Here is a 56,390-nt window from a genome sequence, read left to right as displayed (position 1 = left end):
GGTCGTGCAGCGCAGCGGCGTCGTAGCCGGAGTTCTTGTATTGCTCAAGCGAGGCGCGATAACGCTTGGATTCGATCGGCAGCAGGCTGATGCCTTCGATGGCCTGGGTGACCTTGTTGAAGTGCGGCAGGTCGATCGAACGGAAGAACAGGTCGTCGATGTTCAGGCGCTGTGGCTCTTTGTCGAACACCTTGAACTTGTCGCTGCTCGGCGGCGGGGTTTCCGGCACTACCGATTCTGCGTAGGCAATCGCCACCGGGCCGGCCAGACTCATGAACAGGTCGTTGGCGTCCAGGCGAATGGTCTCGCCGATGTCGATGCCGGCACGACGGAAATAGTTCTGGTCGTAGTCGGTCGTGACTGCCTGGGCCGTCAGAATGTTGAAGATCTGCTGCGAGATGTACTGGTTGGCGTGCTTCTCCATCGCATTGACATCAATGTTCTGGATGTTGCCGTCATCGCTTTCTTCGGCGTAACGCATGATGTCGTTGGAGATCAGCATCATCGCGTTCCATGGGCGGATACGGCCCATGACGCTGGCTTCGCTGCTGTCTTCGTTGGCGAAGTTGTACGAGAAATCCCATTCTTCCGACAGGTATTTGCACAGCAGGCGACCGGCGTTGATGTGCAGCGCCTCGGACATTTCGCTGCGGTGGTCGGAAATGTTCGGCAGCACGCAGATGCCGCTGGTGAAGATCGGCTCGAACACGAACGAATGACCGCTCTTGCCGTCATGTTCGTCCATCGGCTTGGTGTCGAACGTCTTGTTCATGTACGAGTGCTGCTGGGCCAGGCCGAATTCCGAGGCCATGCCCGAACCGGTACCGCCGCCGGCACTGAAGATCGAGAAATACAGGCGCGACTGGTTGGCCTTGATGCCGCAGCTGTCGATCAGGTACGAGTGGATCATTTTCCAGTCAGGGCTGGAGAAACGCTGGGTGTCCTTGTTCAGGATGATCTTCGCCAGGTACTGGCCGAGGATCGGCGCGTTACCGGCGCCACCGGCGTGGACTTCGGACAAGTCCATGATCTTCATTTTGCTGTAGTCGCGCAGGAAGCCGCTCTTTTCGCCCTTGCGCGAGAAACGGATGCGTCCGGCGATATCTTTGTCCAGGTCGCCGAGCATCACCAGCGGCTCGACCAGGAACACCGGTTTGGTCGACTTGTTCGGGCCGATCCGCAGGTTCTGCTTGATCCACTGGGCCGGGCTGTAGCCTTTGTCGGTCGCCAGACGCCGGTCAGCCGCGCGATCTTCGTTGTTGAATTCGTTGAGGTAGAACTTGCGCGCGTTGTACACCAGCTCCGCCACGTCGAGGGCGATGTTGGAGCCGCAGCGACCGAGGCCGATCAGGCACACCGACGGGAATTCCTGATCGTTGTGCTGCTCGTTGTCGCCTTCCAGGTGCGGCGGGCGCGGGAACACCAGGTCACGCAGGCCATCGAGGTTGTCGAGGATGCGGTCGGTGTTGGTTTCGGTGAAGTACAGGTATTGCTGGGTGCCCAACGGGCGTGAAGGAGGCAATGGCTTCATCGGGGCAGGGCTGTTCGCTGCTGGGCTCAGGGTCAGATCGGATACCGCAGTGGCCGGATTGTTTTTAGAAGTCATTGTGCGCCATATACCTGGACTGGTTGGTTCGGCGACCGGTGTCGTCGAGCCTCACGGAATGGGAATCTCGCGTCTTTTTACTGCGCGTATTTGGCCCGTGCGTCAGGGTTCTGGCCTGAGTGCCGCGCGGGGGAATCCTTTCCTGATTGATGATGGATCGGCCATTATTCGGCGATCTTTAATCAAAAGGAGGCTAAATGATGTCAACGCTACCTTCGTTGGGGTTTGCCGGAATCGGTCTGATGGGCCTGCCGATGTGCCGGCGTCTGCTGGCAGCGGGTTATCCGCTGACCGTGTGGAACCGCAACCCGGACAAATGCGCGCCGCTGGTCGAGGCCGGTGCCCGGCAGGTGGCGACCCCCGCCGAGCTGTGCCGGCACGCCGATGTGGTGATGCTGTGCCTGGCCGACACGGCGGTGGTGCGTGAGGTGGTGTTTGGCCCGGGCGGTGTCGCCGAAGGGGCTGCGCGCGGTCAGTTGCTGGTGGATTTTTCCAGCCTGGAACCGACGGCAACCCGCGAGATGGCCGCGCGGCTGCTGGACAAGGCTGGCATGGCCTGGCTCGATTCACCGGTCTCCGGCGGTGTGGTCGGCGCCGAGGCTGGCAGTCTGGCGATCATGGTCGGTGGTGACGCGGCGGATCTGCAGCGTGTGCATCCGGTATTGCTCGCCCTTGGTCAGAGCGTCACGCACATGGGCGGCGTCGGCGCCGGCCAGGTGACCAAGGCCTGCAACCAGATGATTGTTGCGTGCAATGCGCTGGTGATTGCCGAAGTGGTGGCATTGGCCGAGCAGTCTGGAGTCGACGCCAGTCTGATCGCCGAAGCGCTGGCCGGAGGTTTCGCCGATTCGAAGCCGCTGCAGATCCTCGCCCCGCAAATGGCCGAAAGCCGTTTCGAACCGGTGAAATGGCACGTGCGCACGCTGCTCAAGGATCTCGACACGGCGGTGAAGTTTTCCCGCGAAGTGGGCTCGGCCACGCCGATCAGCGGATTGGCCGCACAACTGATGCGCCTGCATGGGGCGCAGGGCTTTTTGGCGAAAGATCCATCAACACTGGTGAAAATGTACCGCGAGCCAGACTCAGCGGATTGACTGCGTGGGAATGTTTGCGCTGATTGATCTCTTCGAGGACCGGGCGCAATTCGTCCAGCGGCACCGGACGGCTGAGCAGGTAACCCTGAATGAAGTCGCAGCCCGAACGTTCGAGGAATTCGTATTGCTCCAGGCTTTCCACGCCTTCGGTGACCACCTGCAGGTGCAGGGTGTGGGCCATGACGATGATCGCCTGGACGATTTCCATGTCGGCGGTGGCTTTGGGAATATCGAGGATAAATGAGCGGTCGACTTTCAGTGTGTTGAGCGGCAGTCGCTTGAGGTAGGCCAGCGACGAATAACCGGTACCGAAATCATCGATCGACAACGACACGCCCAGGGCGCGGATCTGCCGCAACAGCACCAGCGTGTTGGCGATGTTGCCCATCAGGGCGTTCTCGGTCACCTCCAGCTCCAGCCGTTCGGGGGAAACGCCGGCGCTGCGCAAGGCGTGTTCGATTTCATTGGCCAGTTCTTCCCGGGCCAGATTCAGCGGTGAGCAGTTCCAGGCGATCTTCAGGTCATCACAGCCGTGGTGCGACAGTTCGCCAAGGTCTTCACAGGCCTTGCGCAACACCCAGTTGTCCAGTTCGGCGATCAGGCCGTTGTTTTCGGCGATGGCGATAAAGCGATCCGGGGTCAGCAGGCCGTGCACCGGGTGCTGCCAGCGGATCAGCGCTTCAAGCTTGGTGACCTTGTCGGTCTTCAGTTCGAAGATCGGCTGGTAATACAGCATCAGCCCGTTCTCTTCGCGCAGGGCAAGACGCAGTTCTTCTTCCAGTTGCAGTTCCAGGCTGGCGCGGTTTTTCAGGTTGGAATCGAAAAAGTGCACGCCGTTGCGTCCGGCACCCTTGGATTGATACAGCGCCAGATCCGCGTGCTTGAGCAGTTCATCACAGGTGGTGCCGTCTTCGGGAAACAGGCTGATGCCGATGCTGGTGGTCATCACCATACGCCGCCCGGCCAGTTCAATCGGCTCCTTCATCTTGAGCATGATGCGCTGGGCCAGGTTGCGGGCTTCTTCGCGGTCGCGCAGGCCGATGAGGATGCAGAATTCGTCGCCGCCGAAACGGGCGACCACGTCTTCATGGCCGCGCACCGAACCTTTGATGTGCTGGGCGATGACTTTGAGGAGCTCGTCGCCGGCATCATGGCCGAGGCTGTCGTTGATGCGTTTGAAGTGGTCGATGTCGAGAAACATCACCGCGAGCATGCCGCCCTCGGTGGATTTCTGGCTGAGCTTTTCAGCGAAGAGCTGGTTGAAACCGCGACGGTTGATCAGGTTGGTCAGGGCGTCGTAATTGGCCGCCTGCTGCAGCGACATCCGCGCCTGGTCGAGCTGGCTGAGCAGCATGTTGACCCGGCGCAGGTCCTGTTCCTTGTTCTGCAGTTTCTTGTCGGCCAGTGCGGCGCTGATGGCGCTGCCGAGGATCAGCAGGGTGATAAAGGCGACGGTGAGCCCCAGTTGCAGGTGGCTGGAGTCGACCTTCAGTGTGGGAATGCTCCCCTCCGGGAGGACCAGATGCAACGCAGCCATGCCGGTGAAGTGCATGCTGATGATGCCGGCCCCGAGAATCAGTGTGGCCACGTATTTGAGCATCTGGTTGTGCAGGCCACTGCCTTCACGCAAATTCCCGGCCACCCACAGGGCGGCGAAACTGGCACCGATGGCAATCAGGATCGACAGTCCGAACAGGGTCGGGTCGTAGTAGGCCGTGGCCGCTGATTGCATGGCGGCCATGCCGACGTAGTGCATGCCGGCGATGCCCAGGCCGATGACGATGGCGGTCTTGAGGTATTGCAGCAGACTGGGCTGTGGCTCGCTCAGCGTGTGCATGGCCAGCCAGGAGGCCAGCACGGCGATCAGCAGAGAAAACAGGGTGATGGACAGGTCGTACTGGATGTCGATCGGCGTCTGGAACGCCAGCATGCTGATGAAATGCATGGCCCAGATGCCACCGGCCAGGCAGGTGGCCCCGATCCAGCGCCAGATCCTGCGTGATCCGGGGTCTTCGGCATGGCCGACGCGTTCCGCCATGTCGAGGGTCGCGAAGCTTGCGGCGCAGGCCACCAGATAGGCGACCAGCACCAGCAAGGGGTTGTGTGTGCAATTGAGAATGACCTGCCCGCTCTCCGGCAGCTCGGCAACAAACTGCAAACCAAGCCACTCCATAGCATGCCCCGTCTCTGAGTGCTTCCTTACTGCGTCATCAACGCAGGCGAATGAATGCAGTATAGAGGCCGATTTCGGGGCGCAAGCGGTGGTGGCACATTGGCTCTAATGATTTTGGCATGAGCGTCATAGCGATTGGCGCTAAGCCTCGCACGCTTGGTCGCTCAGGCGACTTCGTTCCAGTGCGGTTGCAATGGCGGCAGGCCAAAACGGGCACGCGCCTTGTCGCAGTCGGTGTTCTGCTCACCGTTTTCCCACGACGCCTCGAACTCGCGGCAAGGGCTGGAACGCTTGTCGTAGATCGTGCAGGCCACCGATTTTCCGACTTCGCCTTCCAGCGCGGTGCAGCGCGGCGCCTTGCGGTCGGTACCGATCATCGCGACCCGGCTGGGCGTGATCTGGGTGACCAGTTCATCGGGCACGGTCCCGCCAGAGGATGCGCATTCCCCCCAGAAAAATGAAACACGAAAATGGGAACAGCAGGCACCGCAACTCAGACACGGACTGACTTCGGACATTAGGGGGGCATCAAAGGGATTGATCGGCAGGATCCGGACGGATCCGGCGGCCATTCTAGGCTTTGCCACGGCGTTGGGAAGGGGGGCGTGAAAGTATTTTTTCATTGCCGGATTTTTCCGCAAAACCCCCGGTTTTCGGGGGATTCGAAGCATTTCAAGGGCTTACGTTTCGTTACAGTGCCATGGCCCGGTATCAGGCTGACGAATGATCACAGACAGTCCCGACGAGCGTGACTAGATTGCAGGTTCCGGGCTCGGATGCTTCGGCAGTGAAGCCCTATAACAATAAAAGAGACGGACCCATGCAGAACTCGACCCAAGCGGCGAATGCCTGGCGCATTCTGTTCCTGCTGTTCCTCGCCAACCTGTTCAATTTCTTCGATCGCACCATCCCCGCGATCATCATCGAGCCGATCCGCATGGAATGGCACCTCAGCGACTTTCAGCTGGGGATCGTCGGTACTGCGTTCACCATCGTCTATGCCATTGCCGGCCTGCCGTTGGGGCGGATGGCTGACACCGGTTCGCGCAGCAAACTGATGGGCTGGGGGCTGGCGACCTGGAGCGCGTTGACGGCGGTCAACGGCCTGGTCGGCAGTTTCTGGAGTTTCCTGCTGGTGCGCATGGGCATCGGTATCGGCGAGGCCAGTTACGCGCCCGCCGCCAACTCGCTGATCGGCGACCTGTTCCCGGCGCACCGTCGCGCGAGGGCCATGGGCATCTTCATGCTGGGCTTGCCGTTGGGCCTGCTGCTGGCGTTTTTCACCATCGGCGCGATGGTCAAGGCGTTCGACAGCTGGCGTGCGCCGTTCTTTATTGCTGCCGTGCCGGGGTTGCTGCTGGCGGTGTTCATGTTTTTCATCAAGGAACCCAAGCGCGGCGCGGCGGAGACCGTGCAAGTGTCGCAGGAGAAAGTCGACAAGCCGATCCGGCGGATTCTCGCGGTGCCGACTTTTCTGTGGCTGGTGATGGCCGGGTTGTGCTTCAACTTCGCCACGTATGCCTGTAACTCGTTCCTGGTGCCGATGCTCCAGCGCTATTTTCTGATGCCTTTGCAGGAGGCGGCAGTGGCCACGGGGCTGATCGTTGGCGTGACCGGACTGATCGGTCTCACGCTCGGCGGCTGGATCGCCGACAAGATCCATCAGCGTGTGGCTAACGGGCGGCTGCTGTTTGCGGCGTTCAGCCTGATCATTTCCACCGTGTGCACCGCTTGGGCACTGCACGCCGGGCGGATCGAGATCGGTGTGTTTGTCGCGCTGTTCAGTGTCGGCTGGCTGTTTGCCTATAACTTCTACACCTGCGTCTACACGGCGATTCAGGACGTGGTCGAACCGCGCCTGCGGGCCACGGCGATGGCGCTGTTCTTTGCCGGGTTGTATTTGCTGGGCGGTGGTCTGGGGCCGGTGGTGGTCGGCGGATTATCGGATCACTTCGCCAAGTCGGCGATGGTGTCGGCGGGCGCTGAGCAGATGACCGAGGCGTTCAAGGCGGTCGGCCTGCATGACGCGATGTACCTGATCCCGGTGGCGCTGTTCCTGACCATGGTGTTTCTGTTTCTGGCGGCGCGGTGTTTTGTGCGGGATGCGAAGCGGATGAAGGAGGGATTGGTCGCGGTGGTTGAGCCAGAGGGTGCAGCGGTCACGGCCTAAGGTTTGATCGTTCCCACGTCGAGGCGTCGAACCGTCCGCGTGGGAATGCAGCCCGGGACGCTCTGCGTCCCATTCGAGAGCTGGAACGCGGAGCGTCCCTTGAGGCATTCCCACGCGGAGCGTGGGAACGATCGGCGGGGCAGACAAACAAAAAGGCCCGCATCGCTGCGGGCCTTTTCATGTGTGGCGATGGAGCAGGGCGGATCAGCCCGCTACCAGCACCCGGATCGCTTCCAGTCGCAGCGCAGCCTTGTCGAGCATGGCCAGGCCTTGCTCGCGCTGTTTGCGCAGGGCAACCAGTTCGCTGTCGCGCACGGTCGGGTTGACCGCTTGCAACGCGGTCAGGCGTGCCAGTTCTTCGTCGGTGTCGGCCGCCAGACGACGGCGTGCCTCGGCCACGCGCTCGGCGTGACGCGGGGTGATTTTTTCTTCACCGGCGTTGATCCGTGGCGTCAGCTGATCGCGCTGGGCCTGGATGAACTTGTTGGCACTGGCGCGTGGCACGCTTTCCAGCTGATCGTTCAGGGTTTCGAACGCCACACGGGCCGACAGGTCGTTGCCGTTGGCATCGAGCAGGCAGCGCAGGGCGGCCGGCGGCAGGTAGCGGCCCAGTTGCAGGGCACGCGGAGCCACCACTTCGCTGACGTACAGCAGTTCCAGCAGGACAGTGCCTGGCTTGAGTGCCTTGTTCTTGATCAGCGCGACGGCGGTGTTGCCCATCGAACCGGACAGCACCAGATCCATGCCGCCCTGCACCATCGGGTGTTCCCAGGTGATGAACTGCATGTCTTCGCGCGACAGCGCCTGGTTGCGGTCGTAGGTGATGGTCACGCCTTCGTCGTCGCCCAGCGGGAAGCTGGCATCGAGCATCTTCTCGCTCGGCTTGAGGATCAGGGCGTTTTCCGAATGGTCTTCGCTGTCGATGCCGAACGCGTCGAACAGGGTTTCCATGTAGATCGGCAGGGCGAACTGATCGTCTTGTTCGAGGATGTCCTCGACCAGCGCTTCACCTTCGCCGGCACCGCCGGAGTTGAGTTCCAGCAAGCGGTCACGACCGGTGTGCAGTTCGGCTTCCAGACGCTCGCGCTCAGTGCGCGCTTCGTCGATCAGCGTCTGCCACTCGCCATCGTCAGCCTCTTCAAGCAGCGGCAGCAGGCGCGGGCCGAACTGATGTTGCAAGGCGTTGCCGGTCGGGCAGGTGTTGAGGAACGCGTTCAGTGCTTCGTGATACCACTGGAACAGACGCTCTTGCGGGCTGGTTTCCAGGTACGGCACGTGCAGTTCGATGATGTGTTTCTGGCCGATCCGGTCCAGACGACCAATGCGCTGTTCCAGCAGGTCCGGGTGCGACGGCAGATCGAACAGCACCAGGTGATGCGCGAACTGGAAGTTGCGACCTTCACTGCCGATTTCCGAGCAGATCAGCACCTGCGCGCCGAACTCTTCGTCGGCGAAGTAGGCGGCGGCGCGGTCACGCTCAAGGATGTTCATGCCTTCATGGAACACCGTGGCCGGGATGCCGGAACGTACGCGCAGGGCGTCTTCCAGGTCCATCGCGGTTTCGGCGTGGGCGCAGATCACCAGCACCTTGGTGCGCTTGAGCATTTTCAGCTGATCGATCAGCCACTCGACGCGCGGGTCGAATTTCCACCAGCGTTCTTCTTCGCTGGCGTCCGGCTGGGCCTGGAAGCTGACTTCCGGGTACAGCTCGGCGTGATCGCCCAGTGGCAGTTCGAGGTATTCGTCCGGGCATGGCAGCGGGTACGGGTGCAGTTTGCGCTCCGGGAAACCCTGCACGGCGGCGCGGGTGTTACGGAACAGCACGCGGCCGGTGCCGTGACGGTCGAGCAGCTCACGCACGAGGCGGGCGCTGGCTTCGGTGTCGCCATCGTTGACGGCGGTCAGCAGGGCTTCACCTTCGTTGCCGAGGAAACCGTGGATGGTCTTGTGCGCGGCAGGGGACAGGCGACCCTTGTCCAGCAGTTCCTGAACGGCTTCGGCCACCGGGCGATAGTTTTCGCTCTCGGCGCGGAAGGCGGCCAGGTCATGGAAACGGTTCGGGTCGAGCAGGCGCAGACGGGCGAAGTGGCTGTCCTGGCCGAGTTGTTCCGGGGTGGCGGTGAGTAGCAGCACGCCGGGAATGACTTCAGCCAGTTGTTCGACCAGCGAGTACTCCGGGCTGACTTTCTCTTCGTGCCAGACCAGGTGGTGTGCTTCGTCGACGACCAGCAGATCCCAGCCGGCAGCGAACAGGGCGTCCTGGGCCTTTTCGTCGTCGACCAGCCACTCCAGCGCCACGAGGGCAAGCTGGGTGTCTTCGAACGGGTTGACGGCATCGCTTTCGATGAAGCGTTCTTCGTCGAACAGCGCGACCTCAAGGTTGAAGCGGCGGCGCATTTCCACCAGCCACTGGTGCTGGAGGTTTTCCGGCACCAGGATCAGCACGCGGCTGGCGCGGCCCGACAGCAGTTGGCGATGGATCACCAGACCGGCTTCGATGGTCTTGCCCAGACCCACTTCGTCCGCCAGCAATACCCGTGGCGCGATGCGATCGGCAACTTCACGGGCAATGTGCAACTGGTGAGCGATTGGCTGCGCACGCACGCCGCCCAGGCCCCACAGCGCGGACTGCAACTGGCGGCTGGTGTGCTCAAGGGTGTGATAGCGCAGGGAGAACCACGACAGCGGGTCGATCTGGCCGGCGAACAGACGGTCGCTGGCCAGACGGAACTGAATGAAGTTCGACAGCTGGGTTTCCGGCAGAGTGACGGCTTCGTTCTCTGCGTTCAGACCGTGATAGACGAGCAGGCCATCGACGTCCTCGACTTCGCGCACGGTCAACTTCCAGCCTTCGAAGTGGGTAATGGAGTCGCCCGGCGAGAATCGCACGCGGGTCAGGGGCGCATTCCTTAGCGCGTACTGGCGGGTTTCGCCAGTGGCCGGGTAAAGCACGGTCAACAAGCGGCCGTCCTGTGCCAGAACGGTGCCTAAACCAAGCTCTGCTTCGCTGTCACTGATCCAGCGTTGCCCCGGTTGATACTGCTGCGCCATGCTGCCTGACTCCCACCTTGAAAAAGCGGGCTATCTTAACGGAATGAGGCCCTGAGGCCAAAGGATTAGGCGTCGCGTGCGGCTATTAAATGCCGACGGCCAACTGAAGGAAGATTAGGTCATGCGTCGGTTTTACGAGCGCTTGCGGCACAACCGAGTGCCAATCCGGTCACAAGTTTGCGACCGATGGCTCAAGGCACCGATGCCGCAGCCGATAGCCTGCTGACAGGAGACCCTTCATATGCTGCCACCGATGCTCCCCTTGAGCGCCGTGCCGATCACTTCCCAGCAGGACCCGATCCGCCAGCGCCCGGACATTCCTCCGGTGGTGCCGGTGCAGGAAAGCTCCAACGAAAGCACGATCGACCTGCAAAAGCGCGATCCGGAAGAAGACGGTTATATGCTGCGCGAAGAACAGCGTCGCCAGCAGGAACGCGACCGCCGTCGCCGCGAAGCCGACGACGACCCCGAAGCGCACCTTGCCGTGCCCGGCACCGAACTCAATGCCGACAACACCGTGCCGGTAGCGCCGCTGATGGAAGACCAGCCGCGTCAGGGCTTGTGGGTCGACATCGAGATCTGAGGCGTTGCGGCCAGTTCAGCCAGATTCGTCAGCAATACTTCGATTTCTTCTTCGGTATTCAGATAGCTCACCGACACCCGCGCAATGTTCTCCAGCCCGCGTGCCTGCATGTCCAGCGGCGTGTAGGCCACGCCATTGGCGCCGATGTTGATTCGCCGCTCGGCCAGCGCCTGCTTCAGCGCCAGGCAATCCCAGCTTTCCAGCGTGAAGGCAATCAGTCCGGATTGTTCCTTGGCTGATCCGAGATCTCGCAGTGTCAGCCCGGGAATCTCCTTCATATGCCGGCGCAGTGGTTGGCTCAGCTCAACGATCCGCTTTCGGATTGCCGTTGCTCCGATGCGCCGATGTTCCTCCAGCGCATTGGCCAATCCGGCGAGTAGCGCCAATGACACTTCACTGGTTTCAAAGCGGCGGGCGTCGTCGCGCAAGGTAAAGCGCTGGCCATCCCACGGTGCCGACAGGACGTCGCGCTGCACTGGCAGCAGTCTTTGAAGAAATGCCGGCCGGATGTACATCAACGCCGTACCGCGCGGCCCGCGCAGGAACTTGCGCCCGGCACCCTTGAGCACATCGCACTGCAAGGCCTGGACGTCACAGGGCAATTGCCCCAGCGCCTGTCCGGCGTCGATGAAATACGGAATGCCATGACGACGGGCTATCGCTCCGATCTGCGCCGCCGGGTTGATCAGGCCACCATTGGCCGGCAGCCAGGTCAGGGCAATCAGGCGAACATGGCGGTCAATCATCTGCGCCAGCGCCAGTGGATCGACGGCGCCCGTGGCGTCACACGGGATTACCTCCAGACGCGCGCCGGCCTTCACCGCTTCGGCCATGCAGGCCAGGTTGCCGGCCCACTCATGGCGTCCGACCAGAATCCGTTCGCCGGGATGCCACGGCCCCAATGCGTTGAATGCCTGGCTCCACGCCGCCGAACCGCTGCTGGCAAAGGCGATGTCTTCGGGTTGGGCGTTGAGCAGAGCGGCTGCGGCAGTGCGCGCGCGTTCCTGCACTTGAATGTCCGCCGTCTCCATCGGCCCGCCGAGCGCTTCGCGTTGCAACTGTCCGATCACCGCGTCGAGGGTGGTCTGACTCGGGAGTGAGGCCCCGGCGTGATTGAAATGGATCACCTGCGCACAGCCGGGCGTGGCGTCGCGCAGGTGCAGGACGTCGTCGACGTTCACGGCTTGAGCTCGAAGATCGCGTCGACTTCCACCGCCACGCCGGCCGGCAGGCTCGACACGCCGACGGCGGTGCGCACATGGCGGCCCTTGTCGCCGAGGACGTTGACCAGCAGGTTCGAGGCGCCGTTGGCAATCACGCCCTGGCGCGGGAAGTCCGGCGTGCTGGCGATAAACGCGCCGAGCCGGATGATCCGCACCAGTTTTGACAGGTCATCGCCCAAGGCATCGCTGAGTTGTGCCAGCAGGCCTAATGCGGCAAGTTCGGCGGCATTGACCCCTTCTTCGTCGGAGATCGCTTCGCCGAGGCGCCCGAGAAACGCAGGTTTGCCATCGAGCATGGGAATCTGCCCGGCGATGTACAACTGATTCTGACTGATCACGTGGCTGACGTAGTTGGCCACCGGCTGACTGGGCGCAGGCAGTTGCAGGCCGAGTTGCTGGACGCGTTGTTTGATTGAGTCGGTCATGTGGAGTCCTCCTGAATGAGGACTCCAGCATGTTGGCGCAGGAGGGTGGGCGACAAACGGATAGATTTGATTCGACGTATCCAAAAAACTCATGCGTCGGCGATTTGCTCCAGCCATTGGCTGAACGCCTGTGCCGCCGGGCTTGGCGGGTGCTCCGGAGTGACCAGCCAATAGCCGATTTCGCCGGACATTGGTGGGGTGTCGAAGGCTGGCACCAGTGCGCCTTCCTTGAGTCGACGATCAATCAGGCATTGGCGACCCATGGCGATGCCCTGACCGGCCACCGCCGCTTCGACCACGATGTTGTAGTCGTGGAGCATCACGCTGGGTACATGAGTTAGATCGATGCCGCTGTGTTGCTGCCAGTCGATCCATTCGAACGGCTGGTGCGACTTGGCCATCAACAGCGGGCCGTTTTGCACGCCGCGGGCCTTGAGGGCCGGGCTGCACACCGGCGTCAGGGTTTCCGTCATGAACCGGCGTGCCTGGACTTTCGGCCAGCCGCCCTTGCCGTAGCGGATTGCCAGGTCCACCTCGCCACCGTCGACATCGGCCAATTGCACGGCGGGCAGCAGTTCGACGTGGATGTTCGGGTATTTGGTGTTGAAGTCCGCCAGGCGCGGCGCCAGCCAGAGCGTGGCGAACGAAGCGAGCAGACCGATGCGCAGGGTGGTGGGGCGCTCGCCGCGCAAGTCGTGGGTGGCGGCGGCAATTGCGGCGAGGGCAGGTTCGATCTGTCGGTAGTATTGTTCGCCGGCCGGCGTCAGGTCGATCGCCCGGGTGCGTCGCACAAACAGCGGCTGATCGAGGAACTCCTCGAGTTTGTGCACCTGATGGCTGATCGCACTTTGCGTCACCGACAGTTCGTCGGCAGCCTTGATGAAGCTCAAGTGACGGGCCACGGCCTCGAAGGCGCGCAGGGCCATCAGCGGCGGCAGATCCTGATGCAAGGGCACGGCAGACATCCTCGGAACAGTGCAAAGCGCAGAGTGTGCGGGCAAAAGCGCTGGCCGGTACACGATTTGTTGTATAGCGCCTGCGTCGATGGCTGGTCAGCGCCGGCGCGAGGCCGCATTATTGGCGCAGTCCTGTCGGTGATCCGGCAGTTGTGATTCAGTCCAAGCGATGCACCGAACGCCATGAGCCAAGACGACAAACTGATCGACCTCAGCACCGAACGCGCCAAGCGGGTTCATGACCTCAACGAGAAGCGCCTGAACGAAGTGCGTCAGGCTTTCGAGCAGGCCATGCCGTTGGGCAAACCGAAGAAAAAGTCGAAAAACAAACCGAAAAAGCGTTGATCTCCCCTGCATCCGTTGATGCAGGTCAGTTATTTCCCCTCCTTTCTCCCGCGTGTTGACCGGCATTGATCCCGGTCAATTCCTGCGCCTGCCTGATTGGTTAACTTAGTTCCATCGCAGCAGAGCAGGGGCCAGGAGGCCAGTCATGTTTTTCGATAACGTGGTGTTTGCCGGGGTCCTGACAGTAGGCCTGATGGTTCTGTTTTTTGCAGGGTTTGGATTTTTTATCTGGAAGGATGCGAACAAGCGCAAGAAGCCTTGATTCTTCCGGGTTTGATGAGCACGCAAGGCATTTTGGGGCGACTTCGGTTGCCCCTTTTTTTTGTCTTCTTGGCGGCCTCTGGGCCGACCATGTTGTGGGTGTTTTTTGTGAATATCCGTTTCTGCGGGTGTTGCCGCTGGCGGTTTCGCCCTTACGGCGAGTCCCTTTGGCAAACGCCCCAAAGGAACCAAAGGTCTGGGCCCCGGCGTTCGGCACCTCGCTTTGGCTCGGTGTTCCTTCGTTCCGGGATTCATCCGGGGGCATCGCCTCCGGTTTGCTTCGCTGCACCTCCTCTCGATGTGTTTGGCTTCGCCAAACGGCGCTACGCGCCCACCCCCGGATGAATCCCTCCACTCAGCCTGCCGAAGGGGCCGGCACGTCAAAAGCGGTACTCGAGCTAACGCTCATCGTGTTGAGTGGTGGGAAGCGGAAGCTAACAGCTTGATCGTTCCCACGCTCTGCGTGGGAATGCAGCCCGGGACGCTCCGCGTCCCATTTCTGAAGCCAACAAAAAAGGCGTGATCCTCTCGAATCACGCCTTCTTCACTACATCAATCTATCAGCTACCCAGCGCCTTCGACGCCAGCCAGAACAGGCCGGCCGACAGGGCTACGGTGGCTGGCAGGGTCAGGACCCAGGCCAGCAGGATGGTTTTCACCGTGCCGCCTTGCAGGCCGCTTTTGTTGGCGACCATGGTGCCGGCCACGCCCGAGGAGAGGACGTGGGTGGTGGACACCGGCAGGCTGAAGATGTTGGCCAGGCCGATCAGGCTGGCGGTGGTGATCTGGGCCGACATGCCTTGCGAGTAGGTCATGCCTTGCTTGCCGATCTTCTCGCCGATGGTCAGTACCACACGTTTCCAGCCAACCATGGTGCCCAGGCCCAAGGCCAGGGCGACTGCCAGAATTACCCAGAACGGGGCGTATTCGGTGGTGGTGGTCAGGTCTTTGCGCAGTTTGTCCAGGTCGGCTTTTTCACGAGCGGCGAGGCCTGGCAGTTTGCTGACTTTCTTCGCGGTGTCGTCCAGGCAGAGCAGGTAGCGACGCACTTCGATGCGGCTTTCCGACGACAGCGAGTGGTAGTCCGCTACACCTTTGAGGGTGTCGAGCAGGGCGTTGATGGTCGGTTCGGTCTGTTGCGGGTTGCAACGGAATTTCTCCGGCAGGTCGCCTTCCACGCTTTTGCCCAGCGCCAGGAACTCGCCCAGGGTATCGGCGTTGCGCTTGTAGAACTGGCTCAGGTGCAGGGTCGCATCGCGAGTACGTTCGATCTGGTAGGTGGTGCTGTTCAGGTCGAGTACGAACTGCGCAGGCACGATACCGATCAGTACCAGCATGATCAGGCCGATGCCTTTCTGGCCGTCGTTGGAGCCGTGCACGAAGCTCACGGCCATGGCCGAGATCACCAGGACCAGACGGTTCCAGAACGGTGGGTGCTTCTTGTCGTCGATCTTGCGGCGCTGTTCAGGCGTCTTGTGCATTTTCGACAGTGGGCGCCACCATTTCAGGCCGATCAGGATCAGCGCCGCGATCAGGAAACCGGCCATCGGCGAGAACACCAGCGAGGCGCCGATATCGATCGCTTTCTGCCAGTTGACGCCGTCGGCCAGTGGAATCTCGTTGATCAGGGCGTTGGCCAGACCGACACCGAGGATCGAACCGATCAGGGTGTGGGAACTGGAGGCCGGGATACCGAAGTACCAGGTGCCCAGGTTCCAGGCGATGGCGGCGGCGAGCAGCGAGAACACCATTGCCAGACCATGGCCGGTGTTCACATTGATCAGCAGTTCTACCGGCAGCAAGTGGACGATGGCATACGCCACGCCGACACCGCCCAGCAATACGCCGAGGAAGTTGAACACGCCCGAGAAGAACACCGCCAGGTGAGGCGGCATCGCTTTGGTGTAGATAACAGTGGCTACCGCGTTAGCGGTGTCATGAAATCCATTGATGAACTCGAAGGCGAGGACAAATGTCAGGGCGAGCAGGAGGCTCACAAGCACCCAGGCATCCAGTCCGCTGAATAAATCGATCATGAAGGTTTTCTGACCCGGTCATAAGGGGGCGCGATTATGCCAGAAAAGACTGGAAATCGATCCCCTACCTGCTCATCGGTAACCTTCTTCGCCAAATTAATTTGTATCAAGGTGCATTACCCAAGCTTTTTGCAGGGGTTTGCAAGGCCTTGATTACATTGAAAAAAATGCGAGAAGTCGGCTAATTGACCGGTGTGCTGGAGGGCGCAGAGGCTTGTATGAAATATCTGAGAAACGTGTCTGACATGCTCCAAACCTGTGCAATACAGGGGAGTTGGCCGCTGCCCGCGGGTAGCGGGCGCGCAAGGCATCGTCAGTCCACCGTGCTTGTAACCCGGTGAGTACGCTGACCCTCGAAAGTCTCAAAGGAAGGCATCAAGGCTCTTCGGCTTTGAGTTCCTCTTCCATTTTTTTCAGTTCTTGCTGGAAGACCTGATCCTGAACGGTTGGGCGTTTACGCCAGGCTTTGCGTTCCGGTTCCGGCTGGGCGGCGTAGGTGGTGACTTCCCCGCCGTAAACTTCCTTGTAACGTTGTTCCTGGCGCTCAAGTTCCGCGCGCAGTTCGTCTTTCGTCACAGTGCTACCTGTATGAGTTGAGATAAATGTCTGGTGAAACGCACTGCAACGAATCGATTGAACCGGTTCGCCAACAAGACGCGGCCTGAACAGGCAGCGGTGTTATCGGCAGGGCGGTCAAGACTTCCATGTTACAGGCGGCTACGGCACCAGATTAAAACTGACGCAGCATCAGTTTCCTGTTTCAGCGAGCGCGCTGGCGGTGCATGGGTGATGATCATCAGGCGCTGGCCGGGGCTGAAGGCAATGGACATCGCCTCAGCGAATGGCGTCGACGGCAAATAAAAGTGCGGCGCCACTGAGGTGCATTATAGCGGCCGATTCGGGATTGACTATCTTTGCCAAGTTAAAAACGGTTCCGGATGTGTGATTGTTTTGTGACTCGCAACTTTTACCCATAGTTGCATCGTTGTTGTCGGGTGTTGTGTTTCTGGCGCCATTTAGCCGAACAACTAAGGCGCCGGGTGCATGAGGTGATACTGAGTTTAAAACGGTCGTGAGCGATTCTCGCCGGGATGCAAGGATCGTTGCGATTATCGGTCGACGGTTCGATAATCGCCCGGTGTTGGCGATCTGGCGCTTGTGCATCTGTCTGCGAGCCGCTTGTATAGCCGTCGATCCGTACAGGAAAAAGGACCTGACATGAACGATCAAATGCGCAATTCCTTTACGTCGGTGGCGCCGCCGATCGTTGCTTCACCGGCCAAACGCATCCAGGCCCTGACCGGCGATCCGGACTTCATGACCTCCCTGGCCCGTGGCCTGGCGGTGGTGCAGGCGTTTCAGGAGCGCAAGCGTCACTTGACCATCGCCCAGATCAGCCACCGTACGGAAATTCCCCGCGCCGCCGTGCGCCGTTGCCTGCATACGCTGATCAAGCTCGGCTACGCCACCACCGACGGCCGTACTTATTCGTTGCTGCCTAAAGTGCTGACCCTCGGTCACGCCTATCTGTCTTCGACGCCGCTGGCGGTTTCCGCTCAGCCTTACCTCGACCGCATGAGTGAGCAACTCCACGAGGCCTGCAACATGGCCACGCTGGAAGGTGACGACATTCTCTACATCGCGCGTTCGGCCACCACCCAGCGCCTGATTTCGGTAGACCTGTCGGTGGGCGGGCGTCTGCCGGCGTATTGCACGTCCATGGGGCGGATTCTGCTGGCGGCGCTGGACGACACGTCACTGCGCGAATACCTCGACCACGCCGAACTGGTGGCCAAGACCAGCCGCACGCTCCACACCCCCGACACCTTGCTCGAGTGTTTGCAGGAAGTGCGGCAGCAGGGCTGGTGCATCGTCGATCAGGAACTGGAGCAAGGCCTGCGTTCGATTGCGGTGCCGGTGTACGACGCCTCCGGCCAGGTGGTGGCCGCGCTCAACGTCAGCACCCACGCTGGTCGCGTCAGCCGTACCGAACTGGAGCAGCGCTTTCTGCCGGGCCTGTTGAGTGCCAGCCGCGACCTCAGCGCGCAGTTGTTTGCCTGATGAAGGTGTTCGATAAACGCACAGAGTTGCGTTTATCGAATTGACGCTAAAACCCCCGGATCATTAATGTCGCGGCAGCGTCATCCGGCATTGATGTGAATGAGCCCGCCGGATCGTCGACTCCCATAATAATGACAAGAGGCAACTTCCCATGCGCACGTTCCCCGACTGTCGCCGCTCCCGTTCCTGTTGCCGGTTTTAGCGCAACGCCTGATTCCCTCCTTATATGCTTGTGTCCGTGCCAGTCTTTGGCCGGTCGCCGTTCGACTGCGTTTTTTGCGTGGAATAAAAATAATGAACCAGCCTCAGTCCGCTGTGGGTAACTGCCTCGACGTGCAGTCCTTCATCAACGCCCAACCGATCTCGCGCTATCAGTGGCGCGTGGTGATTCTGTGTTTCCTGATTGTGTTCCTCGATGGCCTCGACACCGCGGCCATGGGTTTCATCGCGCCGGCCCTGTCCCAGGATTGGGGCATCGACCGCGCCAGCCTCGGCCCGGTGATGAGCGCCGCGCTGATCGGCATGGTCTTCGGCGCACTGGGCTCCGGGCCGTTGGCTGACCGCTTCGGGCGAAAGGTCGTACTGGTCGGCGCGGTCTTTCTGTTCGGTGCTTTCAGCCTGGCTTCGGCCTACGCCACCAACGTCGAGCAATTGCTGGTGCTGCGTTTCCTCACCGGTCTGGGACTGGGCGCCGGCATGCCGAACGCCACCACGCTGCTCTCGGAATACACCCCGGAGCGCAAAAAGTCTCTGCTGGTGACCAGCATGTTCTGCGGTTTCAACCTCGGTATGGCAGGCGGCGGGTTCATTTCGGCCAAGCTGATTCCGGCGTTCGGTTGGCACAGTCTGTTGCTGATCGGCGGGATTCTGCCGCTGATCCTCGCCGTGGTGTTGCTGGTCTGGCTGCCGGAGTCGGCGCGTTATCTGGTGGTGCGTAATCGCGGCACTGACAAGGTACGCAAGACTCTCGCACCCATAGATCCTGCCACCGTCGCCCAGGCAGCGAGTTTCAGCGTGCCGGAACAGAAAACCGTCAAGGCACGCAACGTGTTCGCGGTGATTTTCTCCGGTACCTACAGCACCGGCACGCTGTTGCTGTGGCTGACCTACTTCATGGGTCTGGTGATCGTGTACCTGCTGACCAGTTGGCTGCCGACCCTGATGCGCGACAGCGGCGCGAGCATGGAGCAGGCGGCGTTCATCGGCGCGTTGTTCCAGTTCGGCGGGGTGTTGAGCGCAGTCGGCGTAGGCTGGGCGATGGACCGGTTCAATCCGCACAAGGTCATCGGCATTTTCTACCTGCTGGCCGGGGTGTTTGCCTACGCGGTCGGGCAGAGCCTGGGCAACATCACGCTGCTGGCGACGCTGGTGCTGGTGGCGGGCATGTGCGTCAACGGCGCGCAATCGGCGATGCCGTCGCTGGCGGCGCGGTTTTACCCGACCCAAGGCCGGGCGACCGGTGTGTCGTGGATGCTCGGGATCGGTCGCTTCGGTGCGATTCTCGGCGCATGGATGGGCGCGACCCTGCTGGGCCTGGGCTGGAATTTCGAACAGGTGCTGACAGCGCTGGTGATCCCGGCCGGGCTGGCCACGGCAGCGGTGGTGATCAAGGGCCTGGTCAGTCACGCGGACGCGACCTGAGTTTCATTGCAGGATCGTTCCCACGTCGAACCGGCCTCAGAGGATGCTCCGCGTTCGGCTCCGGAAGGGACGCGGAGCGTCCCGGGCTGCATTCCCACGCAGAGCGTGGGAACGATCAGTGGCCGGGTGCGGGAGTGATCATTAGGTTGATAACAATCTGTTCGATAAACGAACACTCAGTCGATTATCGGATTGTTTGGCGAAAATCAGCGGCTTAATCTTCAGTGACTCCGGCGCACAACCTCGCGCCTTTTTATCACTGGCGATCCACTACAAAAACGGGAGCCCGCTCCATGGCTGAGATCCTTTCGCTGCACGACGCGGTGAAGCAATTCGTCAACGACGGCGACACCGTCGCGCTCGAAGGCTTCACTCACCTGATCCCTACGGCGGCAGGTCATGAAATCATTCGTCAGGGCAAGAAAGATCTGACCCTGGTGCGGATGACGCCTGACCTGATCTACGACCAACTGATCGGCGCCGGCTGTGCACGCAAGCTGATCTTCTCCTGGGGTGGCAACCCTGGCGTGGGTTCGCTGCACCGTCTGCGCGACGCGGTCGAGAAGCAATGGCCGCACGCGCTGGAAATCGAAGAACACAGCCACGCCGACCTGGCCAACGCCTACGTCGCCGGCGCCTCCGGCCTACCGTTCGCGGTACTGCGGGCCTACGCCGGTTCCGACCTGCCGAAGGTCAACCCGCTGATCAAGTCCGTGACGTGCCCGTTCACCGGTGAAGTGCTGGCAGCGGTGCCGTCGGTGCGCCCGGACGTGACCGTGATCCACGCCCAGAAAGCCGACCGTCAGGGCAACGTGCTGTTGTGGGGCATCCTCGGCGTGCAGAAAGAAGCCGCGCTGGCCGCCAAGCGTTGCATCGTCACTGTCGAAGAAATCGTCGACAACCTCAACGCCCCGATGAACGCCTGTGTGCTGCCGACCTGGGCCTTGAGCGCGGTCTGCCATGTGCCCGGTGGCGCGCATCCGTCCTACGCCCACGGTTACACCGAGCGTGACAACCGCTTCTATCAGGCGTGGGACCCGATCGCACGCGACCGTGAGACGTTTACCGCGTGGATCAACGAATACATCCATGGCTGCGCTGACTTCAGCGAGTTCCAGGCCAAGTTGGCCGCTGCTTCGGAGGCCAAGTAATGACTTACACCACCAATGAAATGATGACCGTCGCCGCGGCCCGCCGCCTGAAGAACGGCTCGGTGTGCTTCGTCGGCATCGGCCTGCCGTCGAAAGCCGCCAACCTGGCGCGCCTGACTTCGTCGCCGGACGTGGTGCTGATCTACGAGTCGGGCCCGATCGGCGCCAAACCCAGCGTATTGCCGCTGTCGATCGGTGACGGCGAACTGGCGGAAACCGCCGACACCGTCGTCCCGACCGGTGAGATTTTTCGCTACTGGCTGCAGGGCGGGCGCATCGACGTCGGTTTCCTCGGCGCAGCGCAAGTCGACCGTTTCGGCAACATCAACACCACCGTGGTCGGCGACTATCACCAGCCGAAAGTGCGCTTGCCGGGTGCCGGTGGCGCGCCGGAGATCGCCGGCTCCGCGAAAAGCGTGCTGATCATCCTTAAACAGTCGGCGCGTTCGTTTGTCGACAAGCTCGATTTCATTACCTCGGTCGGCCATGGCGAGGGCGGCGATTCGCGCAAACGTCTGGGCCTGCCGGGCGCCGGGCCGGTCGGGATCATCACCGACCTGTGCATCATGGAGCCGGAGGAGGGTACCCATGAATTCGTGGTTACCGCACTGCACCCGGGTGTGACCCGCGAGCAAGTGGTCGCCGCCACCGGTTGGGCGATCCGTTTTGCCGACAGCGTTGCCACCAGCGCCGAACCCACCGAGGTCGAGCTGACCGCCCTGCGTGATCTCGAAGCGCGTACCGCCGCGGCCCACGGCCAGGCACCGGGAGAAGCATGATGCGCGACGTTTATATCTGCGATGCGATTCGTACCCCCATCGGTCGTTTCGGTGGCGGTCTGGCGGCTGTTCGCGCTGACGACCTGGCCGCCGTGCCGATCAAGGCCCTGATGGAACGCAATCCGTCGGTGGACTGGACGGCCATCGACGAAGTATTCCTCGGCTGCGCCAACCAGGCCGGCGAAGACAACCGCAACGTCGCGCGCATGGCGCTGTTGCTGGCCGGTCTGCCGGACAGCGTTCCGGGTGTCACCCTCAATCGTCTCTGCGCGTCGGGCATGGACGCCATCGGCACGGCGTTCCGCGCCATCGCCAGTGGCGAAATGGAGCTGGCGATTGCCGGCGGCGTCGAGTCAATGTCCCGCGCGCCGTTCGTGATGGGCAAGGCTGACGCGGCGTTTTCGCGCAACATGAAGCTGGAAGACACCACCATCGGCTGGCGTTTCATCAACCCGTTGATGAAGGCGCAGTACGGCGTCGACGCGATGCCGCAGACCGCTGACAACGTCGCTGACGATTACGAAATTTCCCGCGAGGATCAGGACGCTTTCGCCCTGCGCAGTCAGCAACGTACTGCCGTTGCTCAGGCTGCCGGCTACTTCGCCGAGGAAATTGTCGAAGTGCGGATCGCCCACAAGAAGGGTGAAACCGTGGTCAGCCAGGACGAACATCCCCGCGCCGACACCACTATTGAAGCCCTGACCAAGTTGAAACCGGTCAACGGTCCGGACAAGACCGTCACCGCCGGCAACGCTTCGGGCGTGAATGACGGGGCCGCCGCGCTGATTCTGGCCTCGGCGGAAGCGGTGAAAAAACACGGTTTGACCGCCCGCGCCAAAGTGCTCGGGATGGCCAGCGCCGGGGTTGCGCCACGGGTGATGGGCATTGGCCCGGTGCCAGCGGTGCGCAAACTCACCGAACGCCTCGGCGTGGCTGTCAGCGATTTCGATGTGATCGAACTCAACGAAGCGTTTGCCAGCCAGGGTCTGGCGGTATTGCGTGAGCTGGGACTGGCGGACGACGCGGCCCAGGTCAACCCGAACGGCGGCGCGATTGCCCTCGGCCATCCGTTGGGCATGAGCGGCGCGCGCCTGGTGCTGACCGCCCTGCATCAGCTGGAAAAGACCGGTGGCAAGAAAGGTCTGGCGACCATGTGCGTCGGTGTCGGCCAGGGTCTGGCCCTGGCCATCGAACGCGTCTGACGCAAGCCGTGACGAACAAGAACAGAGGAAAGCGAAATGACTGACAAGCCTGGTTACCGCCGTCCGCAGGAAGGCACCCAGCCGCCGTACCTGCACCCGAATTATCAATCCACCAATCTGCGCTCGCCGTCCAAGCCGTTGGTGCTCCTGCCGCATTCGCTGTCGGAAATCACCGGCCCGACCATCGGCGCCGAGCGTGTGGCCGACACCGATAACGATCTGACCGCCCAGCATCAGGGCGAGCCCCTTGGTGAGCGGATCATCATTCACGGCCGTGTGCTCGATGAAGACGGTCTGCCGGTGCCGGGGATTCTGGTGGAGATCTGGCAGGCCAACGCCGCCGGTCGCTACAACCACGCTCGCGATCTGCATGACGCACCGCTGGACCCGAATTTCACCGGCACCGGCCGCACCGTGACCGACGCCGACGGCTGGTATCAGTTCCAGACCATCAAGCCCGGCGCCTATCCGTGGGGTAACCACCACAACGCCTGGCGCCCGGCGCACGTGCATTTCTCGCTGTTCGGGCCGAGCATCCTGACGCGTCTGGTCACGCAGATGTATTTCCCCGGCGATCCGCTGCTGCCGTATGACCCGATCTACAACTGCGTGCCGGACACCTCGGCCAAGGAACGCCTGATCGCCGCTTTCGATCTGGAAAAAACCATTCCGTCCTACGCCCTCGCTTATCGCTGGGACATCGTGCTGCGCGGCCGCGAAGCCACGCCGATGGAGAAATGAGATGACCCTGACTGCGACCACGTCCCACACCGTCGGGCCGTATTACCACATCGGCCTGACCTGGCTGAACCGCGAAAACCTCGCCAATGAACTGACCCTCGGCCAGCGCGTGGCGATCACCGGGCAAGTGGTGGACGGCAACGGCGATGTCGTCAACGACGCCATGCTCGAAGTCTGGCAGGCCAACGCTGCCGGCAAATACGATCACCCGGAAGACGAGCAGGCCAAACCGCTGGATCCGAATTTCGAAGGTTTCGGCCGGGTGCCGGTGGATGCCGAAGGGCGCTTCCGTTTCACCACGATCAAACCGGGCACGGTCGAAGGCCTGAAAGGCTCGACCCAGGCCCCGCACCTGGTGGTGCTGGTGTTCGCGCGCGGTCTGGTGAAGCACTTGCTGACGCGGATTTATTTCGAGGGTGATCCGGCGAACGTCAATGATCCGTTGCTCGAATGCGTACCGGCCGAGCGCCGCACCACGTTGCTGGCGAAGCCGGATGCGGCGGGTGTTTATCAGTGGAATGTGATCCTGCAGGGCACTGACGCGGAAACCGTGTTCTTCGATTATTGAAAGAACACTGCACCTTCCCGCGCAGAGTACTGATCGTTCCCACGCTCCGCGTGGGAATGCATACCGTGACTCTCCGCGTCACAGTGGACGCAGAGCGTCCATGGCGGCATTCCCACGCAGAGCGTGGGAACGATCAACGTCGAGGCGCCGAATGCGTTTGCGTGGGAACGATCAATACAGGATGTGGAACGGGATTGTTGCGAAGTGTGTCTAGACTCTCACTGTCCCTATCGAGTGAAAAACAATGACAACCACCACAGCTCATTACACCGGCGAGGAGCGCAGCAAGCGCATCTTCGCCATTGTCGGCGCCTCGTCCGGCAACCTCGTCGAATGGTTCGACTTCTATGTCTACGCCTTCTGCGCGATCTATTTCGCCCCGGCGTTCTTCCCCTCCGACAATCCCACGGTGCAACTGGTAAACACGGCAGGCGTGTTCGCCGCCGGGTTCCTGATGCGACCGATCGGCGGCTGGATCTTCGGCCGGGTGGCGGACAAGCACGGGCGCAAGAATTCGATGCTGATCTCGATTCTGATGATGTGCTTCGGCTCGTTGCTGATCGCCTGTCTGCCGACCTATAACAGCATCGGGGTCTGGGCGCCGGTGCTGTTGCTGTTCGCGCGCCTGTTGCAGGGCTTGTCGGTGGGCGGCGAGTATGGCACCACCGCGACCTACATGAGCGAAGTGGCGCTCAAGGGCCAGCGCGGTTTCTTCGCCTCGTTCCAGTACGTGACCCTGATCGGCGGGCAATTGCTGGCAGTGCTGGTGGTGGTGATCCTGCAGCAATTCCTCTCTGAAGATGAACTGCGGGCCTACGGCTGGCGGATTCCGTTCGTGGTCGGCGCGGTGGCAGCGCTGATTTCGTTGTTCCTGCGTCGCGCCCTGAAAGAAACCACCAACAAGGAAATACGCGAACACAAAGACGCCGGTAGCATCCGTGCGCTGTTCCGCGATCACAAGGCTGCGTTCATCACCGTCCTCGGCTATACCGCCGGTGGCTCGCTGATTTTCTACACCTTCACCACGTACATGCAGAAGTACCTGGTGAACACCGCCGGCATGCACGCCAAGACCGCGAGCTTCATCATGACCGGCGCGCTCTTCTTATATATGTGCATGCAGCCGCTGTTCGGCATGCTCGCCGACAAGATCGGCCGGCGTAACTCGATGCTCTGGTTCGGCGCCCTCGGCACGCTGTTCACCGTGCCGATCCTGTTGAGCCTGAAAAGCGTCAGCAGCCCGTTCCTGGCCTTCGTGCTGATCACCGTGGCGCTGGCGATCGTCAGTTTCTACACCTCGATCAGCGGCCTGGTGAAAGCCGAAATGTTCCCGCCGGAAGTCCGCGCCCTCGGCGTCGGCCTGGCCTACGCGGTGGCTAACGCGATCTTCGGCGGGTCGGCCGAATACGTGGCCCTGAGCCTGAAAGCCGGGGGCATGGAAAACGCCTTCTACTGGTACGTCACGGTAATGATGGCGGTGGCGTTCCTGTTCAGCCTGCGTCTGCCGAAGCAGGCCGCCTACTTGCACCACGATCTCTAAACCGAAGTGCGCGGGCCACGACGGCCCGCGCCTGCAAGGACTGTTTATGACTCAGCGACCGGGCAATCAATTGTTCGATGCCTATTTCACTGCCCGCGAAATGCGCGACGTGTTCTGCGATCAGGGCCGGGTGCAGGCGATGCTCGACTTCGAAGCCGCGCTGGCCCGGGCCGAAGCGCGGGTCGGGGTGATTCCGGCGAGTGCTGTCGCAGCCATCGAAAACGCCTGCCGTGCGGAGCTGTTCGATTTCGCAGCATTGGGCGAAGCCATCGCCACGGCCGGTAATTCGGCGATTCCGCTGGTCAAGGCGTTGGGCAAACGGATTGCCGCAACCGATGTCGAGGCCGAGCGCTATGTGCATCTGGGCGCCACCAGCCAGGACGTGATGGATTCCGGGCTGGTGCTGCAATTGCGTCAGGCGCTGGAACTGATCGAAGGGGAGTTGGTGCAACTGGCCGAATCCCTCGCCACCCAGGCGCAGCGCCACGCGGCGACGCCACTGGCCGGGCGCACCTGGCTGCAACATGCAACGCCGGTCACTCTCGGCATGAAGATCGCCGGTTGGCTCGGTGCAATCACTCGCAGCCGCCAGCGTCTGCGCGAACTCAAGCCGCGCCTGCTGGTGCTGCAATTCGGCGGCGCGTCCGGCACCCTTGCGGCGCTTGGCGAACAAGCGATGCCGATTGCTCGTGCACTGGCTGAGGAACTGCAACTGACTCTGCCGGAACAACCGTGGCACACCCAGCGTGATCGCATCGTCGAGTTCGGTGCGGTGCTCGGTCTGATCGCCGGCAGCCTCGGCAAGTTCGGCCGCGACATCAGCCTGTTGATGCAGACCGAAGCGGCGGAAGTGTTCGAGCCGTCGGCGCCGGGCAAGGGTGGTTCCTCGACCATGCCGCACAAGCGCAACCCGGTGGGCGCGGCGGTGTTGATCGGTGCGGCGACCCGCGTGCCGGGGCTGGTCTCGACGCTGTTCAGCGCCATGCCCCAGGAACACGAGCGCAGCCTCGGCTTGTGGCACGCCGAATGGGAAACCCTGCCGGACATCTGCTGCCTGGTGTCGGGCGCGTTGCATCAGGCGCGGTTGCTGGCTGACGGTCTGGAGGTCGATGCTGCGCGCATGGCCCGCAACCTGGAATTGACTCAAGGCCTGGTGCTGGCCGAAGCGGTCAGCATCGTGCTCGCGCAACGGGTCGGCCGCGACACCGCGCATCATCTGCTCGAACAATGCTGCAAACGGGCGGTGGCCGAACAACGCCATCTGCGTGCGGTGCTCGGCGACGAGCCGCAAGTGACCGCCGAACTCAGCGCAACCGAACTGGATCATCTGCTCGATCCCGCCCGTTACCTCGGTCAGGCGCAGGTCTGGGTCGAGCGTGCGGTGGCCGAACACAACGCATTGTCTGACTGAAAGGAGAGGGCTGTGGCTTTCGTTCAACTCGCCGATGGCGAACTGCATTACTCATTGGAAGGCCCGGTCGATGCGCCGGTGCTGGTGCTGTCCAACTCGCTGGGCACCGATCTGCACATGTGGGACGCCCAGATGCCGGCGTTCACCGAGCACTTTCGCGTGCTGCGTTTTGATACTCGCGGTCACGGCCAGTCGCTGGTAACGCCGGGCCCGTACAGCATCGAGCAACTGGGCCGCGACGTGCTGGCGCTGCTGGATGCGCTGCACATCGAACGTGCGCATTACTGCGGTCTGTCGATGGGTGGCTTGATCGGCCAGTGGCTGGGGATCAACGCCGGCCAGCGTCTGAACAAACTGATCGTCTGCAACACGGCGGCGAAAATCGGCGATCCGTCGGTGTGGAACCCGCGCATCGAAACCGTGCTGCGCGACGGCCCGGCGGCGATGGTCGCGTTGCGTGATGCGTCGATTGCCCGTTGGTTTACCCCGGACTTTTCCGCCGCCCATCCGGCAGCGGCCAAGCAGATCACCGACATGCTGGCCGCGACCAGTCCTGAAGGTTACGCCGCCAACTGTGCGGCGGTGCGCGATGCGGATTTCCGTGAACAGTTATCGTCGATCAAGGCGCCGCTACTGGTGATCGCCGGTACTGAAGACGCGGTGACACCGCCGTCGGGCGGGCATTTCATTCAGGAGCATGTGCGCGGCGCCGAGTACGCCGAGTTTTATGCCGCACACCTTTCCAACGTTCAGGCCGGTGACGCGTTCAGCGACCGCGTGCTGACATTTCTGCTGGCCGCTTGAGGGGATTTCCGTGGACGAGAAACAACGTTATGACGACGGCATGCAAGTACGCCGTGCGGTCCTCGGCGACGCTCACGTCGATCGCAGCCTGACCACGCTGACCGAGTTCAACTCGGAATTCCAGGAGATGATCACCCGTCACGCCTGGGGCGACATCTGGACCCGTCCGGGCCTGCCACGCCACACTCGCAGCCTGATCACCATCGCCATGTTGATCGGCATGAACCGTGAGGGCGAACTCAAGTTGCACCTGCGGGCGGCGGCCAACAATGGCGTGAGCCGTGGCGAGATCAAGGAAGTGATCATGCAGAGCGCGATCTACTGCGGGATTCCGGCGGCGAATGCGACGTTTCATCTGGCCGAGTCGGTCTGGGATGAGTTGGGTACCGAGTCACGCGAGTAATTATCGAGTTCGAAGGATCGCAGCCTGTTGAGGGCTGCGATCCTTTGAACTTCACACCTTCGCCACAATGAAAATCCGCTTGAACGCAAACAGCGTATGCCCGTCATCCTCCTGCGGATAATGCGCCTGCACCCGCATCAGGTAGTGATAAATGAAGCGCGCCTGCTCCTCCGGCGTCAGCCCCTGCATCACCGGCCGCAGTGCCGACACCTTCACCCAGTCATAAATCGGCGACTTGCCGTCGACCACCTGCAATTGCTCGGTCTCCCAGATATCCAGCGAAGTGGTCAGCGGTGCCAGCAAGCGGTAGTAATCTTCCAGCGACAACAACGGTCGCGCCGCCATGCGCTGGCGCAGTTGAGTGCTGCCCAAGGGTTTGCCTCCGGCATCGTCGAGGGTCTCGAGCATCAAGCGGTACCACAGCGCATCACGCCAGTCCGGCATGTGCGCGGCCAGGCATCCGCCGGGGTTGAGCTGGTCAAGCAGGTGCGGCAGCCATTGCGCGTGACCGTCGATGAAATGCAGCACGGCGGCGGCCAGCAGCAGGTCTGCCGGTTGCTCCGGCTGCCAGTCGAGCAGATCGCATTGTTGCCACGACGCCTTGATTGGCAGACTGCGGGCTTCATCGAGCATTTTCTCTGAGCTGTCGATACCCGCGAGCTGCGCACGGGGCCAGCGTTCGGCCAACAGTCGCGTGGCGATGCCGGTGCCGCAGCCGAGGTCATAAATACGCTGGGGGTTGCGCAGATCGACGCGGTCGAGCAATTCATGGACCGGGCGTTGCCTGAGACGGGAAAACTGCTGGTAGGCCTTGGCATCCCAGTCGGGAGCCGATTTGGGTCGGGTGATCATGAGGTCGTCCTCCAGTGATCAGCAGTGTCTTCCGATGACAGCCTGGCTCGAGTCTTGGGGACCAACATCAACAGATAACGGAAGCGAAGAGGGTGGGTCACCTGAGTCCTTCAGGTGCTCCCACTCTACTCGGCGGCTGGCGGCGTGCCATTAATCCTGACGGATGGCACAGCGACCTAGAGCAGGCTGATCGGGTAACTGATGATCAACCGGTTCTCGTCGAACTCGTTGTTGCTGAAGTCGCGGCGCATGGTCGAGTTGCGCCACCTGACGTTCAGATTTTTCAGCGTGCCGCTCTGCACGGTGTAGCCCAGTTCCGATTCGCGGCCCCATTCCTTGCCATCGGTGATGGTGCCGGTGTGCACGTTGTCGCCGCTGATGTAGCGGTTCATCAGGGTCAGGCCGGGAACGCCGAGGGCGGCGAAGTTGTAGTCGTGGCGCAGTTGCCAGGAACGTTCCCGGGCGTTGTCGTAGCTTGAGTTGTAGCTGTCGTTGGCGAGGGTGCCGCCGCTGGTGCCGTTGACTCGCATCCAGGCGCTGTCGCCGGTGAGTTTTTGCAGGCCGACGTAGAAGGTGTTGCCGCCGTACCGCGCGGAGAACATCCCCGACCAGGTCTTGTTGTCGAGCTCGCCGGCCCGGGCGCTGCCGTCGTCCTTGCCGTAGAAGAAACCGAGGTTGGCGCCCAGGGTCCAGTCGCCCAGTGGCTGGCTGTGGATCAGATTGACGTACTGCTGGCTGTAGATGTCCTTGAGTTCGGCGTTCCACAGGCCGATCTGGGTGCGCTTGTCATTGAACGCGTATTCGCCGCCCTGAAAGTTGAAGCGATCGGAGGTGAACGCCGCTTTGCCGAACATCGACATGTCGCTCATGCTGCTGTCGTCACGGGGGCTGTTGGCGCGGAACTGGCCGCCGTACAGGGTCAGGCCGGCGATTTCCTTCGAGGTGATCTGCCCGCCGCGAAAGGTCTGCGGCAGCGAGCGGCCATCGTCCGAACGCAGGATCGGCAGCACCGGCATCCATTCGCCGACCTTGATTTCGGTCTGCGACAGCTTGGCCTTGAACGCCACGTTGGTGCGACCAAAGTTGTCCGCCGGGCGACCGTCATGGTCCAGCGGCAACAGTTGTGTGCCGCCGGTGCCTTTGCCGCCATCGAGCTTCACCGAGTACAGCCCCAGCACGTCCATGCCGAAACCGACGGTGCCCTGGGTGAAACCGGACTTGGCGTCGAGGATAAAGCTTTGCGTCCACTCTTCGGCCTTGCCCTGAGCCTTGGTCGGGTTGGTGAAATTGCGATTGATGTAGAAGTTGCGCAGGTTCAGGTCGGCCTTGGCCCCTTCGACGAAACCGGCTTCTTCGGCCGCCGCAGGCAAAACGATGCCGGTCAGTGCCAGGGCGATCAGGCTGAGTGCGTAAGGTGTTGTGGAACGTGTCATGGGCTCGGGTCTCTCTAATTGTTTGGGATGAAGCAGTTCGCAGCCGCAACCGGAGGTTGCAGACAAGAAACGGACTCGATGAAACGAAGGGCGGGATCAGCCCGAGCGGGGAGGACGCGTGGTCATGGGGGTGAACCTGTTTTTATTGGTTTTGTTGGTGTGGGCAATGGTGAGGGGGATCGGCACGGGGATTCAATCGGGGTAAACAGGGTTTTGTGCGATTATCGAACGCTAATCGGCGAGGGTTTTATTTTCCGTTCTCAGCGCATTCTTAATGAAATCCCGTGTTTATGTTTCGTATTAACGAGTTGTTCCGGCGGCGTCCTATTAATGGCGATTGTGGATGTGCTTATTTCTTTGGTTGTAGGAAATTACTTACAGTAATTGTTGCAATAAAGGCTCTCTCAATCATCGCGGGTTCAACTTAATAATTGGCGTTATCGCTTATCGTGAAAAGGTTTAACGGGAAGCTGCGTTGTAACTGGCAAAGGAAACAGGCATTGCTATATTCAAAATTCTCGAAAGGGGCAGGGAGGTTTGTTGTCGCTCTCGAGAGAATTAATTATTGATAACAAGGAGAGATAACATGCCTGCAAAAGTGAATCAGGAACGTCTCGCGACGGTGGTTGGTCGTGCCCTTATTGATAAGGACTTTGCGGAACAGTTGCACAAGGATGCTGAAGGCGCGGCCAAGGGCATTGGTGTGCACTTGAGCGCAACCGAACTGAGCGCCGTCAAGAATATTGATGTGGCAAAACTGGGCACCGCGGGGGCGGGTATTCGCGACAAACTGGGAACGGCTGCGATCTTTGACCAGCAACAACAGATTCAGGCACGGATGGATTAATGCCCGGGGGGCTGTTTGGCGTGTCGTGGAGCGGCGATCCGGTTCTGTGCGCGCCAAATGGCCCGATTGCAACTCGCTTGCACAGGGAGTGAGCGACGTATGTCAGTCACCTTGATTCCCATGGACGACGCAGATTTTGTGACGTTCACCGAAAGGGCGGTCGATGAGTACGCCCAGGGCATGGTCGCCTCGGGAGAATGGAGCCAGGCAGAGGCCTCACACCGATCCGCCACGGCTTTCGCGCAGTTGCTGGACAAGGGACGGCTGACCGAAAACCATCAGCTCTGGGTGATCCGGGACAGCCTGCGACGCATCGGCGAGTTGTGGATTGCCCGCCGACATGTCGGCACGAAGCCGATTGCCTTCATCCTGGATATCTACATCGAGCCTGGCGAGCGCCGTCAGGGGCATGCCCGACAATCGATGCTGGCCGCCGAAACCTGGGCGCGTCAGAACGGCTGCGAGGAAATGCGTCTGCATGTGTTTGGCCGCAACCTGCCGGCGCGTGGTCTTTATGAACAATTGGGCTATGACATCGCCAGTCTGACCATGGCGAAACCATTGCCGCCTGCCTGAAAGGATGGTTGAAAAATGGATATTGGAAACCACGGCGAATTTGATTCGACGGTTGATGACTTGTTTAAAGGGAACACATTTCTTGCCGATGCCAGATATTCAAGGTTTGAAATATTACTTGAACATGTCAGTCGCAATCGTTTCACCATCTTCATGGTTTTATATGCCGAATTATTCAAGTTGTTTTCCGGGGATTCGCGGTTCTCGGTATTTTTCGATCAGGCGGTGGAACTTGTATTGCTGCCACCCCGTGAGCAGGCTTCGATTATCAATGACCCGGTTTTTCAGATATGGACCGGGCAGGCGTTTCGTTTAACCAATCACTTTCTGGTCGGAAAGTCAGAGAATACTGCCGAACTGGAAAAGACATTATTCGAGTTTCCCGAGATGCTCGACAGGGTCAAGGCCCGGAACCAGTCGGTCGTGGTTCAGAACGATCCACCGGTCTACCGGTTCGACGCCGATCCGCTGATCATGCAGGCCACGCCGCCCAGTTATGAATTCCCGGAAGACGAAGCTACCCGCAAACGTCTGGAGCGCGGCGGTGTTTCCAGCCGGTTCTTCGCTGACGTGGTGAAGATTGCCCTGTTGCGCATCGAACACACCTGGCCGGCCTGCCGTGAACAGATGAAGTCTCTGATCAAATCCATTTGTTACCTGCCGGACGGTACCTTTCGCAGTTGTTCGGCTTCGCGCTACACCGGCGTCATCCTTCTGGCGAGCCGGGATGACTCGATCCTCGATCTTGAGGAATCCCTGGTGCATGAGGCGACACATCAGTTGCTTTATCACGTCGTCGAGGTGTCGGCGGTCGTCGACCCCGATGCCTCGCAGGAGGCGTCATTCAGCTTGCCGTGGTCGGGTCAGAAACGTGACCTGTATGGCTACTTTCATGCGTTCTACGTGTACATCGCGCTGGTCAAGTACATGGAACGGGTGCGGTCGCGTTCCGACGAGGAATTGCATCGGGCGCAGAACCGTCTGCTGTTCATTCTGCGGGGGCTGATCCGGGCCTTGCCGGACCTTCAAGGCAGTGAGGATTTCACGCCCCACGGGCGCCAGTTGCTGGAAAACCTTGCCGCCGAGGTGCGGGCCATGGAGAGCAAATACGCCGGACGGCTGGCCGCTGCGGCGCCATTGACCACGACGCCACCGGTATTGGGTGCAACGGCCTGAGCCCGGGAGGCAATCATGACGATGTTCGATGCTTCGCGGTTTCCCGAGGCCGGGGTAGGGCTGGAGTATCACTTGCCCCGGCACCGGGTTGCGGATCATGCAGTCGATCCGGCCCTCGAACGGATCCTCGCCGAAGGCCTGCCGTATTTCGATTACCTGGAGTTTCAACCGACCCACAGCATCCTCGAACCACGCCTGCTGGAAGTCGGGGAGCAGACGCCCAGTCTGCTGCATTCCTCCAGCCTGTCTCTCGGCAGTGTAGGGATCGCGATGGATCGCGAGTTTCTGCAGATGACCCGACGGCTGTGCGACAGAACCCGATCACCCTGGCTGGCCGAACACATTTCCTGGTCGCGGTTTCACGGCGGCGACACCCAGCACTTCATCTTGCCGACTCTGGCAGCGGAAGTGGCCGACACGGTGGTTGCCAACGCCCTTGAGCTGCAAGCGCTGACCGCGACACCGCTGGTGCTGGAAAACGCGCCACGTCTGTTTTCATTGGCCGACGCCCCCGAGCAGTCGGAAGGCGAATTCATTTCAAGCGTGGTGCAGCGCAGCGGTGCGGGGTTTCTGCTGGATCTGGACAGCGCCATCACCACCGCCAAAGCGCTGGGTTACGACTTCAAGGATTATCTGCGTTCGTTGCCGCTGGATCGGCTGATTGAAATCCACACCGGGCATCCGCGTCGGGACTGGGACCTGTTGGCGCAGCTGTTTGCGGTGTCCCCGGTCAGGGCGGTGACGCTGGAATGGGACATCGCCGACAGAACCGACGATGCGCAACTGGAGGTCCTGATTCGCGACATCAAGCGTCTCAAGCCCAGGGATATGTTCTGGCAGGGCCGCGAGCCGCCGCCAGCGCCGGACACTCCGGCCCTCGAGCCCGGCTCGTTGCTCAAACTCAGGGAAAGCGTGTGGTTCAGTGTCGGGTCTTCATCCTTTGTGCTGCGAGATCGGCAGTCGGGCCTGAGTCTGGATTTCTGCCTGACGTTGCTGCCGTTGTTGAACCACTTCATGACTCCGCACACGCTGGAGAGTGCGCTGATGCTGCCGGGCGTTTTGAATAGCCCGGAGCAGGGCAGTCATCTGGCTTTTTTGCAGGCGCTGGTGAGTCACGGGATTGTGCAATCTGTCGCAGGTCCGCGGGACAGGGTGCACAGGCAACCGCTCAAGCTCTGGTCGCGCTGGGAGGCGGCGCTGGAGTTTTACCTGAGCACCCGCACCGGTTTGCAGACGCCCTATGTCAGCGTCGTCGAGCTTGAGGCCGAGCTTGAACAGAAGGCCTCGCAGCAACGTCAGCCGTCATCTTTCAAGGACTATCACTCTCATCCCTTCATTGCGCTGGAAAACCCGCTGCTGGTGCCCGGCGAGACTCTCGCCGAAACGACGCTGCTCGATTCGCTGTGCGCCCGGCGTACGTCTCGGGCGTTCAGTGGCAAGCCGTTGACCTCGACGCAATTGTCCTTGCTGCTCTATTACACCTGGGGCGTGACGGCGATGGAGCCGAACGGCATGGGCGATTATTTTCTGAAGAAAACCTCGCCCTCCGGCGGCTCGCTGCAAGCCACCGAGGTGTATGCGGTGCTGATGAATGTGCAGGGTTTCGAACGGGGGCTTTATCACTACTCCGTACGTCGTCACGGATTGGAGTTGCTGTCGCGGGAGGATCCTCGGGCCTGGATCAGCGAGGCCAGTGGCGGGCAACCCTGGGTGAAGGACGCGGCCGCGGTGTTCGTGTCCACCGCGCGGGTCGAGCGGTTGTCCTGGAAGTACGAGTTCAGCCGGGCGCTGCGGGTGGCGCTGATGGATGCCGGACACCTGAGCCAGACGTTTTCACTGGTGGCCACCGCGCTGAACCTCGGGTGTTTCACCACGGCGGCGCTGCGCGATGAAATGTTCGAAAACCGCCTGGGGCTCGATTATCTGGAAGAACCGGTGTTTCTGCTCAACGGTGTCGGCGGCTGAAGGCGTTGCGCAGACAACAAAAAGCCCACCGAATGGTGGGCTTTTTGTTTATCGCGAGACGATCAGAACAACTTCATCTTCGGCGCTTCTTCTTTCAGCGGCTCGTTCTGCGCGGTTTGCGCATTCCAGCCACCACCCAATGCCTTGTACAGGTTGACCGCACTGGTCAGCTGCGCGAGGCGGTCGGTGATCAGGGCCTGTTGGGCGCTGAACAGCTGACGCTGGGCATCGAGGAAGGTCAGGTTGCTGTCGACGCCAATGCGATAGCGACGCTCGGCCAGGCGGTAGTAATCCTGGTTGGCCTGAACGAAGTCACGCTGCGCCTGCAACTGCTCGGTGTAGGTCTGGCGTGCGGCCAGGCCGTCGGCGACTTCCTGGAAGGCCGTTTGAATGGACTTCTCGTAGTTCGCCACGCCAATGTCCTTCTGGATCTTGGCGTAGTCGAGGCTGGCGCGCAGGCTGCCGGCGTTGAAGATCGGCAGGTTGATCTGCGGCTGGAACAGCCACGTACCCGAACCGCCCTTGAACAGGCCGGACAGGTCCGGGCTCAGGCTGCCCGCGTTGGCGGTCAGGCTGATGCTCGGGAAGAACGCTGCACGGGCCGCGCCGATGTTGGCGTTGGCGGCCTTCAGGTTGTACTCGGCCTGAAGGATGTCCGGACGACGTTGCAGCAGATCCGACGGCAGACCGGCCGGCACATCGCTGAGCAGATCGTCGGCCAACGGTTTGGCCGCTTGCAGGTTGGCCGGCACGCCGGTGCCGAGCAGCAGGGTCAGGCTGTTTTCGTCCTGAGCCACCTGGCGGGTGTAGCGCGCCAGTTGTGCACGGGCGTTTTCAACCGAGGTGCGCGACTGCGCCAGGTCCAGCGCCGAAGCCACACCGACTTCGTTGCTGCGGCTGGTCAGCTTGTAGCTTTCTTCGAAGGCACCGAGGGTGTCCTGAGTCAGCTTCAGCAGTTCCTTGTCGGCCTGCCAGGTCAGGTAGGCGTTGGCCACGCTGGCCACCAGGCTGATCTGGGTGCTGCGGCGCGCTTCTTCGGTGGCGAAGTATTGTTGCAGCGCTTGTTCGCTCAGGCTGCGAACCCGACCGAACAGGTCGAGTTCGTAGGCGCTGATGCCGACGGTGGCGGTGTACGAACTGGTGATGTTCGCTTCACCGGTCTGCGACGCACGGGCCGGAACCCGCTGACGGCTGCCGCTGGCATTGGCCGACACTGCCGGGAACAGGTCGGCACGCTGGATGCGGTATTGAGCCGCGTAGGCGTCGATGTTCAGCGCCGCGACACGCAGGTCGCGGTTGTTTTCCAGGGCGACCTGAATCAGCTGTTGCAGGGCAGGGTCATGGAAAAACTGCTTCCAGCCTTGCTCGGCAGCGGCCTGCGCCGGTGCCTGGGCCGGCGAGTACGCCGGGCCCTGCGGGAATTGCGCGGCCACCGGTGCTTGCGGCTGCTGATAATCCGGTATCAGCGAGCAACCGCTCAGCACGAAGGCGGCGACTGCGATGGAGAGTAGCGACTTGCTCATTGGCCAGCCTCTTTAGGAGTTTCTATGGCGTCATCCTTGCCGGCGTTTTTGCGCTGGCCCATGGACGACACAGTGACGAAGAACAGTGGGACCCAGAAGATCGCCAGGATCGTGGCCGTGAGCATACCGCCAATCACGCCGGTACCGATCGCGTGTTGACTGCCCGAGCCTGCGCCGGTGGAGATCGCCAACGGTACAACACCGAGGACGAAGGCCAGCGACGTCATGATGATCGGTCGCAGACGCATGCGGCAGGCTTCGATCGCCGCATCGCGCAGACTGCGCCCTTGCTCGTGCAGCTCCTTGGCGAACTCGACGATCAGAATGGCGTTTTTAGCCGCCAGACCGATGGTCGTCAACAGACCTACCTGGAAGTACACATCGTTCGACAGGCCGCGCAGGCTGGTGGCCATCAGCGCACCGATGATCCCCAGCGGCACCACGAGCATGACCGCGATCGGAATCGACCAGCTTTCATACAGCGCCGCCAGACACAGGAACACCATCAGCAGCGACAGAGCGTACAGCGCTGGCGCTTGCGAGCCGGACAGACGTTCCTCGTAGGACAGACCGGTCCAGGAGATACCGACACCTGGCGGCAGCTTGGCGGCAATCGCTTCGACTTCGGCCATCGCTTCACCGGTCGAGTAGCCCGGCGCCGGAGAACCGAGGATCTCCATCGCTTCTACACCGTTGTAGCGCGCCAGTTTCGGCGAACCGTAGATCCACTCGCCCTTGGCAAACGCGGAGAACGGAACCATGGTGCCGGCGCTGTTGCGCACGTACCACTTCTTCAAGTCTTCAGGGCTCATGCGAGCACCGGCCTGACCTTGTACGTAAACCTTCTTCACACGACCGCGGTCGATGAAGTCGTTGACGTAGCTACTACCGAAGGAGATCGACAGGGTGCTGTTGATGTCGGAAAGGCTCAAGCCCAGGGCACGGGCCTTCTCGTCGTCGATTTCCAGATGGTATTGCGGCTCGTCGTTCAGGCCGTTCGGACGGACCTGGTAGAGCACCTTGCTCTGCGCGGCCATGCCGAGGAACTGGTTACGGGCTTCCATCAACTTGTCGTGACCGATACCGGCGCGGTCCTGCAGGAACACGTCGAAACCGGTGGCGTTACCCAACTCCAGTACGGCCGGCGGGGCGAAGGCAAACACCATCGCATCGCGGAAGCTGAAGAAGTGCTGCTGGGCACGCTGGGCCAGGGCAAACACGCTGTTGTTCGCGTCACGCTCGTGCCATGGCTTGAGCATGATGAACGCCAGACCCGAGCTCTGGCCGCGACCGGCGAAGTTGAAGCCGTTCACGGTGAACACCGAGGCTACCGAACTGGATTCTTTATCCAGCAGGTAGGTACGCATTTCATCGATCACCACCTGCGTGCGTTCGGCACTGGAGCCAGCAGGCGTCTGTACCTGGGCGAACAGTACGCCCTGGTCTTCTTCCGGCAGGAACGCAGTCGGAATGCGGGTGAACAGCCAGATCATGCCGACCACGATCAGGATGTAGGCCAGCAGGTACGGCGCCTTGCGCTGCAGGATGTTGCCGACACCGCGCTCGTAGCTGCGAACGCTACGGTCGAAGTTGCGGTTGAACCAGCCGAAGAAGCCGCGTTTCGGCGTGCCGTGCTCGCCTTTCGGAATAGCCTTGAGCATGGTGGCGCAGAGTGCCGGGGTGAAGATCAGCGCGACCATTACCGACAGGGCCATGGCCGAGACGATGGTGATCGAGAACTGACGGTAGATCACACCGGTGGAACCGCTGAAGAACGCCATCGGCAGCAGTACCGCCGAGAGCACGAGGGCGATACCGACCAGTGCGCCCTGGATCTGGCCCATGGACTTCTTGGTCGCTTCCTTCGGTGACAGGCCTTCTTCGGCCATCACCCGCTCGACGTTTTCCACCACGACGATGGCGTCGTCCACCAGCAAGCCGATGGCCAGCACCATACCGAACATGGTCAGGGTGTTGATGCTGAAACCGGCGGCCGCGAGGATGCCGAACGTACCGAGCAATACCACCGGCACGGTCATCGTGGTGATGACAGTGGCGCGGAAGTTCTGCAGGAACAGGAACATCACCAGGAACACCAGCGCGATCGCTTCGACCAGGGTTTCAACCACACCCTTGATCGATTCGGTCACCACCGGGGTGGTGTCGTACGGGAACACCACTTCCATGCCTTGCGGGAAGAACGGCTTGAGGTCGTCAATCGTCTTGCGCAGGGCCTTGGCGGTGTCGAGGGCGTTGGCGCCGTTGGCCAGTTTCACCGCCAGGCCGGAAGCCGGTTTGCCGTTGAACTGCGCCGCGATACTGGAGTTCTCACCACCCAAGCCGACGTCGGCGACATCGCCGACACGTACTTGCGAGCCATCCTGGTTGACCTTCAGCAGAATCGCCTTGAACTGCTCGGCCGTCTGCAGGCGGGTCTTGCCGATGATCGTGGCGTTCAGTTGCTGGCCTGGCAGCGCCGGCAGACCGCCGAGCTGACCGGAGGAAATCTGCACGTTCTGCGCCGAGATCGCGGCGCTGACATCGGCCGGGGTCAGGTTGTACTTGTTCAGCTTGGCCGGGTCGAGCCAGATGCGCATCGCGTACTGGGCACCGAAGACCTGGAAGTCACCGACACCGGCGGTCCGGGAGATCGGGTCCTGCATGTTCGACACGATGTAGTTGGACAGGTCGTCCTTGGACATGCTGCCGTCACGCGACACCACGCCGATCACCAGCAGGAAGTTCTTCACTGCCTTGGTCACGCGGATACCCTGTTGCTGCACTTCCTGCGGCAACAGCGGGGTGGCCAGGTTCAGCTTGTTCTGGACCTGGACCTGCGCGGTGTCGGAGTTGGTGCCTTGCTCGAAGGTTGCGGTGATGGTCATGCTGCCGTCGGAGTTACTTTCCGACGACACATAACGCAGGTTGTCGATACCGTTGAGCTGTTGCTCGATCACCTGTACCACGGTGTCCTGAACCGTTTGTGCCGAAGCACCCGGGTAGGTCACGGAAATTGCAATGGCCGGTGGCGCAATGCTCGGGTACTGGTTGATCGGCAACTTGAGGATCGATAGAGCCCCGACCAGCATGATCACCAGGGCAATTACCCAGGCGAAAATCGGACGGTCGATAAAAAATTTCGACATGAGTTACTCCCCTTTGCCGCCGTAGGCCTTGTCAGCTGCCTTGGCGGGTGCCGGGTTCTTGGCTACGTTGGTCGCTTCGGTCGGATTGACCTGAACACCCGGACGGACGAATTGCAGCCCTTCGGTGATCAGGCGATCGCCGGCTTTCAGGCCGTCTTCGATCAGCCACTGGCTGCCGACGGTACGGCTGGCCTTGAGCTGACGCAGTTCGACCTTGTTGTCCGCACCGACGACCAGCGCGGTCGGCGTGCCCTTGAGGTCACGGGTCACGCCTTGTTGCGGCGCCAGGATGGCGGCGGCGTTGACACCGGCCTGCAGCTGGGCGCGAACGAACATGCCTGGCAACAGGGTGTGATCCGGGTTCGGGAACACGGCACGCAGGGTCACGGAGCCGGTGGTCGGGTCGACCGACACTTCGGAGAATTCCAGCTTACCGTCGAGCTTGTACTGGCTGCCGTCTTCCAGGGTCAGCTTGACTGCAGCGGCGTTGTCGCCAGCCTTTTGCAGGCGGCCGCTTTCCAGTTCACGACGCAGCTCCAGCAGTTCGACCGAAGACTGAGTGACGTCGACGTAGATCGGGTCCAGTTGCTGGATGGTTGCCATCGCATCGGCTTGACCGCTGCTGACCAGTGCGCCTTCAGTCACCGAAGAACGACCGATACGCCCGGAGATCGGCGCGTAGACCTTGGTGTAACGCACGTTGATCTGCGCGCTCTGCAGCGAAGCTTCCGATTGCAGGCGATTGGACACGGCCGTGTCGTATTCCTGACGGCTCACGGCCTGTTCGTCGACCAGTTGCTTGTAGCGGTCGGAGATCGACTTGGTCGAACGCAGGTTGGCTTCGGCGCTTTTCAGGGTCGCTTCATAGACCGACGGATCGATCTGATACAGCTGCTGGCCGGCTTTGACATCGCCGCCTTCCTTGAACAGACGCTTGAGAATGATGCCGTTGACCTGCGGACGGACTTCAGCGATGCGGAACGCACTGGTGCGGCCCGGCAGCTCGGACGTCAAGGTAAAGGCTTGTGGTTGCAGGGTGACGACGCCGACCTGAGGAGGTGGTGCGGCGGGAGCCGCCTCTTCCTTTTTACATCCGCTGAGCAGCGATGCCAGGGCGACGGCAGTGACCAGAGCGGTAACAGCTGGCTTGAATTGCATGAAGATCCTCGGGTCAGGCGCGCGAAAAGCGCACAAGAAGTGTGGAAGGGTAAAAAAAGGGTACCGGGTGGATAAGTAGCTTGCTAAGGAATATACTTACGTTCATGGTTGTTTGTAAATACCTTTGCCGCGTACCCACCTGGTTACAAAAGTCGTCGCAAGGTCTGAAATTGTAGGCCGGGGGAGTCGATCCGCGAGAGATCCACCCCTTTTTATTCAGCGGATATTCAGCCATCCCTGAAACATCCTGTTTGAGGTTTTACTGCCATGGTCCGTCGTACCAAAGAGGAAGCTCAAGAGACTCGAAGCCAGATACTTGAAGCGGCCGAGAAAGCTTTTTATGAGCGGGGCGTTGCGCGCACGACGCTGGCGGACATCGCGACGATGGCCGGCGTGACGCGCGGCGCCATCTACTGGCACTTCAGCAACAAGGCCGACCTGTTGCAGGCGATGCTCGATACGCTGCATGAGCCGCTGGACGAGCTGGCCAAGGCCAGCGAAAGCGAGGACGAGCCAGACCCGTTGGGCTGCATGCGCAAATTGCTGATTCATTTGTTTCATCAAGTTGCGCTGGACCCGAAAACCCGGCGTATCAACGAAATTCTGTTTCATAAGTGCGAGTTCACCGATGAAATGTGCGACCTGCGCCAACAGCGTCGGACGGCCAGCCTCGATTGCAATGTGCGGATCGCGCTGACGTTGAGTAATGCAGTCAATCGTGGGCAGTTGCCGCAAGACCTCGACACCGCCCGCGCGGCCATCAGCATTCACGCCTTTATCGATGGCATCCTGTATCAATGGCTACTGGCCCCGGACAGTTTCGAGCTGTATGCCGAAGCCGAGCGCTGGGTCGATACAGGGCTGGATATGCTGCGCTGGAGCCCCAGCCTGCGCAAATGAAACAAAATGCGTATTTGGTTCAGGTTATGTCAACGAAGGAGGCGGATGAAGATCCTTGTTCGTTCGCCTCGCCGCAGTGGATTGCTTTTATATACCTCAACCCATCGAGTTGATACGTAGCGAACTACGTATTTTGTAGGGATTTTGTGTCGAGCCTGTGAACGAATGTGAGCAGCCCACCTGTCCCGCGACCCATGAAAAAGCCCCCGATTCTCACGAGTCGGGGGCTTTTTGCGTTTCTGCGGTGTGGCTTACAGCGTCGGGTAGTCGAGGTAGCCGACTGCACCTTTGCCGTAGAAGGTTTCCGGGTGCGGTTGGTTCAGCGGCGCATCGGCTTTCAAACGGGCTGGCAGGTCCGGGTTGGCGATGAACGGCACACCGAATGCCACAGCGTCAGCCTTGCCCTCGGCCAGCCACGCGTTGGCGCTGTCCTTGGTGAAGCGTTCGTTGGCGATGTAAGCGCCGCCGAAGGCTTCTTTCAGTTGCGGGCCGAGGCTGTCGGCGCCTTCTTTCTCGCGGGAGCAGATGAAGGCGATGCCACGCTTGCCCAGTTCACGGGCGACGTAGGTGAAGGTTTCGGCCAGATTGTCGTCGCCCATGTCATGGGAGTCGGCGCGTGGTGCCAGGTGCACACCGACACGGCCGGCGCCCCAGACTTCGATGGCGGCGTCGGTCACTTCCAGCAGCAGGCGGGCACGGTTTTCCAGGGAGCCGCCGTAGTTGTCGGTGCGCTGGTTGGTGCTGCTTTGCAGGAACTGGTCGAGCAGATAACCGTTGGCGCCGTGGATTTCCACGCCGTCGAAACCGGCAGCCTTGGCGTTTTCCGCGCCGACGCGGTAGGCGTCGACGATGTCGGCGATCTCAGCGGTTTCCAGCGCGCGTGGCGTCGGGAAATCGGCCAGTGGGCGAACCAGGCTGACGTGGCCTTTAGGCTGGATGGCGCTTGGCGCAACCGGCGCTTCACCGTTCAGGTACGACGGGTGCGAAACCCGGCCGACGTGCCACAGTTGCAGGACGATCTTGCCGCCGGCAGCGTGAACAGCCTTGGTCACGTTGGTCCAGCCGCGCACCTGATCGTTGGACCAGATGCCCGGGGTGTCCGGGTAGCCGACGCCCATCGGGGTCACCGACGTGGCTTCGCTGAGGATCAGGCCGGCGGAGGCGCGTTGTACGTAGTACTCGGCCATCAGCGCGTTCGGTACGCGGCCTTCGTCGGCGCGGCAGCGGGTCAGCGGCGCCATGATGATGCGGTTGGACAGCTCGAGGTCGCCCAGTTTGATCGGATCGAAAATTGTTGCCATGAGATACAACCCTCGTGAGGTAAGTGAGTGAATCAGTTAGCGGTGGCCAGCTCGGGATTACCGTTCCGGCGGAATGTGATCAGGGTTACCAGCAGTGCCAGGATCGCGAGCGCCGCAGCGGCGAGAGGTACGCTGGTCAGGCCGTAGCCGTGGGCGATGACGCTGCCGCCGACCCAGGCGCCCAGAGCGTTGCCGACGTTGAAGGCGCCGATGTTCAGGGTCGACACCAGGTTCGGTGCGGCCCGGCCGTAGGTCACGACGTTCACCTGCAGGGCAGGCACGGCGGCGAAACACGCGGTGGCCCAGAGGAACAGGGTGATCTCGGTCGGGATCAGCGCGACGCTGGTCCAGGTCAGGACGGTGGAGGTCACGGCCATGGCGATGAACACGCCGATCAGCGTCGCGGCCAGGCCTTTGTCGGCCATCTTGCCGCCGATGATGTTGCCGACGGTCAGGCCCAGGCCGATCAACATCAGGGTCCAGGTCACGCCACGGGGCGAGACGCCGGTGACATCGCCCAGCAGCGGCGCGACATAAGTGAACAGGGTGAATACCGAAGCGGCGAACAGCGCGGTCATGCTCAAGGACAGCCAGATCCCGGCTCCTTTAAGCGCGGCCAGTTCGGCGCGCATGTCGAGTTTTTCTTCGTCACGCTTGGCCGGCAGGAAGCGGATCAGGCCGATCAGCGCAATCACACCGATCACGGTCACTGCCCAGAAGGTCGAGCGCCAGCCGGCTTCCTGACCAAGCGCGGTGCCCAGTGGCACGCCCAGCACGTTGGCCAGGGTCAGGCCGGTGAACATCAGGGCCACCGCCGAAGCGCGTTTGTTCGGCGCCACCAGGTTGGCCGCGACCACCGAGCCGATGCCGAAGAACGCACCGTGGCAGAGGGCGGTGACGACTCGGGCGAACATCAGCACCTCGTAGTCAGTGGCGATGGCGCAGAGCAGGTTGCCGATAATGAAGATGCCCATCAACGCGACCAGTGCAGCCTTGCGCGGCAGTTTTGCGGTGGCCATCGCCATGAACGGTGCACCAATCGCCACGCCCAGGGCGTAGCCGGTCACCAGCCAGCCGGCGCCGGGAATCGACACACCGAGGTCGGCCGCCACATCGGGCAACAGGCCCATGATGACGAATTCCGTGGTGCCGATGGCGAAGGCGCTCAGGGCGAGTATGAGGAGCGAGAGGGGCATCATTTAGTCCTTTTCGGCTGGCTGACGTTAAGGGTCAGAGCTCTTTACTGAGGGTGCTGAGGAACGCCTGGATCACGTCCTCGTTGCGTTTGAAAAAGTGCCACTGCCCGGCCTTCTGGCTGCTGATCAGCCCGGCCCGTTGCAGGGTGGCCAGGTGGGCGGAGACGGTCGATTGCGACAGGCCGCAGCGTTGATCGATCTGCCCGGCGCAGATGCCGTACTCGTGGTTGTGGATCTGTTCCGGAAACTGGGCTTTCGGGTCTTTCAGCCAGTTGAGGATGTCTCGCCGTACTGGGTGTGCCAGGGCTTTTATTATTTCGTCGAGGTCAATGTTCATGGCTGGTTGCTCGTGATGTGTGTAGCGCTATATCGCGATGAGGCGAACTTTAAATCGGTATTTCGCGATATACCAATATGAATTCGATCTGACGACCGCATAAATCGGTATATCGGGTTATAACGATATGTGAGGTGTAAACAAACGCGGGCGCGGTGCTAAGCTGCGCCCATGAACTATCTCGCACATTTGCACCTCGGTGGCCAGCGTCCTGGTCAATGGCTCGGCAGTCTGTATGGCGATTTCGTCAAAGGGCGGCTGCAAGGGCAGTTCGATCCGGAGATCGAAGCGGCGATTGCCTTGCATCGTCAGATCGATGTCTTCACCGATCGCCACCCGTTGGTGGATGCCTCACTGGCGCGGTTTTCCACGACCCGTCGTCGTTACGCTGGCATCGTCCTCGACGTGTTTTTCGACCATTGCCTGGCCCGGGACTGGGCGCTGTACGCCGACCGACCACTGGGGCAATTCACCACGGACGTTTACCGCGTGTTGTCCAGCGAGCGGCAATTGCCCGAGCGTCTGGCGAAGATCGCCCCGCACATGGTGGCCAATGACTGGTTGGGTTCGTATCGGGAATTCGAAGTGCTGGACCAGGTGCTGCGCGGGATTTCCCGGCGCCTGAGCAAGCCTGAAGAATTGGCGGGGGCGATGCAGGAGTTGCGGCGTCTGTATGAACCGCTCAGTGACGACTTTCGCCTGTTCTACCCACAGCTGCAGGACTTCGCAGGCCGGCAGCTGTAGGTAGAGGATGACGATCAGGCAGCGATCAGCTCGCCTGCACGACGCGGTTCGGCCGGTTTGGCCACCTCGCCGAACAACGCTTTCTGCACCGCTTGCTGGGCTTCGTAAGCCAGTGCAGCGCGTTCCCGGCCCTGACAGGCAATCGGCTTGAGCAGATGAACTTCCACATCGCCGCAATCGTTGCTGAACAGGCGCATCAGGTGCGACAGCAGATCATCGTCACCAATGAACGGCGCCAGCGAATCAATCTCGCCATTGCGCAGATAACGGATCGCCACCGGTTGCAGCTTCACTTCCGAATCAATCGCCGCCGACAGCAGACGACCATGAAAGGTACGCAGCGAACGGCCATCCGTGGTGGTGCCTTCCGGGAACATCAGCAGAGGATGATCGGTTTGCAGGTGACGGGTCATCTGCTTGCGGATCAACTGGCTGTCGCCCGAACCGCGACGGATGAACAGGCTGCCGGCCTTCGCCGCCAGCCAACCGGCCACCGGCCAGGTGCGCACTTCGGCCTTGGACAGAAACGACAGCGGCGTGAGCATCCCGAGCAGCGGAATGTCAGTCCACGACACATGGTTGCTGACCCACAGCATCGGCTGCTTCGGCAGCTCACCATGCACGGTCACGCGAAAGGGCAGGGCATTGCTCAGGCGCGCCATGAAAAACCGCGACCAGCGCTGCCGGCGTTGCATCGAATGGGCCAGACCCAATCGCTCGAAAACCCCGAAGACACTGGCCATGCTCAAGCCCAGCGTCACCACCAGCAGCACCCGCGCGATCCGCGCGTACACCCGCAGCCGGCTCATCACACGGCCGCCTTGAAGTGCTTGGCGTAGCGCGGGCAGAGTTCGTCGCGCTTGAGCAGGATGAACACGTCGGCGACCTGGAAGTCTTCGTCCCAGCACGGCTCGCCGCAGATCTTCGCGCCCAGGCGCATGTAAGCCTTGAGCAGCGGTGGCATTTCGGCGATCACGTTCGACGGAATATCCAGGGTTGGCAGTGGATTCTTCGGCTCGGCGCGCAGGTGTTCGGTGCACAGATAACGTTCGCGCAGGCGCTGCATGATCGCGTGGGCCTGTACGCCGCCGTCCTGCATCGGGATGCTCGCGCAACCCATCAGGTAGCTGTAGCCGCCCTGATTGAGGACTTCGGCCAGTTCGCCCCAGAGCACGGCGATGGTGCCGCCGTTGCGGTAGGCCGGGTCGACGCAGGTGCGGCCGATTTCGAGGATCGGGCCTTGCAGACCGGCGAGGCCGTGCAGGCTGAATTCTTCTTCGCTGTAGAACTTGCCCAGGCTGCTGGCGGCGGTGTGATCAAGCAAACGGGTGGTCGCCACCAGGCGGCCGGTGTTCAGGTCACGCACGCCGATGTGGCTGCAGTGAACATCATAGTCATCCATGTCCAGACCCAGTTCCGCGCCTTTCAGCTTGGCGTTGAACTCGCCGCTGAACACGTTGAAACGCAAGGCCTGGGCTTGCTGCAAGGCCTCGGCGCCGATCAGGCGTTCGGCTTGCAGACGGCGTTCATTGCCGGTGTCGCTGATGCGGGCGATCTGAGTCATTTGAATCTCCGTACGGGCCTTTAACCCGTCGTGGGTTACAGCCGATCGACTTTCTTTATGCAGCCGTGTTGTGCAAAGTCAGGCTATGTAGCCCCGGTGTCATCGCCATGAATGTTTGGTGATGCTTATATGACAGCCCACGAGGAGCCTCTGATGACCTGGTCGACCCTGCTTGAATGTCGCGAACGCCTGCCCGCCGTTGCCGATCTGGCGGAGGGTTTCGCCACGCTGCTGCATCAACTGGGCAGCGTCACGCCGTTCGAACTGGCGGTGGCGGGAGGGCGGCGGATGGCGACGCCTGGGCTGGCGTTCCTGGTGGGCTATCAGGCCGCGTTGCGCATGCTCTGGCCGAGTGCGCCGCCGAGCCTGGGTGCTTTGTGTGCGACCGAACAGCGCAGCCTGCGACCGGCGGACATGCAGACCCGGCTCACGGATCTGCGCCTTAGCGGGCAAAAGGATTTCGTCACCGCCGGCGATGCGGCGGACTGGCTGCTGATCGCCGCGCGCAGTGAGCAACCCGGCGAATCGCCGCGCCTGAGCCTGGCGGTGGTGTACCCCGGCGAATCCGGCGTGCGCGTGGAAAAACTCCCGGCGTTGCCATTGATGCCGGATATCAGTCATGGCCGCTTGTACCTCGACGAGGCTCTGTGCGAACTGCTCGCCGGGGACGGTTGGGATGCCTATGTCAAACCGTTCCGCAGCCTTGAAGATGTCTATGTGCTCAGCGCGATGACCGCGTGGCTGTACGGCGTCGGTCAGGACAGCGGCTGGCCTCAGCCGCTGCAATTGCGCTTGCTGGCGCTGTTGGCCGGGTGCGCGGAAGTCAGTCGGCAGCCACCGAACAATCCTGCCGGGCATGTGTTGCTCGGTGGCTTGTTTGCACAGTTCGACGGGCTCAAAGCGGAAGTCGATCAGGCCCTGCTCGACGGCAATTCCGAGTGGGCGACGATGTGGCAGCGCGATCAATCGGTCATGCAACTGGCCGCGGGCGCGCGGGCCAAGCGTCTGGCCAAGGCGTTGGCGGCAAGCCAAAACACATCTGTCATGAACGCCGGCTAGTCTTGTCAGGTTCATCCCCAGAGCCCTCACCATGTTCAAAGGCCTGTCCCTGTTTCTGCTGCTGATCAGCTTCACGGTTCAGGCCGAACAATGGCCGGGCGAGCAGTGGCCGAGCGGCCCGAAACTCATCGGCCCGGCCGTCGATGCAATGGAGGCCTACGCCTTCCCGACCCGCGATGACAACACCCGCCAGGGCATCCGCACCGACGCCTTGCTGGTGATCCGTGACGGCCAGCTCATTTACGAACGTTATGCCGCCGCGACCACCGCCGACACCCCGCACCTGACCTGGTCGATCAGCAAAAGCCTGATGGCCACGGTGTTCGGCGTGGCGTACGGCGAAGGCTTGTTCAAGCTCGATGATCCCGTCGTGAAGTTTTACCCGGTGCTGGAAAAACACCCGGCCATCACGATCCAGGATCTGCTGCACTGGGCCTCGGGCATCGACTGGCAGGAAGATTACGAGTACGCCCCGCTGAAGTCCTCGGTGGTGGCGATGCTCTACACCCGCGGTCACCGCGACATGGCCGCCTTCACCGCCGACCACGACAGCTACGCACCAGCGGGTCAGGCGTTTCGTTATTCCAGCGGCGACAGCAATCTGTTGGCAGCGGCGCTGAAAACCATCGTCGGCCCGCAGCGGTATCCGGACTATCCATGGACAGCGCTTTTCGATCCCTTGGGCATCCGCCATGCCACCTGGGAAACCGATGCCACGGGCACCTTTGTCGCGTCTTCATACGCTTATTTGACGGCCCGGGATCTGGCGCGAGTCGGCCTGTTGATGGCGCGAGACGGACGCTGGAACGACCGGCAGCTGTTGCCCAAGGATTGGATCGCTTTCAACCGCCAACCCTTCGCCGGCTACAAGGCTAATCAGGACGAAGCCGTGCCCGGCGGCCACTGGTGGCTCAATCGCCCGGCGGACGGCGCCGCTTCTCCGTGGCCCGACGCCCCCCCCGACACCTTCGCCGCCCTCGGCCATTGGGGCCAGGCGCTGTACGTGATCCCGAGCGAAAAACTGGTGATCGTGCGCTACGGCGATGACCGCGACGGCAGCTATCGCCACAACGAATTGCTCAAGCGTGTGCTCGGGGCGGTGCGGCCATGAAACTGTTCAGACGCATTCTGCTGGTGTTGCTGATCGTGCTGCTGGGCTGGGGCTGGCACGAACGCGAGAATCTGTGGGCCTTCCCGGACATCATCAGCGCCTACACCGCCAAGGAATATTGTTCGTGCCGCTATGTGATGAACAACGACGCCGAATATTGCCGGGGCTACGTGAAGCAGTGGTTGCCCAGCGAACTGACCGATGACCGAACGCAAAAACTAGTTACCGCCAGCGGCATGGGGCGCAGCAACAGCGCCCGGTGGCAAGGCGAGCGCCAGGGCTGTCGCCTGCAACCCTGATCCGGTTCCACCCTGTGGAACCACATTCGATTGTCCTCTCGCGTGTCTCGCGGTTATCTGGCGGTGAGCACGACCTGCCGTTCATGTGTCGTGAAAAAACACCGAACAACAAGACCGGGAACACCCGCGCGAGGAGAACCGTCATGCCCCGACATCAGCACATTCTGGCCTGGCTCAACGACGTGGCCAGCGACCTGCACGCCACCCGCCAGGACATTCACGCTCACCCTGAACTCGGTTTCGAGGAAAGCCGCACCTCGGCGCTGGTCGCCCGCTCGCTCGAAGAGTGGGGTTATGACGTCCACATTGGCGTCGGCAAGACCGGTGTGGTCGGTGTGCTGCGCAACGGCAGCAGTTCACGCAAACTCGGGCTGCGGGCCGACATGGATGCGCTGCCGATCATCGAGAACACCGGCGTCGCCTACAGCAGTCGTCATCAGGGCTGCATGCACGCCTGCGGGCATGACGGGCACACCGCGATGCTGCTCGGTGCGGCGCGTTATCTGGCGGCGACCCGTCAGTTCGACGGCACGCTGACGTTGATTTTCCAGCCCGCCGAAGAGGGGCAGGGCGGGGCCGAAGCGATGCTCGCCGATGGCCTGCTCGAACGCTTCCCGTGCGACGCGCTGTTCGGCATGCACAACATGCCGGGCCTGCCGGCGGGGCACCTGGGCTTTCGCGAAGGGCCGATGATGGCTTCGCAGGATCTGCTCACGGTGACCATCGAAGGCGTCGGCGGCCACGGATCGATGCCGCATCTGGCGGTGGATCCGCTGGTCGCTGCTGCCAGTGTGGTGATGGCTTTGCAAACCGTGGTCGCGCGCAACATCGATGCGCAGCAGGCAGCGGTGGTGACGGTCGGCGCATTGCAGGCCGGCGAGGCCGCCAACGTGATTCCGCAACAGGCGATCCTGCGCCTGAGCCTGCGTGCGCTGAACGCCGAAGTCCGCGTTCAGACACTGGACCGCGTGCGCTCGATCATCGAGGCCCAGGCCGAAAGCTTCGGCTGCACTTCAACCATCGAACACCGCCCGGCCTACCCGGTACTGGTCAACCACGCTGCCGAAACCGAGTTCGCCCGTCAGGTCGGCGTCGAACTGGTCGGCGCCGACGCCGTCGATGGCAACACACCGAAACTGATGGGCAGCGAAGACTTCGCCTGGATGCTCCAGCGCTGCCCCGGCGCCTACCTGTTCATCGGCAACGGCGTGGCGCGGCCGATGGTGCATAACCCGGCCTACGATTTTAACGACGACATTCTGCTGACCGGCGCGGCGTATTGGGGCGCGCTCACTGAGAGCTGGCTCAAGCCGGCCTGATTTCTTCACTTTTTGCTGCCGCTGGAACGCAGGTGCGCACGTGCCTGCGTGGTCAACCAACAGCTTCTGGAGAATCCCCATGCAGCCTTCGAACTCCGGCGTTTCACGCACCCGGCAAGTGGTCGCCGCCGTCATCGGCAACGCCCTGGAATGGTACGACTTCATCGTTTACGGCTTTCTGGCGAGCATCATCGCCCGGCAATTTTTCCCGTCCGACGACGACTACGCCTCGCTGCTGATGGCGCTGGCGACTTTCGGCGTCGGCTTTTTCATGCGCCCGGTGGGCGGCATCCTGCTCGGCATCTACTCCGACCGAAAAGGTCGCAAGGCTGCGATGCAGATGATCATCCGCCTGATGACCGTGTCCATCGCCCTGATAGCGTTCGCGCCGAACTACGCCGCCATCGGCATGGGCGCGCCGTTGCTGATCGTGGTAGCGCGGATGCTTCAGGGTTTTGCCACGGGCGGTGAATACGCCAGCGCCACGGCGTTTCTGGTGGAGAGCGCGCCGGCCCATCGCAAAGGCTTGTACGGTTCGTGGCAACTGGTTGGGCAATGCCTGGCGGTGTTCAGCGGCGCGGCGATGGTGGCGCTGGTCACGCACCTGTTTTCCCCCGAGGCGCTGGACAGTTGGGGCTGGCGGATTCCGTTCGTGCTCGGCCTGTTGATCGGCCCGGTGGGCTTGTGGATTCGCAAGCACATGGAAGAACCGGAAGAATTTCTCGAAGCGCGCAAGAAAGCCAAAGGCGCCGCCCCCGGCCTGTGGCAGGTGCTGCGTGAACATCGCCGCAGCCTGCTGGTATCGATGGGCCTGGCCTGCGGCGCTACGGTGTCGTTCTACGTGGTGCTGGTGAACATGCCGACCTTCGCCCACAAGAACCTCGGCCTGCCGCTGGATCAGGTGCTGCTGGTGCAGATGCTCGCGGTGGGGCTGATGACCGTGGTGATTCCGCTGTCCGGTGCCCTGTCGGATCGCCTCGGTCGGCGGCCGGTGCTGATGGCCTTCACCCTGGCATTTTTCGTCATGGTCTATCCGCTCTATGTGTGGGTCGCGGCGGCGCCTTCGATCGAGCGTTTACTGGTGATGCAACTGCTGTTGTGCACGGCGATTGACGGGTTCTTCGGCCCGGCCCCGACAGCGCTGGCCGAGCAGTTCCCGATTGAAGTGCGCTCGACCGGGGTGTCGGTGGCCTACAACGTGGCGGTGATGGTGTTCGGTGGTTTCGCGCCGCTGATCGTCACCTGGCTGAGCAAAGTTCTGAACACCCCGGTGGCGCCGTCGTTCTATGTGTTGTTCGCTTGCCTGCTGACCCTGCTCGGTACTTACTGTTTGCAGGAGGCCCCGCGTGCGAAGAAACCCGTTGCGCTCAACCTGGGAGTGAAACCGTGAGTCCGTTAGCCATTGATCCGATTGTCGCCCTCGACGCCGATGCGCTGTCCCGGGCGATCCATGCCCGCAAGGTGTCGTGCCGCGAAGTGATGCAGGCCTACCTGACGCACATCGAACACTTCAATCCGGCGGTCAACGCGCTGGTGTCGCTGCGTCCGCAGGACGTGCTGTTGCGCGAAGCCGATGAGTGCGACCGACAGCTGGATCGCGGCGAATCCCGGGGCTGGATGCACGGCATGCCCCAGGCGATCAAGGACCTGGCGGCCACCGCCGGGTTGCGCACCACCCTGGGTTCGCCGCTGTTCGCCGAGCAAGTGCCGCAGCACGATGCGATCAGCGTGGCGCGGGTTCGCGACTGCGGGGCGATCATCATCGGCAAGAGCAACGTCCCGGAGTTCGGCCTCGGCTCGCAGACCTACAACAGCGTGTTCGGCACCACCACCAACGCCTACGATCCGAGCCTGATTGCCGGCGGCAGCAGCGGCGGGGCGGCGGTGGCGCTGGCCCTGCGCCTGCTGCCGGTGGCCGATGGCAGCGACATGATGGGCTCGCTGCGCAACCCGGCGGCGTTCAACAACGTGTTCGGCTTCCGCCCGTCCCAGGGCCGCGTGCCCCATGGGCCAGCGCCGGAAGTGTTCGTCCAGCAACTGGCTACCGAAGGGCCGATGGGGCGCACGGTCACCGATGTTGCACGGCTGCTCTCGACCCAGGCTGGCTACGATGCGCGGGTGCCGCTGTCGCTGGCCGATGAACCACGGGATTTCGGGCTGGATCTGCAACAGGACTGCAGCGACCTGCGCCTCGGCTGGCTCGGTGATTACAACGGCTATCTGCCGATGGACGATGGCGTGTTGAGCCTGTGCGAATCGGCGCTGGCGGATTTCAGTGCATTGGGTTGCCACGTCGAAGCCTGTCAGCCGGAGTTTTCCATGGAGCGCTTGTGGCAGACCTGGCTCACGCATCGGCATTTTCTGGTGCAGGGCAGCCTCGGCGCGGCGTATGCCGACCCGCAAAAACGGGCGCTGCTCAAACCCGAAGCGCAGTGGGAAATCGAGGGCGGTTTGCGTCTGACCGCTGCCGAGCTCTATCAGGCGTCGGTCGCGCGCAGCGATTGGTATCGCGCGGTGAGCGAGTTGTTCGAGCGTTACGATTTCCTGCTGTTGCCCACCGCCCAGGTGTTCCCTTTTGATGCACAGCAACCGTGGCCGCGAGTCGTCGGCGGGCAGACCATGGACACCTATCATCGCTGGATGGAAGTGGTGATCGGCCCGACACTGGCGGGGTTGCCGAGCATCAGCGTGCCGGTGGGTTTCAACCCGGCCGGGTTGCCGATGGGCCTGCAAATCATCGGCCCGGCCCAGGCGGATCGGGCTGTCCTGCAACTGGCCTATGCTCATGAGCAACTGACGCGCTGGGTCGAGCGGCGACCGCCGGCATGTCTGCAATCGGCCTGAGCGGCCCGCATCTTGCTGCACGAAGTGATCTTTCATCCGCATCCATGGAGGTCGAACACATGGGCAGCAAGGCAGACACCGGCAGCGTGCGCTCGGTCGAACGGGCGCTGGCCATCGTTGAATTGCTCGGCGAGCATCAGGCGTTGGGGCTCGAGGAATTGCACTATCTGACGGCCCTGCCCAAGGCCACGGTGTCGCGGATGCTCGCGACCTTGCAGGAGCAGGGCTGGATCTATCGCGGCCTCAGCGACCGTCGCTACCGGTTGTGCGCCAAACGGCTGTTCGGTGATCGTCAGCAACGCTTCAAACGCCATCTGGTGGAAAGCGCCGCCCCGATGCTGCTCGAACTCAGCGAACGCACCGGGCTGGTGGCGGATCTGTCGTGCTTTGACGGTGAGCGGGTTGAAGTGATGGAAAGCGCGATTCCACAGGTGTTGCGCAAGCGCTATCCGAACAACTGCCAGATCGTCGGTCATCACGCCAGCCTGTTTCATTCGGCGATGGGCCGCGCCTGTCTGGGAGAACTCGACAGCCAGGACGTGCGGCGTCTGGCCGAGCGCGAACAGTTGGCGGATGACGGTGTGTTCCAGGCCACCGAGCAAGCCTTGCATCAGGGCTTCGGCCAGCGCACCGAAGGCTATTGGGAATACCCGGTGCGCCTGCCGTTCCTGATTCGTGCGGTGGCGTTGCCGATCCGTGCGCAAGGGCGATTGGTCGGCAGCATGGCGCTGCATTGGCCGATGGATCAGGCGCCGGTGGAGCGGGTGCTGAGCCTGCACCTCAACAGCCTTGCGGCGACCATTGGCGAGGTGCAGCAGGCGTTGGTCTGAGCCTTTGCACAGACTGACAGTTTGCAATAGCGCCACGGCCAGTTAAGGTTCGTGCAGGTTTATCGACCCCACGAGTCTTCAATGTTCAACCGTTCTCTGTGCAACGCCTTCGCCGGCCTGCTGCTGGGCGCCGCTGCGCTGCCGGCCCAGGCCAACTGGTATCTGGACGGCGAGTCATCGCGGCTGTCGTTCGTCAGCACGAAAAACGCCAACGTGTCCGAAGTGCAGCGCTTTCTGGTGCTGCACGGCAAGGTCGATCCAGATGGCCGCGCCGAAGTCGAGGTCGAGCTGGACTCGATCAACAGCGGCATCCCGCTGCGCGACGAACGCATGCGCAAGGAACTGTTCCAGATCGAGCAATTCCCTGAAGCGACCATCACCACGCAAATCGACCTGCGCCCGATCAACGATCTGGCCCCCGGCGCGCAACTTGAGTTGCGCCTGCCACTGACCGTCAACCTGCACGGCAAACAGCATGAATACCCCGCTGAACTGCTCGCCACTCGGCTTGATGACCGACGCTTTCAAGTGGTGACGCTGGAGCCGCTGGTGATCAGCGCCGAGGATTTCGATCTGCTGCCAGGGCTGGAAAGCTTGCGCAACATGGCCGGTCTGTCGGCCATCAGTCTGTCGGTGCCGGTGGGTGCGGTGCTGATCTTCACGGCGCGCTGACATGCGCGGCGCAGTGTTCCCGTGGCGTGACGGCAACCGCTTCGAGTTGTTGATTGACGGCCCGCAATTCTTCCCGCGCATGCTTGAGGAAATCGCCCGCGCCCGGGAGCAGATCGAACTGGAGCTGTACCTGGTGGAGGCCGGCGCCTGTGCCGAAACCGTGGTTCAGGCGCTGGTGCTGGCAGCCGAGCGGGGCGTGCGGGTGCGTTGCCTGTTCGATGATTACGGCAGCCTCGCCTTCACCCTGACCTTGCGTCAGCGCCTGACCCTCGCCGGTGTCGAGCTGCGTTTCTACAATCGCCTGAATTGGCGGCGCTGGGTCGGCAATTTCTATCGCGATCACCGCAAGCTGTTGCTGGTCGATCAGCGTCTGGCAGTGGTCGGCGGCACCGGGGTGACCGATGAATTCTGGACGCCGGGCCACGACACCAGCGAATGGCACGAAGTGATGGTGCAGATCACGGGCCCCTTGGTGCTCGACTGGCAATTGCTGTTCGACCGCCAATGGATCGCCAACCGCCATCGCCGCGCCTGGAAACCCCATGCGAATTTCGGCCTGCCGCGTTTGCCGCGCGTGCCCGACACCGGCGAGGGCATGGGCCGCGTGGCCTACGCCGACGCCCGCCAGCATCGCGACATTCTGCAATCGCTGTTCCGCGCCTTGAACAGTGGCCAGAAGCGCATCTGGCTGGCGACGCCGTATTTTCTGCCGACCTGGAAAATCCGCCGCTCCCTGCGCAAAGCCGCCGCCCGTGGCCTCGATGTGCGCCTGCTGCTGACCGGGCCGCGTACCGATCATCCCTCGGTGCGTTACGCCGGGCATCGCTATTACCCGCGCCTGCTCAAGGCCGGGGTGAAGATCTTCGAATATCAGCCGTGTTTCCTGCACCTGAAAATGGTGCTGGTGGACGATTGGGTGAGCATCGGCTCATGCAATTTCGACCACTGGAATTTGCGCTTCAACCTTGAGGCGAATCTGGAAGCGCTGGATCCGTCACTGACGGCAGCGGTGGTGGCGAGTTTCGAGAAAGACTTCGGCCTGAGTCAGCAGGTGAGTCTGGAGGAATGGCAGCGCCGGCCGTTGTGGCGGCGAGTGAAACAGCGGATCTGGGGATGGGTGGATCGGGTGGTGGTCAACTTGCTGGACAGACGCGGATAGTCGCCAACCCCCGATTGATCGTTCCCACGCAGAGCGTGGGAACGATCTGGGCGCGGGATTACAACAATTCAAAGCTCTGCTGCGTCACGTCCTGGGAATCCAGGCCGATCTGCACGTTGAACTTGCCAGGCTCTGCCGCGTACTTGAGCTGGGCG

At 61.8% G+C, this 56,390-nt stretch carries 51 protein-coding genes (2 of these 51 cut by a window edge); 31 read left to right on the top strand and 20 right to left on the bottom strand.

Annotated features, from left to right (window positions below; translation table 11 throughout):
* Positions 1 to 1,606, bottom strand: partial view of a hypothetical protein gene (locus AC07VV_RS14070; RefSeq protein ID WP_096819502.1) — the 5' portion only. 596 nt of this gene lie to the left of the window's left edge; only the first 1,606 of its 2,202 coding nucleotides appear in the window; its start codon is at positions 1,604 to 1,606; the stop codon falls past the left edge of the window.
* Between the two features lie 197 nt (positions 1,607 to 1,803).
* On the opposite strand from AC07VV_RS14070, the gene AC07VV_RS14065 reads away from it, so the two are divergent.
* Positions 1,804 to 2,700 (top strand): NAD(P)-dependent oxidoreductase, encoded by an 897-nt coding sequence (locus AC07VV_RS14065; RefSeq protein WP_495036548.1) that lies wholly within the window; start codon positions 1,804 to 1,806, stop codon positions 2,698 to 2,700.
* On the opposite strand, the gene AC07VV_RS14060 is transcribed toward AC07VV_RS14065, so the two are convergent.
* Both AC07VV_RS14060 and AC07VV_RS14055 read right to left on the bottom strand, forming a co-directional pair.
* The gene (locus tag AC07VV_RS14060) at positions 2,591 to 4,873 is read right to left on the bottom strand and encodes a putative bifunctional diguanylate cyclase/phosphodiesterase (RefSeq protein ID WP_495036547.1); all 2,283 of its coding nucleotides are present in this window, start codon (positions 4,871 to 4,873) and stop codon (positions 2,591 to 2,593) included. The two genes, AC07VV_RS14065 and AC07VV_RS14060, sit on opposite strands and share 110 nt — an antisense overlap.
* Before the next feature lie 164 nt (positions 4,874 to 5,037).
* Positions 5,038 to 5,391 (bottom strand): YkgJ family cysteine cluster protein, encoded by a 354-nt coding sequence (locus AC07VV_RS14055; protein ID WP_096819500.1) that lies wholly within the window; start codon positions 5,389 to 5,391, stop codon positions 5,038 to 5,040.
* Positions 5,392 to 5,693: 302 nt separating this feature from the next.
* On the opposite strand from AC07VV_RS14055, the gene AC07VV_RS14050 reads away from it, so the two are divergent.
* Positions 5,694 to 7,043 (top strand): spinster family MFS transporter, encoded by a 1,350-nt coding sequence (locus tag AC07VV_RS14050; RefSeq protein WP_495036546.1) that lies wholly within the window; start codon positions 5,694 to 5,696, stop codon positions 7,041 to 7,043.
* 204 nt (positions 7,044 to 7,247) lie between these two features.
* Here AC07VV_RS14050 and rapA read toward each other — a convergent pair whose 3' ends face one another.
* A complete protein-coding gene (rapA, locus tag AC07VV_RS14045) occupies positions 7,248 to 10,094 on the bottom strand; it encodes an RNA polymerase-associated protein RapA (protein WP_495036545.1) in 2,847 nt (948 codons plus the stop codon).
* 241 nt (positions 10,095 to 10,335) lie between these two features.
* Between rapA and AC07VV_RS14040 the strand changes: the two genes are divergently transcribed.
* Positions 10,336 to 10,677, top strand: a complete 342-nt coding sequence (locus AC07VV_RS14040; RefSeq protein ID WP_495036544.1) for an aspartate-semialdehyde dehydrogenase — start codon at positions 10,336 to 10,338, stop codon at positions 10,675 to 10,677.
* Here the strand turns inward: AC07VV_RS14040 and AC07VV_RS14035 are convergent.
* From AC07VV_RS14035 to AC07VV_RS14025, 3 genes are all read right to left on the bottom strand, one after another.
* Positions 10,647 to 11,858, bottom strand: coding sequence for an aminotransferase class V-fold PLP-dependent enzyme (locus AC07VV_RS14035; protein WP_495036543.1), 1,212 nt, complete (start codon positions 11,856 to 11,858; stop codon positions 10,647 to 10,649). The genes AC07VV_RS14040 and AC07VV_RS14035 overlap by 31 nt on opposite strands.
* Positions 11,855 to 12,325, bottom strand: coding sequence for a RidA family protein (locus AC07VV_RS14030; protein ID WP_096819495.1), 471 nt, complete (start codon positions 12,323 to 12,325; stop codon positions 11,855 to 11,857). The genes AC07VV_RS14035 and AC07VV_RS14030 overlap by 4 nt, the downstream gene beginning before the upstream one ends.
* 89 nt (positions 12,326 to 12,414) lie before the next feature.
* Positions 12,415 to 13,281 carry a LysR substrate-binding domain-containing protein gene (locus AC07VV_RS14025; RefSeq protein ID WP_495036542.1) on the bottom strand — a complete coding sequence of 289 codons (867 nt, stop codon included), beginning with the start codon at positions 13,279 to 13,281 and terminating at the stop codon, positions 12,415 to 12,417.
* Between the two features lie 183 nt (positions 13,282 to 13,464).
* Between AC07VV_RS14025 and AC07VV_RS14020 the strand changes: the two genes are divergently transcribed.
* On the top strand, positions 13,465 to 13,626 hold the full coding sequence (locus AC07VV_RS14020) for a hypothetical protein (RefSeq protein WP_096819493.1): 162 nt from the start codon (positions 13,465 to 13,467) through the stop codon (positions 13,624 to 13,626).
* Positions 13,627 to 13,771: 145 nt separating this feature from the next.
* Positions 13,772 to 13,888: a cytochrome c oxidase subunit CcoM gene (gene ccoM, locus AC07VV_RS14015; protein ID WP_007959205.1), complete on the top strand. Its 117-nt coding sequence runs from the start codon at positions 13,772 to 13,774 to the stop codon at positions 13,886 to 13,888.
* A 559-nt stretch (positions 13,889 to 14,447) separates the two neighbouring features.
* Here ccoM and AC07VV_RS14010 read toward each other — a convergent pair.
* Entirely contained in the window at positions 14,448 to 15,923 is a 1,476-nt protein-coding gene (locus tag AC07VV_RS14010) for an inorganic phosphate transporter (protein WP_096819492.1), read from the bottom strand.
* 375 nt (positions 15,924 to 16,298) lie between these two features.
* Positions 16,299 to 16,499 (bottom strand): hypothetical protein, encoded by a 201-nt coding sequence (locus tag AC07VV_RS14005; RefSeq protein WP_007957826.1) that lies wholly within the window; start codon positions 16,497 to 16,499, stop codon positions 16,299 to 16,301.
* A 642-nt stretch (positions 16,500 to 17,141) separates the two neighbouring features.
* Here AC07VV_RS14005 and pcaR point away from each other — a divergent pair.
* The 11 genes from pcaR to pcaC all read left to right on the top strand — a co-directional run bounded on the left by pcaR (position 17,142) and on the right by pcaC (position 28,224).
* The gene (gene pcaR, locus AC07VV_RS14000; RefSeq protein WP_096819491.1) at positions 17,142 to 17,984 is read left to right on the top strand and encodes a pca regulon transcriptional regulator PcaR; all 843 of its coding nucleotides are present in this window, start codon (positions 17,142 to 17,144) and stop codon (positions 17,982 to 17,984) included.
* Positions 17,985 to 18,278: 294 nt separating this feature from the next.
* Positions 18,279 to 19,625 carry a 4-hydroxybenzoate transporter PcaK gene (gene pcaK, locus AC07VV_RS13995; RefSeq protein ID WP_096819490.1) on the top strand — a complete coding sequence of 449 codons (1,347 nt, stop codon included), beginning with the start codon at positions 18,279 to 18,281 and terminating at the stop codon, positions 19,623 to 19,625.
* A gap of 293 nt (positions 19,626 to 19,918) precedes the next feature.
* Positions 19,919 to 20,776 (top strand): CoA transferase subunit A, encoded by an 858-nt coding sequence (locus tag AC07VV_RS13990; protein ID WP_003222404.1) that lies wholly within the window; start codon positions 19,919 to 19,921, stop codon positions 20,774 to 20,776.
* Positions 20,776 to 21,555 carry a CoA-transferase subunit beta gene (locus tag AC07VV_RS13985; protein WP_096819489.1) on the top strand — a complete coding sequence of 260 codons (780 nt, stop codon included), beginning with the start codon at positions 20,776 to 20,778 and terminating at the stop codon, positions 21,553 to 21,555. Before AC07VV_RS13990 ends, AC07VV_RS13985 begins: the two co-directional genes overlap by 1 nt.
* Positions 21,552 to 22,757: a 3-oxoadipyl-CoA thiolase gene (gene pcaF / locus AC07VV_RS13980; protein ID WP_495036541.1), complete on the top strand. Its 1,206-nt coding sequence runs from the start codon at positions 21,552 to 21,554 to the stop codon at positions 22,755 to 22,757. Before AC07VV_RS13985 ends, pcaF begins: the two co-directional genes overlap by 4 nt.
* 36 nt (positions 22,758 to 22,793) lie before the next feature.
* A complete protein-coding gene (pcaH, locus tag AC07VV_RS13975; RefSeq protein ID WP_495036540.1) occupies positions 22,794 to 23,498 on the top strand; it encodes a protocatechuate 3,4-dioxygenase subunit beta in 705 nt (234 codons plus the stop codon).
* A 1-nt stretch (position 23,499) separates the two neighbouring features.
* A complete protein-coding gene (gene pcaG, locus AC07VV_RS13970) occupies positions 23,500 to 24,066 on the top strand; it encodes a protocatechuate 3,4-dioxygenase subunit alpha (RefSeq protein WP_064593979.1) in 567 nt (188 codons plus the stop codon).
* Between the two features lie 244 nt (positions 24,067 to 24,310).
* On the top strand, positions 24,311 to 25,606 hold the full coding sequence (locus AC07VV_RS13965; RefSeq protein WP_096819486.1) for an MFS family transporter: 1,296 nt from the start codon (positions 24,311 to 24,313) through the stop codon (positions 25,604 to 25,606).
* Positions 25,607 to 25,652: 46 nt separating this feature from the next.
* Positions 25,653 to 27,017: a 3-carboxy-cis,cis-muconate cycloisomerase gene (locus AC07VV_RS13960; protein ID WP_495036539.1), complete on the top strand. Its 1,365-nt coding sequence runs from the start codon at positions 25,653 to 25,655 to the stop codon at positions 27,015 to 27,017.
* 12 nt (positions 27,018 to 27,029) lie between these two features.
* Positions 27,030 to 27,821, top strand: a complete 792-nt coding sequence (gene pcaD, locus AC07VV_RS13955; RefSeq protein WP_495036538.1) for a 3-oxoadipate enol-lactonase — start codon at positions 27,030 to 27,032, stop codon at positions 27,819 to 27,821.
* Positions 27,822 to 27,831: 10 nt separating this feature from the next.
* Positions 27,832 to 28,224, top strand: coding sequence for a 4-carboxymuconolactone decarboxylase (gene pcaC / locus AC07VV_RS13950; protein ID WP_011332825.1), 393 nt, complete (start codon positions 27,832 to 27,834; stop codon positions 28,222 to 28,224).
* 51 nt (positions 28,225 to 28,275) lie between these two features.
* On the opposite strand, the gene AC07VV_RS13945 is transcribed toward pcaC, so the two are convergent.
* Both AC07VV_RS13945 and AC07VV_RS13940 read right to left on the bottom strand, forming a co-directional pair.
* Positions 28,276 to 29,076, bottom strand: coding sequence for a methyltransferase domain-containing protein (locus tag AC07VV_RS13945; protein WP_495036537.1), 801 nt, complete (start codon positions 29,074 to 29,076; stop codon positions 28,276 to 28,278).
* Between the two features lie 176 nt (positions 29,077 to 29,252).
* Positions 29,253 to 30,509 carry an OprD family porin gene (locus AC07VV_RS13940; RefSeq protein ID WP_495036536.1) on the bottom strand — a complete coding sequence of 419 codons (1,257 nt, stop codon included), beginning with the start codon at positions 30,507 to 30,509 and terminating at the stop codon, positions 29,253 to 29,255.
* Positions 30,510 to 31,095: 586 nt separating this feature from the next.
* On the opposite strand from AC07VV_RS13940, the gene AC07VV_RS13935 reads away from it, so the two are divergent.
* From AC07VV_RS13935 to AC07VV_RS13920, 4 genes are all read left to right on the top strand, one after another.
* A complete protein-coding gene (locus AC07VV_RS13935) occupies positions 31,096 to 31,356 on the top strand; it encodes an Os1348 family RiPP precursor (protein ID WP_096819482.1) in 261 nt (86 codons plus the stop codon).
* 99 nt (positions 31,357 to 31,455) lie between these two features.
* On the top strand, positions 31,456 to 31,932 hold the full coding sequence (locus tag AC07VV_RS13930) for a GNAT family N-acetyltransferase (RefSeq protein WP_495036535.1): 477 nt from the start codon (positions 31,456 to 31,458) through the stop codon (positions 31,930 to 31,932).
* A 15-nt stretch (positions 31,933 to 31,947) separates the two neighbouring features.
* A complete protein-coding gene (locus AC07VV_RS13925; protein WP_495036534.1) occupies positions 31,948 to 33,108 on the top strand; it encodes an aKG-HExxH-type peptide beta-hydroxylase in 1,161 nt (386 codons plus the stop codon).
* Between the two features lie 15 nt (positions 33,109 to 33,123).
* Positions 33,124 to 35,073, top strand: a complete 1,950-nt coding sequence (locus AC07VV_RS13920; RefSeq protein WP_495036533.1) for a multinuclear nonheme iron-dependent oxidase — start codon at positions 33,124 to 33,126, stop codon at positions 35,071 to 35,073.
* 62 nt (positions 35,074 to 35,135) lie between these two features.
* Here the strand turns inward: AC07VV_RS13920 and emhC are convergent, their stop codons facing one another.
* From emhC to emhA, 3 genes are read right to left on the bottom strand one after another with little or no spacing between them, the layout of a single operon-like run.
* Entirely contained in the window at positions 35,136 to 36,596 is a 1,461-nt protein-coding gene (emhC, locus tag AC07VV_RS13915) for an efflux RND transporter outer membrane subunit EmhC (protein WP_495036532.1), read from the bottom strand.
* Entirely contained in the window at positions 36,593 to 39,742 is a 3,150-nt protein-coding gene (gene emhB / locus AC07VV_RS13910; RefSeq protein ID WP_102621468.1) for an efflux RND transporter permease subunit EmhB, read from the bottom strand. The genes emhC and emhB overlap by 4 nt, the downstream gene beginning before the upstream one ends.
* Positions 39,743 to 39,745: 3 nt before the next feature.
* The gene (emhA, locus tag AC07VV_RS13905; RefSeq protein WP_085712979.1) at positions 39,746 to 40,900 is read right to left on the bottom strand and encodes an efflux RND transporter periplasmic adaptor subunit EmhA; all 1,155 of its coding nucleotides are present in this window, start codon (positions 40,898 to 40,900) and stop codon (positions 39,746 to 39,748) included.
* Positions 40,901 to 41,167: 267 nt separating this feature from the next.
* On the opposite strand from emhA, the gene emhR reads away from it, so the two are divergent.
* Positions 41,168 to 41,800, top strand: coding sequence for an efflux system transcriptional repressor EmhR (gene emhR, locus AC07VV_RS13900; RefSeq protein ID WP_102621467.1), 633 nt, complete (start codon positions 41,168 to 41,170; stop codon positions 41,798 to 41,800).
* A 251-nt stretch (positions 41,801 to 42,051) separates the two neighbouring features.
* Here the strand turns inward: emhR and AC07VV_RS13895 are convergent, their stop codons facing one another.
* Genes AC07VV_RS13895 through AC07VV_RS13885 form a run of 3 tightly spaced genes read right to left on the bottom strand, consistent with a single transcriptional unit; the run spans position 42,052 to position 44,634 of the window.
* A complete protein-coding gene (locus tag AC07VV_RS13895) occupies positions 42,052 to 43,101 on the bottom strand; it encodes an alkene reductase (RefSeq protein WP_495036531.1) in 1,050 nt (349 codons plus the stop codon).
* 32 nt (positions 43,102 to 43,133) lie between these two features.
* The gene (locus AC07VV_RS13890; protein WP_495036530.1) at positions 43,134 to 44,297 is read right to left on the bottom strand and encodes an MFS transporter; all 1,164 of its coding nucleotides are present in this window, start codon (positions 44,295 to 44,297) and stop codon (positions 43,134 to 43,136) included.
* A 34-nt stretch (positions 44,298 to 44,331) separates the two neighbouring features.
* Entirely contained in the window at positions 44,332 to 44,634 is a 303-nt protein-coding gene (locus AC07VV_RS13885) for an ArsR/SmtB family transcription factor (protein ID WP_007957866.1), read from the bottom strand.
* A gap of 171 nt (positions 44,635 to 44,805) precedes the next feature.
* Here AC07VV_RS13885 and AC07VV_RS13880 point away from each other — a divergent pair, with 171 nt between their 5' ends.
* The gene (locus AC07VV_RS13880; RefSeq protein WP_495036529.1) at positions 44,806 to 45,378 is read left to right on the top strand and encodes an acyl carrier protein phosphodiesterase; all 573 of its coding nucleotides are present in this window, start codon (positions 44,806 to 44,808) and stop codon (positions 45,376 to 45,378) included.
* Positions 45,379 to 45,392: 14 nt separating this feature from the next.
* On the opposite strand, the gene AC07VV_RS13875 is transcribed toward AC07VV_RS13880, so the two are convergent.
* Both AC07VV_RS13875 and olsB read right to left on the bottom strand, forming a co-directional pair.
* The gene (locus AC07VV_RS13875; RefSeq protein WP_102621465.1) at positions 45,393 to 46,187 is read right to left on the bottom strand and encodes a lysophospholipid acyltransferase family protein; all 795 of its coding nucleotides are present in this window, start codon (positions 46,185 to 46,187) and stop codon (positions 45,393 to 45,395) included.
* Positions 46,187 to 46,942, bottom strand: coding sequence for an L-ornithine N(alpha)-acyltransferase (gene olsB, locus AC07VV_RS13870; protein ID WP_096819470.1), 756 nt, complete (start codon positions 46,940 to 46,942; stop codon positions 46,187 to 46,189). Before olsB ends, AC07VV_RS13875 begins: the two co-directional genes overlap by 1 nt.
* Positions 46,943 to 47,095: 153 nt before the next feature.
* Here olsB and AC07VV_RS13865 point away from each other — a divergent pair, with 153 nt between their 5' ends.
* From AC07VV_RS13865 to AC07VV_RS13825, 9 genes are all read left to right on the top strand, one after another.
* Positions 47,096 to 48,001, top strand: a complete 906-nt coding sequence (locus AC07VV_RS13865; RefSeq protein WP_495036528.1) for an acyl-CoA dehydrogenase middle domain-containing protein — start codon at positions 47,096 to 47,098, stop codon at positions 47,999 to 48,001.
* Positions 48,002 to 48,032: 31 nt separating this feature from the next.
* Positions 48,033 to 49,112 carry a serine hydrolase domain-containing protein gene (locus AC07VV_RS13860; protein ID WP_495036527.1) on the top strand — a complete coding sequence of 360 codons (1,080 nt, stop codon included), beginning with the start codon at positions 48,033 to 48,035 and terminating at the stop codon, positions 49,110 to 49,112.
* Positions 49,109 to 49,411, top strand: a complete 303-nt coding sequence (locus tag AC07VV_RS13855) for an amidase (RefSeq protein WP_495036526.1) — start codon at positions 49,109 to 49,111, stop codon at positions 49,409 to 49,411. The genes AC07VV_RS13860 and AC07VV_RS13855 overlap by 4 nt, the downstream gene beginning before the upstream one ends.
* A gap of 143 nt (positions 49,412 to 49,554) precedes the next feature.
* Positions 49,555 to 50,730: a M20 aminoacylase family protein gene (locus AC07VV_RS13850; protein ID WP_495036525.1), complete on the top strand. Its 1,176-nt coding sequence runs from the start codon at positions 49,555 to 49,557 to the stop codon at positions 50,728 to 50,730.
* A 79-nt stretch (positions 50,731 to 50,809) separates the two neighbouring features.
* Positions 50,810 to 52,120: a citrate-proton symporter gene (locus tag AC07VV_RS13845; protein WP_495036524.1), complete on the top strand. Its 1,311-nt coding sequence runs from the start codon at positions 50,810 to 50,812 to the stop codon at positions 52,118 to 52,120.
* Positions 52,117 to 53,574: an amidase gene (locus tag AC07VV_RS13840; protein WP_495036523.1), complete on the top strand. Its 1,458-nt coding sequence runs from the start codon at positions 52,117 to 52,119 to the stop codon at positions 53,572 to 53,574. Before AC07VV_RS13845 ends, AC07VV_RS13840 begins: the two co-directional genes overlap by 4 nt.
* A gap of 59 nt (positions 53,575 to 53,633) precedes the next feature.
* Positions 53,634 to 54,404 carry an IclR family transcriptional regulator gene (locus AC07VV_RS13835; RefSeq protein WP_495036522.1) on the top strand — a complete coding sequence of 257 codons (771 nt, stop codon included), beginning with the start codon at positions 53,634 to 53,636 and terminating at the stop codon, positions 54,402 to 54,404.
* A gap of 81 nt (positions 54,405 to 54,485) precedes the next feature.
* The gene (locus tag AC07VV_RS13830; protein WP_007957891.1) at positions 54,486 to 55,076 is read left to right on the top strand and encodes a YceI family protein; all 591 of its coding nucleotides are present in this window, start codon (positions 54,486 to 54,488) and stop codon (positions 55,074 to 55,076) included.
* Between the two features lies 1 nt (position 55,077).
* A complete protein-coding gene (locus AC07VV_RS13825) occupies positions 55,078 to 56,235 on the top strand; it encodes a phospholipase D-like domain-containing protein (RefSeq protein WP_096819461.1) in 1,158 nt (385 codons plus the stop codon).
* 58 nt (positions 56,236 to 56,293) lie between these two features.
* Here the strand turns inward: AC07VV_RS13825 and bglX are convergent, their stop codons facing one another.
* Positions 56,294 to 56,390, bottom strand: the final stretch of a protein-coding gene (gene bglX, locus AC07VV_RS13820; RefSeq protein WP_495036521.1) for a beta-glucosidase BglX. 2,195 nt of this gene lie beyond the right edge of the window; 97 of the gene's 2,292 nt are visible here — the last part of the coding sequence; its start codon lies off the right edge, out of view — the gene reads right to left on this strand; the stop codon is at positions 56,294 to 56,296.

Source organism: Pseudomonas sp. GW821-FHT02C04, assembly GCF_059421845.1.
Note: the sequence above shows the minus strand (reverse complement) of the source record. Positions and strands in the feature narration are given on the sequence as shown.

What these genes read in the sequence shown, in the direction of transcription:
- AC07VV_RS14040 (WP_495036544.1), top strand. Translation starts at nt 10,336, where the DNA reads ATGCTGCCACCGATGCTCCCCTTGAGCGCCGTGCCGATCACTTCCCAG.
- AC07VV_RS13895 (WP_495036531.1), bottom strand. Translation starts at nt 43,101, where the DNA reads ATGGCAACAATTTTCGATCCGATCAAACTGGGCGACCTCGAGCTGTCC.
- AC07VV_RS14060 (WP_495036547.1), bottom strand. Translation starts at nt 4,873, where the DNA reads ATGGAGTGGCTTGGTTTGCAGTTTGTTGCCGAGCTGCCGGAGAGCGGG.
- AC07VV_RS14065 (WP_495036548.1), top strand. Translation starts at nt 1,804, where the DNA reads ATGATGTCAACGCTACCTTCGTTGGGGTTTGCCGGAATCGGTCTGATG.
- AC07VV_RS13985 (WP_096819489.1), top strand. Translation starts at nt 20,776, where the DNA reads ATGACTTACACCACCAATGAAATGATGACCGTCGCCGCGGCCCGCCGC.
- rapA (WP_495036545.1), bottom strand. Translation starts at nt 10,094, where the DNA reads ATGGCGCAGCAGTATCAACCGGGGCAACGCTGGATCAGTGACAGCGAA.
- AC07VV_RS14010 (WP_096819492.1), bottom strand. Translation starts at nt 15,923, where the DNA reads ATGATCGATTTATTCAGCGGACTGGATGCCTGGGTGCTTGTGAGCCTC.
- pcaR (WP_096819491.1), top strand. Translation starts at nt 17,142, where the DNA reads ATGAACGATCAAATGCGCAATTCCTTTACGTCGGTGGCGCCGCCGATC.
- AC07VV_RS13930 (WP_495036535.1), top strand. Translation starts at nt 31,456, where the DNA reads ATGTCAGTCACCTTGATTCCCATGGACGACGCAGATTTTGTGACGTTC.
- AC07VV_RS14020 (WP_096819493.1), top strand. Translation starts at nt 13,465, where the DNA reads ATGAGCCAAGACGACAAACTGATCGACCTCAGCACCGAACGCGCCAAG.
- AC07VV_RS13925 (WP_495036534.1), top strand. Translation starts at nt 31,948, where the DNA reads ATGGATATTGGAAACCACGGCGAATTTGATTCGACGGTTGATGACTTG.
- pcaH (WP_495036540.1), top strand. Translation starts at nt 22,794, where the DNA reads ATGACTGACAAGCCTGGTTACCGCCGTCCGCAGGAAGGCACCCAGCCG.
- AC07VV_RS13940 (WP_495036536.1), bottom strand. Translation starts at nt 30,509, where the DNA reads ATGACACGTTCCACAACACCTTACGCACTCAGCCTGATCGCCCTGGCA.
- pcaK (WP_096819490.1), top strand. Translation starts at nt 18,279, where the DNA reads ATGAACCAGCCTCAGTCCGCTGTGGGTAACTGCCTCGACGTGCAGTCC.
- emhR (WP_102621467.1), top strand. Translation starts at nt 41,168, where the DNA reads ATGGTCCGTCGTACCAAAGAGGAAGCTCAAGAGACTCGAAGCCAGATA.
- pcaG (WP_064593979.1), top strand. Translation starts at nt 23,500, where the DNA reads ATGACCCTGACTGCGACCACGTCCCACACCGTCGGGCCGTATTACCAC.
- emhA (WP_085712979.1), bottom strand. Translation starts at nt 40,900, where the DNA reads ATGCAATTCAAGCCAGCTGTTACCGCTCTGGTCACTGCCGTCGCCCTG.
- AC07VV_RS13880 (WP_495036529.1), top strand. Translation starts at nt 44,806, where the DNA reads ATGAACTATCTCGCACATTTGCACCTCGGTGGCCAGCGTCCTGGTCAA.
- AC07VV_RS14055 (WP_096819500.1), bottom strand. Translation starts at nt 5,391, where the DNA reads ATGTCCGAAGTCAGTCCGTGTCTGAGTTGCGGTGCCTGCTGTTCCCAT.
- olsB (WP_096819470.1), bottom strand. Translation starts at nt 46,942, where the DNA reads ATGACTCAGATCGCCCGCATCAGCGACACCGGCAATGAACGCCGTCTG.
- AC07VV_RS13855 (WP_495036526.1), top strand. Translation starts at nt 49,109, where the DNA reads ATGAAACTGTTCAGACGCATTCTGCTGGTGTTGCTGATCGTGCTGCTG.
- AC07VV_RS13845 (WP_495036524.1), top strand. Translation starts at nt 50,810, where the DNA reads ATGCAGCCTTCGAACTCCGGCGTTTCACGCACCCGGCAAGTGGTCGCC.
- pcaF (WP_495036541.1), top strand. Translation starts at nt 21,552, where the DNA reads ATGATGCGCGACGTTTATATCTGCGATGCGATTCGTACCCCCATCGGT.
- AC07VV_RS13920 (WP_495036533.1), top strand. Translation starts at nt 33,124, where the DNA reads ATGACGATGTTCGATGCTTCGCGGTTTCCCGAGGCCGGGGTAGGGCTG.
- AC07VV_RS14050 (WP_495036546.1), top strand. Translation starts at nt 5,694, where the DNA reads ATGCAGAACTCGACCCAAGCGGCGAATGCCTGGCGCATTCTGTTCCTG.
- AC07VV_RS13965 (WP_096819486.1), top strand. Translation starts at nt 24,311, where the DNA reads ATGACAACCACCACAGCTCATTACACCGGCGAGGAGCGCAGCAAGCGC.
- AC07VV_RS13885 (WP_007957866.1), bottom strand. Translation starts at nt 44,634, where the DNA reads ATGAACATTGACCTCGACGAAATAATAAAAGCCCTGGCACACCCAGTA.
- AC07VV_RS14030 (WP_096819495.1), bottom strand. Translation starts at nt 12,325, where the DNA reads ATGACCGACTCAATCAAACAACGCGTCCAGCAACTCGGCCTGCAACTG.
- emhC (WP_495036532.1), bottom strand. Translation starts at nt 36,596, where the DNA reads ATGAGCAAGTCGCTACTCTCCATCGCAGTCGCCGCCTTCGTGCTGAGC.
- AC07VV_RS13945 (WP_495036537.1), bottom strand. Translation starts at nt 29,076, where the DNA reads ATGATCACCCGACCCAAATCGGCTCCCGACTGGGATGCCAAGGCCTAC.
- emhB (WP_102621468.1), bottom strand. Translation starts at nt 39,742, where the DNA reads ATGTCGAAATTTTTTATCGACCGTCCGATTTTCGCCTGGGTAATTGCC.
- AC07VV_RS13990 (WP_003222404.1), top strand. Translation starts at nt 19,919, where the DNA reads ATGGCTGAGATCCTTTCGCTGCACGACGCGGTGAAGCAATTCGTCAAC.
- AC07VV_RS13860 (WP_495036527.1), top strand. Translation starts at nt 48,033, where the DNA reads ATGTTCAAAGGCCTGTCCCTGTTTCTGCTGCTGATCAGCTTCACGGTT.
- AC07VV_RS13935 (WP_096819482.1), top strand. Translation starts at nt 31,096, where the DNA reads ATGCCTGCAAAAGTGAATCAGGAACGTCTCGCGACGGTGGTTGGTCGT.
- AC07VV_RS13825 (WP_096819461.1), top strand. Translation starts at nt 55,078, where the DNA reads ATGCGCGGCGCAGTGTTCCCGTGGCGTGACGGCAACCGCTTCGAGTTG.
- AC07VV_RS13830 (WP_007957891.1), top strand. Translation starts at nt 54,486, where the DNA reads ATGTTCAACCGTTCTCTGTGCAACGCCTTCGCCGGCCTGCTGCTGGGC.
- AC07VV_RS13865 (WP_495036528.1), top strand. Translation starts at nt 47,096, where the DNA reads ATGACCTGGTCGACCCTGCTTGAATGTCGCGAACGCCTGCCCGCCGTT.
- AC07VV_RS13960 (WP_495036539.1), top strand. Translation starts at nt 25,653, where the DNA reads ATGACTCAGCGACCGGGCAATCAATTGTTCGATGCCTATTTCACTGCC.
- AC07VV_RS13875 (WP_102621465.1), bottom strand. Translation starts at nt 46,187, where the DNA reads ATGAGCCGGCTGCGGGTGTACGCGCGGATCGCGCGGGTGCTGCTGGTG.
- AC07VV_RS13835 (WP_495036522.1), top strand. Translation starts at nt 53,634, where the DNA reads ATGGGCAGCAAGGCAGACACCGGCAGCGTGCGCTCGGTCGAACGGGCG.
- ccoM (WP_007959205.1), top strand. Translation starts at nt 13,772, where the DNA reads ATGTTTTTCGATAACGTGGTGTTTGCCGGGGTCCTGACAGTAGGCCTG.
- AC07VV_RS13890 (WP_495036530.1), bottom strand. Translation starts at nt 44,297, where the DNA reads ATGCCCCTCTCGCTCCTCATACTCGCCCTGAGCGCCTTCGCCATCGGC.
- AC07VV_RS13850 (WP_495036525.1), top strand. Translation starts at nt 49,555, where the DNA reads ATGCCCCGACATCAGCACATTCTGGCCTGGCTCAACGACGTGGCCAGC.